The following is a 53,869-nucleotide window of genomic DNA, read 5'->3' on the forward strand; positions in this document are numbered from 1 at the left end:
GCGAAGTCGAACGACCGAAGGTCGTGAGACAGGCCGAGCGAGCGGGCCGACGACCGATGTGGAGAGCGCGGCGCGCTCGGAACAGAGGGAGGAGTGCTTTTGATCAACCGTTTACCGAGGGACGTCACGCTGTGTGGCGAAGCCGCCAGCGTGACAGACTGCAGCGTAAAAGGTTGGTTTAGAAGAACTTGAACAGATCGTCCCGGTTCTGTTCATGCAGATGCTCCCGGACGGCCTCGTACAGCGGGTCGAGCTGGCCCTTCTTTGCACTGATCGGTGCGATGACTTCTTGCCACTGTTTCCACGGCGGATACAGCCCGAGGCGGTCACAGAGTTCGTTCAGCCGTTCGTCTTCGTCGTCGACCTTGTCCATCTTGTTGACGGCGACGACGGTCGGGATGCCGAGATCCCGCAGGAAGTGGAACATCTCGACGTCGTAGGGGATCTCGTCGGGGCCGGAGTGGCGGTCGATGATGTCGACGACGCTCTTGCCGTCGACGACGAGGATTGCGACGAGGATGTTGTCGGCGTACTCCTCGAGGTAGCGGACGATCTCGGTCTTGATCTCCTCGCGGTAGTCTTCGTCGACGCCACTCATGAAGCCGAAGCCGGGAAGATCGGTGATGACGAAGTCCTCGGGCGCCCAGTCGTAGTGGTTGGGCGAACGGGTGACGCCGGGTTTGCCTCCGGTGTCGAAGCTGTGGCCGGTGAGCTCGCGCATGAGCGTGGACTTGCCCACGTTCGAGCGGCCGACGAGCGCCACCTCGGCCTCTCGGTTGGGGCGGGTATCGAACATACGCCGCTGTAGGGGCGTCGCGGGTTTATACACACCGCGATCGGAACGCCGGGCGGCACGCTCGAGCGTGCTGGCACGGGCCGAACTTGTCCTCCGGTGTGGGGCTGAATGCCCCGAAGTTATACGACCGGGGTCCGTCACCACTCGACGTGCGGCTCGTACAGTTGACGGTACCGACGGGCAAGCGACAGGCGATCCTCGAGACCCTCGACAAGCGAAAGATCGACTACGTCGTGACCGACGAGAAGAGCAGTCGGGAGTATACGGCAGTCGTCTATTTTCCACTGCCGGACGCGGCCGTCGAACCGGTGCTCGACGAAATTCAGGAGACGGGAATCGACGAGGACGCCTACACGGTCGTTGTCGACGCCGAGACAGTCGTCTCCCGGCGGTTTCAGGCGCTGCGCGAGGAGTACGAGGACGGCGACGTGGGCTCGGATCGGATCTCGCGCCAGGAACTGCAGGCCGAGGCCGACGACCTGACGCCGAGTTTGCCCGTCTACGTGGTAATGACGATCATCAGCGCCGTCGTCGCGACCGCGGGGCTGTTGTTGGACTCGCCGGCGGTCGTCGTCGGGTCGATGGTGATCGCGCCCCTGATCGGCCCAGCGCTCGGGGCCAGCGTCGGGACCGTCGTCGACGACGAGGAACTGTTCACCGAGAGCGTCACCTACCAAATTATCGGCGTCGTGGTCGCGATCGCGGCCGCTGCGATCTTCGCAGTGCTCGTTCGGTCGATGAATATCGTTCCTCCCGATCTCGTTCTCTCGAGCGTTGGCGAGATCTCCGAACGGCTCGCGCCCGACCTGTTGTCGCTCGTCATCGCACTCGGTGCGGGTATCGCGGGGGTCGTCAGCATCGCGACGGGAACGTCCGTCGCGCTCGTCGGTGTGATGATCGCGGCGGCGTTGATCCCGCCCGCTGGCGTCGCAGGGATCACGCTTGCGTGGGGCCAACCGACGGCCGCGATCGGCGCGACGGTGCTCGTCCTCGTCAACCTGCTGTCGGTGGACCTTGCCGGCCTCTTGACGCTGTGGTACGTCGGCTACCGTCCGGAGAACCTGTTTGCCCTCGGCGAGACGGAACAACGTGTTCGCCGGCGGATCGTCGGCCTCGGCGTCATCGTTCTCGTCTTCGCGATCTTTCTCGGCGGTATTACCTACGCCTCCTACGAGACCGGAAACTTCGAACAGGACGCCCGCGAGGAAATCGAGGCGGTCCTCACACAGGAGCAATACGAGGACTATCAGTTACTCGAGTTCGAGGTCGTCCTGGACGACAACTACCCGTTCCGAAATCCGGACCGAGTGGTCGTGACGATCGGCGGCCCGCCGGGCGAGTCGGCGCCCGAGCTGGCCGATATGTTAAACGAGCGGATCAACGACCACACTGACGAGCCGGTCACGGTCGAGATCAGATACGTCGAAATCCTCGAGCGCTAGCGTCTCCGCTCTTTCATCGCGACACGGTCGCAGTGGACGAGCGCCTCGATCGCTCGAGTGTCCCGGTTAGCCGTCGAACGGCAACTCGGGTTCGTACCCGATCGCCTCGACGGCGGCGTCGAGCACCGTCTCGACGTTCGAATCGGTCGTGATGCTCATGGTATAGTCGGCGGCGACTGCGTCGTCGAGTTCGTCCGCCTCGAACCGGTCTGCCTTGTTCGCGATCGTCAGCACCGGTACCTCGTCGAACTGGGCGGCGATCGAGTCCCGAAGCTCGAGCTGTGAGTCGATCGGGTAGCCACATTCACCGGTGGGATCGACCATGACGAGCATGCAGTCGGCGAGGTGCTCGATGGCGCTGACCGCCTGGGATTCGATCTCGTTGCGATCCTGTGGCGGACGATCGAGCAGGCCGGGGGTGTCGACGATCTGGTACCGGATGTGATCGCGCTCGAAGTGGCCGACGCCGATCCCCTTCGTCGTGAAGGGGTAGGAGGCAGTCTCGCCGCGGGCGCTGGTGACGTCGTTGACGAACGACGACTTGCCGACGTTGGGGTAGCCGGCGACGACGATCGTCGGCGCGTCGGGGTCGATGTCGGGCAGGTCCCGCAGGTCGTTGCGCGATTCGTTGATGTAGAGCAGGTGATCGTCGATCTGCTCGACGATGTCCGCGAGCCGGGCGAAGGCCTGTTTCCGGTGTTTGCGCGCAGTGTCAACGTCGGTCTTGCGCAGGCGGGGCTGGTACTCCTCGTGGATCTCGCGGGCCTTCCGGCTGGCCCACATCACCTCCGACAGGGCCTGTCGGAGCTTGTCGACGTCGACGATCGCGTCGGCCAGCTCGTAGTAGAACGGATGGGCGTCGTACTCGAAGTCCGGCCACGCCGTCACCACGTTTTCCAGGTTATCGGAGATGATATTCGCCGCCGTCTGGAGCATCGACTGCTGGGCCTCGAGGCCGCCTTTGGCCTTGCCGGCCCGCGCTGCCCGCGAAAACGCCTTGTCGATCAACTCTTCCGACGTGGGCGTCGTCGGAAGGTCTTCGAAAATCATGCTCCGACGTAGACGCTGCGACCATAAAAGGGCGTCCGTTGGCCGCCGTCAGCTTATCCCTGCCGCCGTCCTACACTCGAATATGACAAACTGGCGTGCCGTCTTCGTAGGGTTTCTCGTCGCGACCGTCGTCGGAATCGTCGGCCTCGTCGTGCCGGGCGTCGGCCAGCTCGTTGCAGGACTAGTTGGCGGCTTCGTCGCTGGTTACATGGCCGGCGGCGGGCTCGGCAGCGGTTTCTGGCACGGGTTGCTCGCAGGCTCGCTTGGCGGAATCATTGGCGGGCTACTCATTGGCGTCGCCGTCGGCCTCGCCGGGCTCGCGCTGGGTCCCCTCGGCGGTGCGATTTCCGGCGTTGCCGGGCTCGGGATCTTCATGTTCGCCGTCACGATCTCGATCGTGATGGCACTCGAGAGCGCGGTCGCCGGTGCCATCGGTGCTGCGGTCAGTGCCTGATCGTCGAAAAAACGGGGCGCCTCAAGTACGTTCTCAGGCCGAAGCCATCTCCCGACAGCTCTCGGCACACTCTGGCAGGATCTCCGCGCAGGCCTGGCAGTGGTCGTGATCGTGCTGTTCGCACTCTTCGGCACACTCCTCACAGAGGTCCGCACAGAGTTCGCCCAGTTCGGCGTGATACCCCGAGTTGCGGGCCATGAATCGCGCGTGCAGCGACGCGATGTCGGCCACGTCACGGCAAAGCCGGATACAGCGAGCCATCTCCTCGCCTTCGTCTGCACAGGCGTCCGCACACCACTCACAGACCTGGGCGGCCTCGAGGCAGTTGTCGATACACTCCTGCATGTGGTCGTCTGCGTGTTCGAGTTGTTGCAATGCCATCACTCGGCGATTCGCTGCCCAGCCGATTCAAGCTCCTCGCGGACACTGCAAGCACGATGGCAGCCCTAACAGGCAGTACAAGTGGCTTTGAGCCGGCTGAACGCGGCTTAGTGGGGCTTCAGCGCCGCGCCTCGAGTTCCGCCTCGAGATCAGACAGCTCCATATCCTTCATCGCGAGCAACACGAGCAGATGATAGATGATGTCTGCTCCCTCGTGGGCGATCTCCTCCCGATCGTCGTCTTTGGCCGCGAGAACGAGTTCGGTGGCTTCCTCGCCGAGTTTCTCTAACACCGCGTTTTCGCCCTTTTCATGGGTAAACAGCGAGGCGGTGTAGGAGTCCTCGGGCAACGTTTCCTTTCGGTCTTCGATGACGGCGAACAGTTCTTCGAGCGTCTCGTCCATCTACAGCTCACCCGACACGTTGCGGATGTCTTCGAGGTCGGCGAACTTCTCGCTGTCGTCTCGGCCGTCCGCAAAGACCTCGTCGGTAACCTCGATCGGCGCGTTCGTCCGGGCCGCCAGCGCGAGCGAGTCGCTCGGCCGGGCATCGACGACCGTCTCGCCGCGAGGCGTCTCGAGATGCAGATCTGCGATGTAGGTGCCGCCGCGTCCGTCCTCGCGTGTCTCGATCTCGTTGACGACGACGCGGTCGATCCGACTACCCAGCTCTTCCATGACGTCCAGCAACAGATCGTGGGTCAGCGGCCGGCCGATGTCTTCAGCCTCGAGTCCGCGGGCGATGCTCGTCGCCTCCTCGAAGCCGATGAAGATCGGCACGATGTCGTCTTCGCCCTCGACGGCGAGGACGACGACCGGGACCGGTCCTTGCGGAGTCCCTGCGACGCGAACCGCGTCGATGGATGCCTGCATACCCCTACTGTGGGGTGGTAGGGGCAAAACACGTCCGGTCGCGAATGCATGCACGAACCACGGCGGTGTCCGTGCGGCCAGCGTTACGCCGGGTCCTCGAGTCCCGGCACCACTGTCGCCTCGTTTTCGAAAAAGGCCAGTCCGTGAATCCGGCTATCGGGTGTCAGTTCCGGATGAAACGCAGTGCCGACGACCGGGCCGTCCCGGACCGCGACCGGGCGGTCGTCCCACGTCGCGAGCACCTCGGCGTCGCCGACCGACTCGATCGCCGGCGCGCGGATGAACACGGCCGGATACGGCTCGTCGAGGCCCGTAACCTCGAGTGGCGCCTCGAAGCTATCCTTCTGGCGGCCGAAGGCGTTGCGCTCGACCGACACGTCGAGCAGCCCCAGTTCGTCGACCCGGTCGTCGCCGGCGTCGCTCGAGGCGACGATGAGGCCGGCACAGGTCGCAAGAAGCGGTTTCCCAGCGTCGACGTGCGCTTCGATCTCGGGGGCGATGCCGTCGCTGTGGAGCAGTCGGGAGATGGTCGTCGATTCGCCGCCGGGCATCGCCAGCAGGTCGCAGTCGGGGACGATCCCCGCGTCGCGAATCTCGTGGACGGTGACCTCACGGCCGTGGGCTGTCGCGGCGCGTTCGATCGCGGCTGCGTGTTCCTCGACGTCGCCCTGGACCGCGACGACGCCCGCAGTCAGTGACATGACCGCAGGTATGGATGGCGCGTTCAAAAAGGTCGCGTCACCGGGCTCTCGTGGCGAACGATGACTGGATTCGATGCCCGGCGGCGCTGGCTGGTGTCAGTACAGTCCCGTGAACAGTTCGGTCGGGATATGTCCTGCCCCAGTCTTACTGGCGTTGACCACGTCAGGGAAAGCAGTGATGAGTCACTCCGACATGCGTCGATGGGAGTACAAGACGCTTAGGCCACCCCGTGACGAAACGAAAAAAGAAGCCGAAGACCCGCAGGATCAACTGAATGCGCACGGCGATGACGGCTGGGAACTCGTCGAGACGATCGATTACACGAGTGGCGGAACCAAGTTTCTCGTCTTCAAACGCCCAGCCGGGGCCGCCAGTAGTGCCAACGGGGAGTGACTCGACGTGAGTGATCGCAACGACACCTCCTCTGACACCGGAACGGCGAACACGATGCGTGAACGTGCTGGCGAGAGCCGCCTCAAAATCTGGCTACTCCTCGGCGCGAACCGCCTTCAGGTGACTGCCGTTCTGGCCCTGACTGTATTCGTCGGCTTTGTCGCGGCCGTTACCCTGCTCCCGGAGCCGCTGACACCACAGTTACAGACCGGCGACACGATCGAAACGATGTTCTCGACGATGCTCTCGGCCATTATCACCGGGACTACGATCGTCGTCACGATCGGTCAATTAGTTCTTTCCCAGGAGAACGGGCCACTTGGTGACCAGCGTGACCGAATGGAGAACGCGATGGACTTCCGGGACTTTACCGAGGAGCTGATTGGCTCGCCCAGCCCTGCTGATCCGTCGACGTTTCTCCGGGAAATCGTTGGCGTGGCCCAGCACCGAGCCGAGACCCTTCGCGAGCAGGTCTCCGAAAACGACGCCGATGGGCTCCGAGAAGACGTCGCCGAGTTCACCGACAGTCTCGTCGGCAACTCCGAACTCGTCCGCGACCAGCTCGAGGGTGCGTCGTTTGGCAACTTCGATGTCTTATTCGCCGCGCTCAACTACAACTACGGCTGGAAGATCTTCCAGGTCGAACGGATCGCAAACGAGTACGAGGACGACCTCTCTGACGACGAACTGGCGCTGTTAGACGAGCTGAAGACCGCGTTGAGCCTGTTCGGGCCAGCGCGGGAACACGTCAAGACCCTGTACTTCGAGTGGGCGCTTGTTTCGCTCTCGCAGATGATTCTCTATGCCGCAGTGCCAGCACTGGTCATCGCTGGTATCATGCTCACGGTCGTTGACGCGGGGACGTTTCCCGGAGAGACACTCGGCGCCGCGAACATGACGTGGGCAATCGGGCTGGCGTTTACGATCACGCTCGTGCCGTTTCTGCTATTTACGGCCTACGTGCTCCGGATCGTCACGGTCGCAAAACGCACGCTTGCGATCGAGCCGCTAATCCTCCGTGACTCACAGCGGTAGGCTGCGATTCGGACGGTGTGGCACGCTCTTCGAAGGAGACTCGGGGAGAACGTGGCTCGAGAAACAGGCGGGTTACGAAATAAACGTCAGCAGCTGGACCAGCACGCCCAGCATGACGCCGAACGCGATGACCGTTTTGGGGTCGATACGGATAGCGTTCGAGTCCTCGGAGTCGAAGTACCGGACGAGTCCGGCACTGGACATCAGCCCGCCGGTGTTCTGTCCTTTGTCCATATCCGACACTATGGGCCCCTCGAACTAAACCTTTCGACCGGGCCGCGTCGGCGATGACGGCAATGCAATTGCAGTGGGAAACCCTTATGCGCAGCGCGTGGCAACTAGCGCTGACCGCATGACCGTCACACTCAAGGACTTCTACGCTGACTGGTGTGGCCCCTGTAAGACCCAGGACCCGATCCTCGAGGAGCTCGAGGAAGACTGGGAGGGGCGCTTCGAAGTCGAGAAAGTAAACGTCGACGAACAGCAGGACATCGCCAACGAGTACCAGGTCCGATCGCTGCCGACGCTCGTCATCGAGAACGACGACGGGATCGTCGAGCGCTTCGTTGGCGTCACCCAGCGCGACGACATCGAGGACGCCCTCGAGTCGGCCGGCGCGTAGTCGACGACCAGCAGCGATTTTCTCGTTTTTCCGACCGAAAGCGGCTGCGCTGGCGACCCGATCGGCGTTCACTGCCCCTCCGTTTCGACGTCGGCACGCCGGAGCGGAGGAAATCGATACGCCGAGTGACCTAGACCCACTTCACGCCGACGTCGTGCATGTCGTCGTTGTACTTCGCGATGTTGATGACCAGCGGTGTGACGCTCTCGACTTCCGCCGCGTTGGCAAGCGGGCCGGCCTCGAGCGCGCGCAGCCCCTCGATTTCACCCGCGAGAGTCAGGACGGTGTCGCCGGCCGCGTCGTCGTCGGCGACGACGAGCGTATCGAGGTCGAGGTCGGTCTCGAGGTCGGCGAGCACGTCGGCCGCGAGGTTGTGGAACGCGCCGACGACGGGGACCTCGTCGGGGGCCCGCTCGGCGACGAGTTCGGTCACGCTGCCGGCCGACGGTGGGTGATAATGAAGGCCGTCCTCGTCGCCTTTCATGCCGACGGCGGGGGTGACGAGGACCGTGTCCGAATCGAGGCTGTCCGCGACCGCATCGACGGTGTCGCCGACGTGGTACGGCGGGACGCTGAGCACGACGATATCCGCGCGGTCGGCGGCCATCTCGTTGGCAAAGCCCTTGATGTCGACGTCGTCGGTGTGACTTTCGAGGACGTCCTCGTAGTCTGCGACCGCGTCGCGGGCCTTCTCGGGATCCCGCGATCCGATGAGGAGCTCGTGGCTCGTATCTCGCGCGAACCGCAACGCGAGCCCTTCGCCGATATCACCAGTGCCGCCAAGTAGTGCAATTCGCATACGCATCCCTCGGGACGGAACGCGAATAAAAGGGCGGGAGGGCGGCCGATCTCGCCGCGTTCTCGAGCGAGGGCTGCGATTGGCGACGTCTAGGGCGCGTCGTCTTCGGTGGGGTTCATCGCGGCACCCAGTCCGCTGTCGTAGGCGTCGCGCTCGGTCACTTCACGGAGCCGCTGGTCGAGTCGCGTCTCGAGTTCCTGTCGGCGGTCCGTGTCGACGTCGGGCTCGCCCTCGAGCGCGCGCACGTCGTCGCGAGCCGCCTGCAACACGGCGACGGCATCCTCGGTCTCGAGATCGGCAGCGCGATCGAGCGCGCGTTCTGCGGTCGCGAGTGGGGAATCGGTCATAGCGCCGGTTCGCGGGGAGCCGGGATCAACGGTGGGCCGGAACACGCCACGTCGAATCGCGGGTACCATAATCCGGCCCGCCGACGGGTCAGTATGACTCATCCTGCCGTCATCGCCCACCGTGGCTACGCCGGCGTCGCACCCGAGAACACCGTCGAAGCGGCCACACGCGCGGCCGCCCACGACGACACCGCGATGCTCGAGATCGACGTCCAGCCGGCCGCCTGCGGCACGCCGGTGGTAATCCACGACGAACGCCTCGAGGGGAGTCGCGACGGCCGGCCGCTGACCGACGCGACCGGCCTCGTCTGGGAGACGCCACTCGAGGAACTGCGCGAGGCCCATGTTCTGGGGACCGACGCGACGGTGCCGACGCTAGCCGAATTTCTCGCAGCCGTCCCCGAGACGGTCGGCGTCAACGTCGAACTGAAGAATCCCGGCACCACGGAGCTTCGCGTCGGCGAGTCGCTCTCGTCGACCGAGTGCGACCGGCGTCGGGAGGTGTGGCAGCCGTTCGTCGAGCGCGTCGTCGCCGACTGCGAGTCGTTCGGCGGCGACCTGCTGTTCTCGTCGTTCTGCGAGGGTGCGATCGCGGCGCTGCGAGCGGTCGCCGACGCTGCTGTGGCACCGCTGGTCTGGGACGATCTCGAGGCCGGCCTCGAAATCGCACGGCGCTACGACTGCGAGGCGATTCATCCGCCGCGGAACGCGATCGCCGGGACGCACCTGGCCGAGACGGCATCCGCCGGTCTGTCGGCCGACGAACCCGAGATCGACGTACTCGAGGTGGCTCACTCGGAGGGTCGCGCAGTCAACGTCTGGACGGCGACGACCTGGGTGCAGTTCGACGCGCTCGCAGCGGCCGGCGTCGACGGGGTCGTCGTCGACTATCCTGGGTTGGCTCGGGGCTCGAGCGATCGATAGCGTCGACGCGCTTCGGCGCTCGTTCGGCGCCCGCCATTGCTGTGGATTGAGCGGAATCCGTCTCCCCTCCTCGATCTGGCAGTCACTGTGCGTTCGGGCCGGTAAGTATCGCCTGCAGATGCACCGCGTACCTTGATACGTACTATCGTAGTGAGACAGTGGATATGAGTCCCTGTCGCGTACCGAGATGCTGTTTCAGTCGGTGTTTCGCGGCCGTTTCGTCACAGCGTCTTCGACGTGACGATGGCTACATGCGATATTCGGCGCACGGGGGTGTCGGCCGATGAGTGACTTTCCGCCGCGGACGACGGTCAAACGGTGGCTGGTGACGACGAATCACAAAGACGTCGGAATCCTCTATCTGGCGACGTCGATGTTCCTGCTCGTCGCCGGTGGTGTCCTCGCGTTGCTGTTTCGGATCCACCTGTGGGAAGCGGGCGGGATCGACTTCCTGACGAACACACAGTACAACCAGGCAGTGTCGGTCCACGGGCTCTTGATGGTCTTCTGGTTTATTTCGCCGCTTGGCTTCGCCTTCGCGAACTACGTCGTCCCCTTACAGATCGGGGCGAAAGACCTCGCCTTTCCCCGGCTGAATGCCCTGAGTTACTGGTTCTACCTCTTTTCTGGAATCCTCATCCTGCTTTCCTTTTTCCAGGGGACGACGTGGGCCAACGGCTGGTATATGTACGCGCCGCTGAACGTGCCGATCTACAACCCTGGCTACACGCTGACGATGGGTGGGAACACGACGATCCTCGCGCTGACGCTCTTTGTCATGTCGGTTACCCTCGGGTCGGTGAACTTCCTGACGACGATCCACTGCTGTCGCGCTGAGGGGATGGGTCTCTGGAACATGCCGCTGTTCACGTGGGGAACGCTGCTGACCGTCTGGATGATGCTGTTTGCCTTCGCGGCGCTGCTGGCCGCGCTCATCCTCATGCTCACCGATCGTATCCTGCTCACGCAGTATTTCTCCTCGACTGGGCAAGGCTCGAGCCTGCTCTGGGGACACATCTTCTGGTTCTTCGGTCATCCGGAGGTCTATATCGTCTTCTTCCCCGCGCTGGGGATCATGTTCGAGATCGTCCAGACGTTCACCGGTCGCCGGCTGGTCGGTCGCAAGTGGGTCATCATCGCGATGGTGCTGGTCGCGGTCCAGTCGTTCCTCGTGTGGATGCATCACATGTTCCTGACGACGATCAACCTCCCCATCAAGACGCTGTTCATGGCGACGACGATCGGAATTTCGTTGCCCTTCGATCTGATGGTCTTCGCGATGATCTATACGATGGTCAAGGGTCGGGTGCGGTTTACGACGCCGTTCCTGTTCACGCTCGGGGCGCTCGTGTTGTTTATCATCGGCGGCATTACGGGGGTATTCCTGGGTGCTGTCGTCCTCGACTACGAGTTCCGTGGCACCTACTGGGTCGTCGCGCACTTCCACTACGTGATGGTCTCCGGTGTCACAGCGCTGATCGGCGGTCTCTACTACTGGTGGCCGAAGATCACCGGGAAGATGTACTCCGAACGACTCGGAAAACTCAGCTTCGCCGTCTACTTCGTCGGCTTCAACCTGCTGTACTTCCCGATGTTTCTGGCCTGGGAGACGCCTCGCCGGGTCTTCCATTACGCCGAGAGCGCACAGCTCTACCAGCAACTCGCGACCGTCGGCGCGTTCGTCCTCGCTCTGTCGATCCTGCTCGTCTTCATCACGCTCGGCAAAAGCCTCGTTTCGGGCCCCGACGCACCCGACAACCCGTGGCAGTTCGCACGCACTGCCGAGTGGGCGACGACCTCTCCCCCGCCGCTCGAGAACTGGCCGAACCGGCCCAGCTACGCCAGCGGCGAGTTGCGGTTCGTCGACGACGCGACCGCGACCGACGGCGGCGCGGTCGCCCGCGGCCGGACAGGACAGACCGAGGCGCTCGAGGCCGAACACGAGGACCACGCGAGCATCTGGCCGTTCGGCATCGGGGTCGGAATGTTCGTGACGTTCCTCGGCTTCTCGGGACTGACGCCGTTCGTCGCCGAGTTTGCGGTCCCACGCGGGGCGGAACTCGCCGGTGCCGCTGCCGGCTCGCCGAACGTCGTCTACCCTATCCTCTCGCTGGTCGGCGTCGGCATCCTCGGTTACTCGCTCTTCGAGTACGGCCGTGAGGAGTTCAACGCACCGGAGATGGCGATCGCCGAACGCTGGCCGTTCGAGGGCGTCGGCACGACCAAGACCGGCGTCTGGTTCTTCCTGGCGTCGGACGTCGTCGTCTTCGGTGCTGTCATCGGCGCGTACGTTTTCATGCGGCTCAACACGGGCTGGGGGGCGATCGAGCCCGTTCCGCCTTCGGAGGTCGTCGGACTGGTCAACACCTACGTCCTGTTGACCTCGAGTTTCACCGTCGTCATCGCGCTGATGATGGCCGAACGTGGGAACAAACGCGGCCTGCTCGCGTCGATGGGAGCCACGCTTGCGCTCGGATTCACCTTCCTCGGAATCAAGGGCTACGAGTGGAGCCAGGAGTTTGCCCACGACATCTACTGGTTTACCGACCTCGAGTACTCGATGTACTTCGTGACGACGGGCCTGCACGCGTTCCACGTCATTCTCGGCCTGCTCATCGCCGGGTTCATGATCTATCGGATCACGACCGTCGACGCCTACCTCGATGACGATCGGCCGGTGGAGTACTTCGGGCTCTACTGGCACTTCGTCGACATCGTCTGGGTGATCCTCTTCCCGCTGTTCTACCTCATGTAGCGCCGGCCCGTTTTCTCGTTCGACCCGACGCGCACTCGAGCCGTCGGAGTTGAAGCAGTCGGTTACAAGACGACCGTCACACAAGAGCCGACCATGCAACTCTCGAGCATCGTCGATCGACTCGACAAGGAGCTTCGGACCGCAGACTACGCCGATCTCGACGCGAGCGCGAACGGTCTCCAGGTCGGTCCGGACGACGCCGAGATCGAACGCGTGGCGTTCGCCGTCGACGGCGTCCGCGAGACGTTCGAAGAGGCGATCGCAGCCGACGCGGACCTGCTGGTCGTCCACCATGGCCTCTCGTGGGGCGGGATCGACCGCATCACTGGCCGGACCTACGATCGGCTCGCGCCGCTGCTCGAGCACGACCTCGCACTGTACGTCTCACACCTGCCGCTCGACGGCCACCAGGAACTGGGCAACGCCGCCGGCGTCGCCGACGTGCTCGACCTCGAGGACCGAACCCCGTTCGGCGAACTCGGCCCTGAATACATCGGCCAGCGCGGGACAGCAGCCGACCCCTACAGCCCCGACGAGCTGCGCGAGCGACTCGCGGCCGACCTTGACACGGGCGGCCGCCCCGTTCCGGTGCTCGATTTCGGCCCCGACGAGATCGAGGACGTCGCGATCGTCACCGGCAGCGGGGTCGACTGGCTCGACGAGGCCGCCGCGGCCGACGCGGACGCGCTCGTGACCGGCGAAGGGAAAGGAAAGGTCTACCACGAAGCCAAGGAAGCCGGGATTCACGTCTTCCTCGCGGGCCACTACGCGACGGAGACGTTTGGCGTGCGCTCGCTGCAGGCGTTGGTCGAGGATTGGGGGCTCGAGACGACGTATCTCGACGTACCGACGGGATTGTAGTATTTTCTTGCCCCTGTCACGTGCGAGACCGCGACGTTCAAACCGGTGGCTCGCGCATGCGAGCACATGAGCGACGAGCACGATCACGACAGCGACGCCGCCGACGGTGCCGCGGACGGTCACCACGAGCTCGACCGCGAGACCTTCTCGCACGATCCAATCGGCCACGCCGAAGTCCGGGCCGGGATGACGGTCGGCGAACTCGCCGACGAGTACGGGGCGGCCGGCGTCGGTGCGGCGAACCTCCACGAGGCCGTCGACATCACCGAAGCGATGTTCGACGACGACGTGACCGTCTTCTTCAGCCTCGCGGGCGCGATGGTTCCGACCGGCATGCGCGCGATCGTCGCCGATCTCATTCGCGACGGCTACATCGACGTGCTGGTCACGACGGGAGCGAACCTTACCCACGATGCGATCGAGGCCATCGGCGGTAAACACCACCACGGCGAGGTGACGGCCGAGGGCAAGACCGAACGCGAACACGACGAGACGCTGCGCGACGAGGGCGTCGACCGCATCTACAACGTCTATCTCCCACAGGAGTTCTTCGCGACGTTCGAATCGCACCTGCGCGAGGAGGTCTTTCCGGTGCTCGAGGAGGACGGCGTCGTCTCGATCCAGCGCCTCGTCGAGGAACTCGGCCGGGCGAACGCCGAGGTGAACGACCGCGATAACGTCGACGAAGACGCCGGCATCGCCGCCGCGGCCTACGAAAACGACGTGCCGATCTACTGTCCCGCCGTCCAGGACTCCGTGCTCGGTCTGCAGGCGTGGATGTACTCCCAGACGTCTGACTTCTCGCTGGACGCGCTGGCCGACATGACGCCGCTGACGGACATCGCCTACCACGCCGACGAGGCCGCCGCGTTCGTCGTCGGCGGCGGCGTCCCGAAGAACTTCACCCTCCAGACGATGCTCGTCTCGCCCGACGCCTACGACTACGCCGTCCAGTTGACGATGGACCCCCAACAGACCGGTGGCCTCTCCGGTGCGACCTTAGACGAGGCCCGCTCGTGGGGCAAACTCGAGAAAGACGCCGAGAACGTCTCGGTCTACGCCGACGCGACGATCACGCTTCCGCTCGTGGTCGCGGCCGCGCGCGAACGAATCGAGGAGAGCGAGGAGTAGCCGCTAGTCAGCGCCGTCGCTCGTCTCACGCGAGCCCCAGCAGTGACAGTCCGAACGCCGAGCCGGCGACCAGCAGGACCGTCCAGACCCCGATGCCGACCGTCATCCAGCCCGCGACGGGCCGACTCGAGCTCCCGGCCAGCAACGCGACGAGCGCAGCGACGTGGACGCCGGTCAGGACCGGTCCGCCGACGGCGAGCCCCGGGAGCCCGTAGCGGTCCCACAGGCTGCGCGCTCGAGCGTATCGATCGCTCGGCCCCTGGTCGGTTGCCGGTCGCCGCGTTCGAAGCCACCGTGAGAGTCGTCGGTGAAAGGCGACGAGCGCGTAGACCGACGTGACGTTTCCCGCGAACGCGACGACGCCGGTCGCGACCGGATCGAGGCCGAGCCCGATGCCGGCGGGGACGACGACGAGGATCTCGACGACCGGAATCGCGGCGAAGAGAAACACCAGCGCGTACCGAAGCGGGCCGCTCGCCGCCGCGAGCGTGCCGGCGACATCGACGAGCAGTGGTGTGAGCATCATCGGTCGTCCTCGGTTCGCGTCCGTCGGGGAGCGACCAGTCGGTTTCGGTTCGTCGCTCGACGAGACGCGAGTTCGACCGCGTCTCCGGTTCCGGGGCATAGTCACGCCACAGGGTCAACCCCCTCGAGCGTGCAGAGGACACGATGACCGATCACTCGACCCCGAGCTACGAGCTCGCCATCGTGGGCGGTGGTCCCGCCGGTCTGACGACGGCGCTGTACACGACACGGCTCGGCCATCCCACCGTCGTCTTCGAGACGGAGGGCGGCCGCCATGCCGCAGTCTCCCACGTCCACAACCTGCTGGGCGTCTCCGAGGCCGTCTCTGGGCGTGAACTGGCTGCCCACGCCGTCGCCCAACTCGAGCACTACGGCGGCGACTTCTTCCAGGATGCCGTCCAGTCGGTGACGCGGCGCGACGGACCCCAATTTCGACTCGAGGCGGCCCACGCGACCGTCGACGCCGACCGCGTCGTCTTCGCGACCGGATTCCGGGATCGCGGCCCCGACGTCCCGGACCTCGAGCGGTTTACGGGACGAGGGTTACACTACTGTCTGCACTGCGATGCGTACACGTTGGGCGACGGCCCGGTCTTCGTCCTCGGCCATACCGAGAGCGCGGCCCACGTCGCGATGACGATGTGCAACTTCACCCCTGACGTCGATCTCCTGCTCGACGGCCGTGAGCCGGCGTGGGGCGACGAGACCGACACACAGCTCGCAGCCCACCCGGTCGATCGGATCGACACCGCCGTCGTCTCGGCGTACGCCGACGACCGCATCGACGAAGACGAGCCGCCGTGGCTCGGCGGTCTGTCCTTCGCCGACGGGACCGAGCAGGACTACCTGGGCGGGTTCGCAATGTACGGCTCCGCGTACAACGCCGACCTCGGCTGTGACCTGGGCGACGACGGCGCGATCGACGTCGACGAGAACCGCGAGACCAGCGTCGATGGGATCTACGCCGTCGGCGACGTCACCCACGGACAGAACCAGACCACCATCGCCATCGGTGACGGCGCTTCCGCCGGGCTGGCGATCCACAAGGACCTCCGGACGTTCCCGAAGTCACTCGCCGAACTCGAGGACGGCGACGACGGGGCCGACCTCGAGCAGTCGGTGCCAGCTACACCGTCCGACCTCCGTGCCCGGATGCGACGCGTGCGGAACGCGGAGACGCAGCCGGGACTGCGTGGGCCGCCGCCCGACCGCGAGTAACCGTCGAACCGGCCGGTCAGTAGGTGCGATACGTCGCCGAACCGACCTCGATCCGGACCAGCGTGTTCTCGGCGTAGGCGTCGGGCTCGACACCGTACTTCTCGTTGATCCGGCGACGGGCTGCGGCCGTCTCGTCTTCGTCCTCGACCACCGTCGCCGTGCCGAGCAGCGACACCATCCACTGTGTCTGCCCCGCGTCGTCCTTCTGGATCGAGAGAGCGACTCGCGGGTTCTGCCTGATGTTCGCCAGCTTCCGGCCCGTCGTCACGATTTCGACGACGCCGTCGGCGTACCGATACCAGACTGGCGCGACGTGGGGCCGTCCCTCGACGCAGGTGCCCAGGTGGGCCATCACGCGCTCGCGCTCGAGCAATCGTTCCGCCTCCGGTGGTACGGTCGACACAGCGCAATCGCCCACGGCGACCGGGAAAAGCGTAGGCCTTGAGCGGGTGCCCGTGAGCCCCGGTACGCGGCGCGGTCGGGCGATCGGACTCAGTACTCCGTCCGGAGCCGCTCGCGGTCCAGTTGCAGATAGTGCCACAGCGTCCCCGTCAGTCCGGACCTGGCGATTCGTCGCCCCGACGTCTCGACGAGGATAGTCGGACAGTAGGCTGTCGGATAGCGGCTCGCGAACCGCCGACTGAAGGCCGTATCCTCGTTCGGCACCTCGGGAAACCCACCGCTTTCCTCGAACGCGCGTCGGTGGACGAAGCAGTTAAAGCCCGGCAAGATCGGCCGCTCGAGCCGCGAGAAGACGTGGTTGATCGTCGCCTCCATGACCTTCGCGCGGTGAGGGCCGGTGATCCGACAGTACGAACTCGCGGCCGCGAGGCGGTTGGCCGCGACGAATCCGAGGAGTTCAGTGAGGTAGGTCGCTCGCACCCGCGTGTCGGCGTCGATAAACGCCAGCCACTCGCCGGACGCGTGTTCGGCCCCCAGATTTCGTGCCGCCGCGATGCTCTCACCCGCCTCGTGGACGACCCTTGCGCCGTACTCGCGAGCGATCGCCGGCGTGTCGTCGCTCGAGTCGCCGTCGACGACGAACACCCCGTACTCGGAGGCCGTCTCCAGCGTGGTCAGACTCGCCAGACACCCCGGGAGGTAGTCGGCCTCGTTTTGCGCCGGCACCACGAAACTGATGTCCGCCACAGCGTCATCGTCACGCTCGTCACCAGCCATCGATACTCGAGGGATCACTGGGACTGGTTCTCAAGCTGTCGGAGCGTCAACCGGAGACGACAGTTCTCGATCACGCACATCGGCTCGGTGTCCGTCCGCCGAAGTCGATCATCGGACTCGGTTCGACGGCAGCCCACCACTGACACTTCTCCCCATGATGGTTGGTTACTGACACCATCGTCTGGAGACGAGATTTATCATGAACTTTTATAACCATGGGGGCGGTACGAGGGTGTACAGATGTCGGTCGTACACGTAGCAGCCTGACTTCCTCGCCGACCAGTACCGATTACGACGACACTAACACCCGACCGACATGCACACAGAATACCTGACCCGATCCGAGCCCGAACCTGAACCGACGCCCGACCGAACGCAAGCGACACCCGCGAGCACGACCACGACCCCGCTCGAGGACCCACGAACGGCGACTGACCGCGCCCCCCGGATGTTCTCCCACCGCAACCGGGCGCGACTCGAGAACCTGGTCGACGAGTGGAACGCGGCGTTTGCATCCGGAAACACGGACGAAGCGGCGTAACGCGGACCCTGTTCTGACGAATCCAAACCGTCTTTGGAGCGACGGCCCTACGCTCGCGTGGCCGATGACGATACACCCGCTCCGAGCCGGACTCGGCATCCGGTGGTGACGAGCCCTATGAGTGCCGAGGCCACCGATTTACTGTCCTCACACGACCCGTCGACTAGCCGTCCGAATCCTCACCGAGCTCCTCGAGCGATGGGATAACATCCAGTTCCTGGAACAGCCCGAGAGCGTCGTAACTCGTCCACATCTCGGTGATCGTTCCGTCTTCGACGCGGTACATCTCCATCCCCGACACCGAAACTCGATCACCGGTCGGCTCTATACCAGCAAACTCGCCTTCGTGCGTGCCGCGTGCGGTGTATCGAAGGGCCGCGGTCTCTCCCTCGGCGATCACGTCTTCGATCTCGTACTCGACATCGGGAAACGCCTTACGATAGCGTTCGACGTAGTCCCTGTAGTCGTCGCGACCTCGTGGCTCATCGGGCGCGGCCGGGTCGTGGAGGACGAACTCCTCCGCGTATATCTCTTCGATCACGTCGAGGTTGCCCTCGGTCCAGACCTCCTCCGGGTCGCGTCGAACGAGTTCCGTTATTTCTGTCGTCATTATGATGTCACCCCGTCTCTGTCGCCGCTCTTGTGGTCGTTCGCCGTCGTCTGCGCAGACTCGAAACCGATCTCGAACGGCCACGAACGGACCACGAGGACACTTGTAAGTCATTCCCATTCGAGTGCCGAGGCCAGCTTTCGATCCAGACAGGAACAGGAACGAACGGGGAGATTAGGCCCGCAACCTGCACGTTGCTGCGAGAGCACAACCAGTGTCGTGAGTGTCGAGACCATCGACTTTGACACGGAGGAGACTGTCGACGTGTACAATTAACGATTAGGCCTGTGGCGAGCGGAACGTTCGAACGGTATCTCGCTTGCCCGACGTGGCCTCGACCTCGAGCAAGCCCAACTCGGTAAACACCCGGTTCCAGTCGCGGTGGTACAGCGGGACGTCGTCGTTGACGTAGCTCACGTTGGGGGTCGCTGACTCTGAACCGTCACGCTCTCCCTCGCCCTCGTTTTCGATCGTAATGAGGAGATCGGCAGTGATTCGGGCCAGGTCCTCGAGCACCCACTCGGCGTCGGGATGGAGGTGCTGGAGCGTCTCGACCGAGTAGACGACGTCGAACTGGCCGTCGTCGAACTCTCCGACGACGGCTTCGATCGAGTCATGGTAGAACGTCCCGTCAGCGGCGAGTTCGGGGTAAGTCTCGGCCATCACGTCGAACGCGTCGTCGTTGACGTCGATCCCGGACAGGCTCTCGAAGCCGTGGTCGTGGAGATGCGCGAGGTGACGGCCCGAACTACAGCCGAGTTCGAGGATAGATGCGTCTCGGCCGACGAACCGCTCGAGGATACTGCGGATCGTTTCGCTCGTCTCGTCCGGCCCGTAGTAGGCGTAATATTCCGGTGAGTACTCGCCGGATCGTTCTGCCCACTGGCGACGGACCTCTGTAGAATTCACGTGTAGTACTGCTGATGCACACGTAAAGTCTAGTCGACTCTCCGCAGCCACTGAAGTCGACGATGGACCGACTCTGCCTCGAGTGCAACAGCGTTTCGTCACTTTCAGAGCCCGGACGATCTATAGACCAACTGAATCGAGTTAGACACCGATCGCACAGTAGCCGTACGATCGGGTGTGCAGTGACGGTCGGTGGTTACTATATATGACGATCACGCGGGCAGATCCGCTCCCGATTCGATTTTCGTGGCCGAGGCTCTCGAGGCGATGCGCCACTCGAGGCCATGATGATCGGTTTCGGTCGGGTATCGAGGCTCCCCGTCTACCCCTGTGTCACCGAGATAGTTGGTGAGCGAGACGAGGCCCTATGCCTCGGTATTCCCGCTGGATTCTGCCGTTTGAGACTCGGATTGAACGCCCGGATAGGCGAGTATGGCCCCTCCCACGAACACGATCGTTGCGAGATAGATCGGGCCGAGGTGCGTCAGCCAGTTGTGAGCGAAGAGATCGGCGTAGTGCATCGGGAGTGCGATGGCCAGTCCGACCACGGCGGTGACGATCGCCGTCGCCCACGCCCACAGAAGTCCGTTTCGCACACCGTACCACGCCAACGCCGTGATGGCGATCCCGGTGGCGATGATAAACGCCGACGTGGCGACGTGGAGGTGATTGATGTAGTGCATGACGGCCGGATCGACTGCATTGAGTTCTGCCGGGGTGACGCCGTTCAGGGTCGCGACGCCCAGTTCGAAGCCGCTTCCGAAGAACGTTCTGGCGAGGAAGACGACGCCGTAGCCGATGAAGGCAACGCCCGCAAGCGCCATCAGGAGCGAGCCGGTCTGTACTCTGCGCCCGCGTTCGTGGTCTACCTCGTGTCGATCAGCCGTCGCTCGATTCATCCCCATCGTTCTAGCCTGCCTCGGTTTCGACTGCGACCTCGGTTACGTGCTGGGCTTCGATTTCGTCGAGGGTGTACTCCTTTCCGTGCTGTTCTCTCACGTGATCGCGTGCGATCTCCAACAGGCGTTCCTTGTCGTCTTCCTCGGTACGCATGAGAAAGACGCAGCCCGACACTTCCGTGTCGCATGCTACCTGTAGCGCTGTCGTCTCGTCCGATTGCATGTCTGTCGTCATCGTTTGGTTCGCCTCCAGCGAGCGTGGATACGAGACCGAGGCTCGTGTAGTCATCTCGTGACGTTCGTGCAGCCGTTGCCCGTCGTGCACCCGTTGAAACGAAGGCACCTGGTGCAAGCGAGCCCACACTCGATGCACGCTCACTCCGGGGCCCCCTCGAGCGCAAGCGATCGAGACTCACGTCGGCAGGAATCGTACACCGATTCCGCCCACTCGCGTGCCGCCGGCGTGTCGGTGTCAATCAACACGCGAACCGTCCCGCTCTCAGGGTTGTGGCCGCTGATCGCGATTCGTCGATCGAAGATGGCGATCCCGTACGGTGGCAGGTCGTCGTGTAACCGGACCGTGAGATTCCCGCTCTCACGAGCGCCGGAACAGTGCTCCGGATAGGTCGTGCGGATGTACCTGGCCACCGACGGCGGATCGATGATCTCCGTTTGCATCCCGTCGACGATCCGTCGGGCAAGTTCGTCCCGACACGGCTCGAGCAACGCGAGATCGAACCCGACGAATCGAAGCCGGTCCGTCTCCCGAAGCAGCGACTCGAATCGGTTCACCGGTCGGTACGGGTCGTCGCTTTCGGCGACCGTCACGACCGCGTCCGACGCCATCTCGATCGTGAATCCGCTCTCCTCGAACGGGAGCCACTGCCAGACGTCGCGGAGTTTCTGCTCGGTCTCGAGTCGGCCGATCAGGTCCCGCATTCCCGACGCGACGAACGCACCCAGCTGCGTCGCCTCGTACTGGTGGCCGTCCCTGCGGATCCAGTGTCTGTCTTCGAGTTCGCGTAGCGTCCGTCCGATCGTGGACCGCGAAACGCCGGTCAGCTCTCGGAGGCCGGTCCGGCTCCGGGGGCGTCTGGCCAGCGCGTCGAGTGCGTCCACGCGGTGTTCCGACCGCGCGAGGAACTCGACATCGTCGAGCGGCGAGTTTGTGGCACTCGATAACATGGCCAATGTACGCGTGCTAATTGTATAGCTGTACCCCTGCTATCTCACGCCGGCTCGTCCCGAACAGTCCAGATCATCTCGAGCGAAACGGGACAGACACCGAGCGAATTCGCGACGTGACCGGGCGTTCAGAGACAGTATCAGCCCACCGATCTACATGAACCGCGACCAAAGCGAGTTCCGCTCGACGTCGCGCAGGACTGATCGCAACTCCTCGAAATCCACGCCGTCGGAAGGTGGCGACTCGGTCCTCGATTCGCGATAGGTGTCGCGTCCCCGATCGGACTCGACGAACGGTTCTAGCTCGAGGTCGTCGATCATCGCCGGCGAGGCGATCGACGCGATGAGGCGCAGAATCGACCGATTCACTTCTTTCATGGCTCGCCGCATCTGCCGGAGTCCGTCCAGGCGCGGACCCGAGGGACTACATGGCTCGCCCGCCGAGAGTCCCGTCGAATGCCGACCGACCCGTCGCCAACCCAGCGCGATCGTCGGGAACTCGTTCGATTCTACCTGCTCGATCATCGGACGCCGCTTGGCAAAGCGATCGACATCGCGCTGTTGGCGCTCAATCTCGTGTTCGTCGTCGTCTTCGTCGCGGAGACGTATCCGCTCTCGGCCGCTCTTCAGGCGACGCTCTGGCGATTCGAAGTCGCCATCGCCAGCGTGTTTCTGGTGGAGTACGTCCTGCGACTGTACGGTGCTCGGAATCGCCTCGCTGAGGCTGCCGATCCCTACACCGTTGCCGATGTACTCGCGATTCTGCCGACGTTTCTGGTGCTGGTCGTGCCGGGTGCGACGATCGCCAATGTCGGCTTCCTCCGTGCGATCCGCGTGCTTCGTGCGCTCCGGTTCTATCGGTTCACACAGGACGCGGAGTTCTTTTTCGGAACGGTCTCCGACAACGCCCTGCGCGCGCTGAAGTTGCTGTTGACGGTGCTGGTCCTGCTGTTCGTCTTCGCCGGGCTCTTCTATAGCGCCGAACACGCCGCGAATCCCGAGGTGAGCACGTTCGGCGACGCTTTCTACTACGTCGTGGTCGCGCTGTCGACGGTCGGGTTCGGTGACATCATCCCGTACACGGCCGCAGGCCGGTGGGTCACGGTGGCGGCGATCCTGATCGGGATCATCGTCATCCCGTGGCAGGCGAGCAAGATCGTCCGCGAGTGGAGCCGCAGGGACAAAGTCGACGTCACGTGCCCGAACTGCGGGCTGTCGGCTCACGATCGGGACGCCTCCCACTGCAAGGCCTGCGGCCACGTCATCTACCAGGAGGCCGACTCGAGCGAGTGACTCGCCGTGGCTGGCAGCGTCTCGAGCACGCGGTCGGTCTTCGCTGTTGGTACGTCGACTGTCGATATTGGACCGTCACCAGCCGTGGGAAACGATAAGAGAAATCTGATTATCAACCAGAGAGTAATTAGCACACCCACATGTTTTCTCGATTCGATCCGCTTATCGGTCGCGAGAACCGGTCTCCGTTCGATTCTGTCCTTGGACTGCAGTCGTCGATTAGGGTATCGACGGCTGTCGAAAACGCGGACGAAAAAATATGAGTTATAGGTCTGGAGTCGAGCGTATGCAGTACCGACCCACACAAACCAATAATGTCTGGTAAATACGACCTAGTTATCGTCGGCGGCGGTATCAGTGGCGCATCCCTTCTGTACACGACCGCGAAGTTCACTGATATCGACTCGATCGCACTGATCGAGAAGGAATCGGAGATCGCAGCGATCAACTCCCACCACACCAACAACTCCCAGACCCTCCACTTCGGGGATATCGAGACCAACTACACGCTCGAGAAGGCCGAAGAGGTCAAAGAGGCTGCGGAACTCCTCGCGGGGTATCTCGAGAACCACGACCCCGACCGGGAGATGCACTCCAAGCGCAGCAAGATGGTCCTCGGTGTCGGCGACGAGGAGGTCGCAGAACTCGAGGAGCGCTACGAGGACGAAGGTTTCGGCGACCTCTTCCCGAAGCTCCGGCCGATCGGCCGCGAGGAGATCGCCGAACTCGAGCCGAAGGTCGTCGAGGGCCGCGATCCCAACAAGGAGATGCTCGCCCTGCAGACGCCCGACGGCTACGTCGTCGACTACGGCGAGACGTCGAAGTCGTTCGTCGAGCAAGCCAGCGAGGAGGCGAACGTCGACGTCTACACCGGCACGGAAGTCACGGACATCACGCCGACGCTCGACGGCTACACGATCGAGACCGACCGCGGTCGCTTCGACTGTGACGCCACCGTCGTCGCTGCCGGCTCGCACAGCCTGCAGATGGCGAAGGAACTCGGCTACGGGCAGGACAAGGTCTTGCTCCCCATCGCCGGGAGCTTCTTCCTGGCGGACACCGACGACGGCCTCCTGAACGGCAAGGTCTACACGCTCCAGATGAAGAAACTACCCTTCGCGGCCGTCCACGGCGACGCGGACGTCCACGACGGCACCATCACCCGCTTCGGGCCGACCGCGAAGCTCGTCCCGACGCTCGAGCGCGGCCGCATCTCGACGGTGAAAGACTTCCTCGACGTGTTCGGCCTGAACGCGTCGGCGTTCCTGAGTTACGGCAACATTCTCGCGGACCGCATCCTGCTGCCGTACGTGCTCCGGAACCTCGTCTACGACGTGCCGAAAGTCGGCCGGAAACAGTTCCTCCCGCACGTCCAGAAGGTCGTCCCGACCGTCGAACTCGAGGACATCGAACGCGCGAAAGGCTACGGTGGCGTCCGCCCACAGATCGTCGACACGAAGAACAAATCGCTCGACATGGGTGAGGCCAAGATCGTCGGCGACGACATCATCTTCAACATCACGCCGTCGCCGGGTGCCTCGACGTGTCTGAAAAACGCCATGCGGGACACCCACACCGTGCTCGACTTCCTCGGCGACGACTACGAGTTCGACGAGGAGGCGTTCCGCGAGGAGACGATCGGTCACTTCCCACGCGCCGACGACTCCGACGACCCGAAAGTGGTCGCCCCGAGCGCTGACGACTGATCGGCCAGCGCGGTTCCGTCCGTTCCATTTTCGTTCGCGGGACTCGATCGTCCCGCACTCCGATTTTCTCTTCCATCGCTAGGCCGTGTCCTCGCTCGAGCCTGTCCCCATCCGCTCGCTGTAATCCCAGCTATAGAACTCGTGGGGCTCGATCCGAATCCGTACCTCGTCGCGGTCGTCGTCGAGCAACCACGCGGCGAGCTCCGAGTCGGTCCCGCCGAGATACCGCTCCAGGAGCGCCCGCAGGACCGTCTTGTCGGTATCAGGCGCGAGGTCGGCGGTTCCGGTCCCTCTGACGCCGCGGTAGGGAACGTCGTTGGTCGAGACCTCGAAGGCGACCGCCGGCTCGTGCCGGAGGAAGCGAACGAGCGCTGCATCGGCGCCGGTCGCGCACTCGAGCGTGCCGTCGCGGTAGCGAAACCACAGTGCAACGAGCCACAGCGACCCGTCGGGTCGCTGGGTCGCGAGCCGGATCGGAATCGTCGCCTCGTCCAAGAAGGCCGCAACCTCGGGTTCGGTCCAGGCGCCACGGACGTCAGGGTCGGACATACGCGAGATGGACGTGTCACAGCCGGAAAAAGGTCGACCCATGCGAACCGGGCGCTACTCGGCTTTGGGGAGCGTGACCACGAAGACTGCGCCCTCGGGGTCGTTGTCCTCGACCTGGATGTCGCCGCCGTAGGCGTCGACCAGCGTCCGGGCCAGATACAGACCGAGCCCGGTTCCGGCGCTCTCGAGACCGTGTTCGCCCTTGCCGAAGATCTCCTCTTTTTGGGCGTCGGGGATGCCGGGACCGTTGTCCGCGACGCGGACGGTGACGTCGCTCCCGTCGTCGTCCACTGAGACGGTCACCTCCGGAACCGCCTTGTCGTTGTGCTGGATGGCGTTTGTCACCAGATTCCGGAAGACGGACTCGAGCATCCCGTTTGCCAGCACAGCCGTCTCGGGCACCCTCCCTTCGATGGCGACCTCCGCGTTGGTGTACTGTGACCGGACGTCCTCGATGACGTTCGTGATGACGGGTGACAGGAACAGTTGCTGTCGATCGGCCGCGTTCGTGAGCATCACGTCGGCCATCTCTCGTGCCGTCTCCGTCAGTTCGACCGCTTGTGACGCGCTGTCCTGGAGCGTCTCCAGATACTCCTCGCCATCACTGCCCGCCTCGACGTGGTCGGCGAGCAGGTCCCCGTAGGCGAGGACGAGCTGAAGGTCGTTGCGGATATCGTGGCGCAACACCTGGTTCAGCGTCTCGAGGTTGTCTCGCTGGGTCTCGAGGCGACGTTCGTACGCCTGGCGTTCGCGCATGTGTCCGTCGAGCGTTCGACTTAGCTGGTTGAACCCGTGCCCGATGTGCTGCCACTCGTCGGCTCCCTCGAGGGCGATTCGCGTTTGATACTCTCGATTTTCGAGCGCCTCGAAGCCGGCCAGCAATTCCTCGAGTTGGGCGAGGTTCCGCCGATAGACCCACCACCCGAATAGCGAGAGGGTACCGAGTACGAACAGGAGGGCACCGCCTTGGAGAACGGTGAGTTCTCGGCTCCGCTCCTGTATTGGGACCCGACTCTCACTGACGGTAATCGTCCAGCCGGTCTCCGAGAGCGTCGTCTGCCGCTCCATCAGGTCGGCGTTCGGCGACGGTGTGGCCGTATAAATGCGCTCGCCGGACTGTGACTCGATCGTCAACCCCTGCCCGTCCTCGAGCGTCGACGAAAACTGTGCGAAGAAGTCCCCGTCCTCGAGGTGAAACGCCGCGTTGAGCGTGCCAACACGCGTGCCGTTCTCGTACAGCGGCGTGCTGATCGTCAGAATGTAGTTGCCGGATTCTGCTTCGATCGGCTCGCTCACGTAGGTTTCGCCGGCCATCGCGCGCTGGAAGTAGACGCGATCGCCGAAATCGCCGCCGACGGTGTCGTCCGGCCTGCCGGAGTCGGCGACGATGTTCGTCATCGTCCCGTTGGCGGCGATGACCGACGCGCCGGCGAACGACGACCGCTCGACGAACGTCTCGAGCGTCCGTCGCTGGGACGCGCTCCCGTGGCGCGTCAGTTCCGGGTTCGTCGCTCCGATCTCGGCCGTTCGCTGGAGCGCGTCGAGTTGCCCGTCGAGTTCGGACTGGACGTGCATCGTCGCTCGCTCGAGTTCCGTTTCCTCGTGCGTGTAGAGCGCGTCCTTGTGGTGTTGGAAGCCGACGACGACGGAGGCAGAGAGGACCACTGCGATAAGCGCGATGAGGAGAAGAAACAGGCGCTTGGTCTTCATCGAGTGTGTGTTTGGAGTTCGGACAGTGAAGGTACTGATTTTCGTCCGATGACGGGGCCTCCGATCGAACCCCGTCTGCCGATCGTCTCAATTCAACCTGACGACATTACACACCGCTTTCGGGTGCCGCCACGGACGCAGCCGATGTTCTTATACCGACACACTGAGACGGGAGACAGTACAGGTGGCAGTCAGTAGCAGGGTGGCCCGGTGGCGGACGCACGCGGTCTCTCTCGTCGGCGTGACCAGTGGTCTCGGTGTGCTGTATGTCCTCCAGCTGCGGAATTTCTTGCTCTTTCATAGCCTCGTCGAACTACTCAGTATTCTCATCGCTGCGGTCGTATTTCTGATCACCTGGAACACACGTGAGGAACTGGACCGATCGTTTATCGTCATTCTCGGTATCAGTTATCTGTTCGTCAGCGGGGTCGACCTGCTCCACGTACTCGCGTACAAAGGCATGGGTGTTTTCCCCAGTGCTGGTCCGGATCTGCCGACACAGCTCTGGATCCTGGGGCGGTATCTCGAGGCGGCCTCGCTGCTGGGTGCGGGGCTCGTCGGCCTCGTCGTCGGCGAGCGAGACGACCTCGAGTGGTCTGGGAACACGCTGTCTGCCCTCGTAGCGGGCTATGTCGTCGTCGTCGGCCTCGGCCTCGGGTCGATCTTCGTCGTCGACTGGTTCCCACAGACGTACGTCGAGGGGAGTGGTCTGACGCGATTCAAGGTCGGCAGCGAATACGTGGTCATTGGTCTCTTTGCAGCCAGTCTCGGGCTCCTGTACCGCCAACGGGAGGCGTTCAACCGGCGTATCTTCCAGTTTCTCGTCGGATCGATACTGCTGACGATGGGTGCGGAGCTCGCTTTTACGTTCTACGTCGACGTCTATGGAATCTCCAACGCCGTCGGTCACTTTCTCAAGCTCGGCTCGTTCTATCTGATCTATCTGTCGGTGGTGAAGATGGGGCTTACAGAGCCTCAGAAGACGCTCTACCGGGCGCTGTCCCAGCGCGAAGCCCAGGCCCGCAAATTCAAAAAAGCGGCTGACTACTCGGGCCACGCCGTCCTGATCACGGACCGAGACGGCACCATCCAGTACGTCAACGACGCCTGGGAAACCATGACGGGCTACTCGGCAGCCCAGGCCCACGGACGGAATCCCCGGCTACTCAAATCCGGTGAGCACGACGCGGCCTTCTACGACGAACTGTGGTCGACGATTCTCGCGGGGGCCGTCTGGGAGGGCGAGATCGTCAACGAGCGTCGAAACGGCGACCGATACGTGATCCACCAGACGATCGCTCCGATCTTCGGGGAGGAGGGGGACATTCGGAACTTCGTCGCGATCCACGACGACATCACCGAACGGAAGGCCTACCAGCGACGGCTGGAGACCGACCTCCACCAGAGCGTCACGCAGCTCCAGGTGCTCGCCCGTGTCCTCCGACACAACATCCGCAACGAGATGAACGTGATCGCGGGCAACGCCGAGCTGATACGAGAGCAGTCCGACGACAACGACGAGATTGTGTCGATGGCTGCCCGGATCATCGACGCGAGCGATCAATTGCTCGCCCAGGCAGACAAACAACGGGAGATCGTCCAGCTCCTGTCTGCCCCGTCGACGGCAACGATGCTCGAGCTGCCGGCGATCGTCGACGACATCGTGAACGGGCTCGAGCAGCGCTATCCCGACGCCGAGTTCACCGTCGACGTCCCGGCCGATCTCGAACTCCGGACGCTGCCGGAACTCGAGCAGGCGATCACGGAGGTCGTCGAGAACGCCATCGTGCACGACGAGCAGGGGACACCCGAAGTGACGATCAGTGCCCGCTCCCGGGACCGCACGGTCGAAATCCGAGTGGAGGACGATGGGCCAGGGATCCCAACCGCGGAACGGCAGGTGATCGCGGGGGATGCGGAGATCGACGCCTTACTCCATAGCAACGGAATGGGGCTGTGGTTCGTCGATCACGTCGTCACGAAAGCCGGCGGGACGATTCGGTTCGAGGACGCCGACTCTCGGGGAAGTATCGTCACGCTCGTCGTTCCCCGAAACCGGACTGTGGCCGGTCGTCCCGACCCGTCCCAGTTGACGACTCGCTCTCAGTGACCACGCTGTGTCGATCCCGTACGCTACGGCGGACGACTCCCCTCGACGGTGTCTCGATGATTCACGGCCACCACCCGATCGTTCAACAAAAACTATAATTCAACGCGGACGAATTATCGAAAAACGAATGAGTCTCTTCGGGACGGTCGTCGTCGGGTTCGGGGCTCTCCTCGTCGTCTACAGCGTCGTCCGCTATCTCGGGCACGCACAGGCGCGGCTCATGGAAGCCAACGAGCGCTGCGAGAAGACCTGGGCCGATATCGAAGTCCTCCTCGAGCGCCGCCGCAGCGAACTCGAACAACTCGTCGACCTGACCAACGAACACGTCGCGCACGAGCGGGACCTGCTCGCGGGGATCGTCGACGCTCGCGAGGGCGCGATCGAGGCCCAGTCACCCGAGGAGGCCGCCGCCGTCGCGGTCTCGCTCCGGGAGGCGACCGAGGAGGTCTACGCGCTGTCGGACGAACATCCCGAACTGGCGTCGAACGATCGGTTCGACGAACTCTCGCGATCGATCCAGCGCCTCGAGCAACGGCTGGAGGACCGCCGCGAGCAGTACAACGAGGCCGTCGCCAGCTACAACGCGTTGCTGTATACCGTTCCGGAGTCGATCTTCGCTCGCTATCATCAGCTTACCCGCCGTCAGCCGTTCGTCGCCTCCCGAGAAGCTCACGAGGGTGTCGACGTCGGCGAGCGGCTCGCGGTCGGTCCCACCGACGCATGATCCTCGCGGTCGTGCTCTACGCCGCGCTGGTCGTCGGCTCGGGCCTGCTGGTTCTCGTTGGGATCGACACCGTCCGCTCGGGGTTCGACCGGTACGAAGAACGGGCCGCGATCGTCGACCGGCCCGTGTCGGCGCTCGAGTCGGTCGCGTTCGGGACGACCGCGCTCGTGGGGACGGCTCGGCCCGGCAGCCACGCGGTGCGTGTGCCCTTCGGCGGGCAAGAGCGAGCGGTGTGCTATCATGTTACTGTCGAGGACACGAACAAACTCGAGACGGCTCACGTCGACGAGCGGGTCGCGCCGCCGTTCGTCCTCGAGGCCGATATCGAGGGTACTCGCGTCCGCGTCGACGCCACGGACCTGCGACTGGATCTCTCGGCGAATCGCCAGTTGGAGACGGACGTCGCCAGTCACGAGCCGCTCGATGGGGACCTCGCCTCGTTCGTCGAGGAACACGATCTTCCCTCGCAGGGACTCGAGCGCGACCGCCGCTTTGCCTACGAGTACCTCGCACCCGGCGACGAGGTGTTCGTCTACGGGCGCGCGGTACCCGACGAGGCTCGCGCGTCGGCCGACGGAAAAGCGGTCCTCGTGACCGCGCACGAGGACGGCAGCGGTCTCGTTTCGGACAAATCGCCCGACACGCTGCTCGCCGAGCGACGCCGGGTGCTCGCAAAGAACGTCTCGCTGGGCGTGCTCGAAGGTGTTATTGGTCTCGCAGCGTTTCTCTGGTTGACCGGGATCGCACAGTTCTTGCTCGGCGCCTAGGTTACGACCACTCCTCGGCGGCGACGACCCGGACGGCATCGTAGAGTCCGCCGACGATCGCTTTGATTATCCAGGCCGTGTACACGCCGAGAACGACGCTGCCTACCAGAAGCCCGACGAGCCCGGCGTCGGAAAACCCCGCGCCGAGGAACCTGTCGTGGATCGAGACGATGACGACCGACCAGCCGACGATCGCCCCGAGATAGAGAACGACGTTCGTCCAGAATGTAACGATCCGATAGCCCGTGTGGATCGGCTGGGGGATATCTCGCCGCGAGCCGGTGCCGGGGCGCGGGAGCCGCTTGACGACCGGCTCCAGCAGCGCGATGCCTTTTATCGCCGCGAGGACAACGAAGCCGACCGGAATCAGGAGGTAGTGCCACCACTTCCGCTCGTCGTGTTCGTCGCGGACCACGCTCGTATCTGACTCGTCGGGGTCGCGGACGATCCAGTCGTCCGGTTTCGGGGCTGTCGTGTCGTCCGTGAGCGCGTTCCAGCACGCTGTACAATAGCTCGCCGGGGCCGCATCGAGTTCGCGTCGGCTTTCTCCAGGGGCGACGGCACACGGGCTGTCGTCATCATCGTGAACGCGGCTCCGGAGTCCGAGCATCGTGCCGACGACCGAGAGCGTCTCCGTGGCCAGCCGCTTGCGCTCGAGCTCAGAGAGGGTAGCTCCCTCGACCAGCCGCGCCGTCGAGACGATGCCGACGGTCCCGAACTCGTATCCGACGCCGAACAGCCCCCACTGGGGCGTGTCGCCGGCAGTCTGTGTGAGCCGCCCGTCGGTGACGCCGATGGCGAGGTCGATCCCGTCGGTTTCGTCCTCGAGTTGCCGGAGATACGCCCGGACGTTTCCGGTGTCGCGATCGTTCCCGTCCGGTCGCTCGAGCGGCTGCTCGACCGGGACCGGCATTTCGAAGGTCTCGCGTAGCGTCTCGGCGACTGCAGCACACGCCGCTGACGGTGGCTCGCCGATCGGGATCACGGCAGCGTGTGGAACGTCACCGTGTGGAAAGACTACCATAAGCTCAGTGACGTGTTCGAACTACTGAATATATTTCGAAAATGCTATCGAGACGACGTTCGGTCGCCGGTCGCCGACTGACAGGCAGTCACGAAAACCTGAAATTGGAATTGAGTGCCTATTTGAGCGCGTCCGTCTACTAGCCGGTAGAGCCATCCGGCTCGCTCATCATGAACGTCGACGAATTCGTTACCGCGAACGAACCGAAAGCTGGCGGCGACACGTTTCAACTCGAGAACGACAAGCTACTGGACGTCGACCTCGACGGCTCCGTCATCGCGAAAGCCGGCTCGATGATCGCCTACGACGGAGATATCTCCTTCGAGGGGAAAACGTCCGCTGAAGGCGGCATTACGGGCTTCCTCAAGGAGAAGGCCACTGGTGAGGGAACGCCGGTGATGGAGGCGACCGGGACCGGGCACCTCTATCTCGCCGATCAGGAAAAGAAGATCCAGCTCCTCGAGCTCGACACCGGCCAGTCGATTTCGGTCAACGGCAACGACGTCCTCGCGTTCGAGTCGAGCGTGAACTACGAAATCCGGACGATCAAGAGCATCGCGGGTATTTCGGCCGGCGGCCTGACCAACGTCTTCCTCGAGGGTCCCGGCAGCGTCGCGATCACGACCCACGGCGAGCCGCTGGTCCTGCGCCCGCCGGTCCGCACCGATCCCAGTGCGACCGTCGCCTGGAGCGAGACGACACCCGCCAGCCACGTGGACAGCGCCCTCTCGAACATGATCGGTCAGTCCTCCGACGAGACCTATCAGCTCGAGTTTACGGGATCGGAGGGATTCGTGGTCGTCCAGCCCTTCGAGGAACGCGGGCCACAGCAGTAGCAGGCACTACTGCCACTGCCGCGGACAATTTACAGGACATCGATCAATACGCGGTTCAAGATGATTCTATGAGACGACAAGCGCTCGGCGCGATTTCGGTTGCACTCGTACTGACGCTCCCCTGGGTCGCCGTCTGGGGAGCGACGGATCTCCTGCCTCAGTTCGCGCCGGCCGCGGTTCGAACGCTGTCGACGCTCTGGATTGTAGCCGTGACCGGACTCGCCGTCCTCGGGTCGTCGTTTCTGCTCGCCTGGGCAGCCGAGACCGCCGAGAAGGACGTCCCGCGAGCGTTCGCGATCGCAGTACTGGCCGTCCTCGCAGTTGCCCCCGAGTACGCCGTCGACGCCCTCTATGCGTGGAACGCGGGCCAGTTCGCGGGCACCGAACGCGGGATCGAGGCCGGCAATCTGGCGGTCGCCAACATGACAGGCGCGAACCGCATCCTCATCGGCATCGGCTGGGCCGGCATCGCTCTCTTTACGATCTTCCGTCGAGGAGCGTCGACCGATCCCGCCGTCGAGACCCGGCCCGGTTTGCTGGCCGATGTCGTCACCCTCGACCGTGACATCGGCCTCGAGATCGTGTTCCTGCTGGTGGCGACGTTCTGGGCGTTTTTCGTCCCGTTTAACGGCGGAATCGATATCTTCGACATGCTGTTTCTGGTCGGCCTGTACGTCTGCTACATCGCGGTGATCCTCCGCGGGGGAGCCGAACCCGAGACCCAACACGTCGGCGTGCCGGCATACCTACAGCGGTTTTCGCGGCCTCGCCGCATCGGTGCCGTTTTCCTGCTGTTCGCCTACTCGGGCGCGATGATCTTCACGGCCGTCGAACCGTTCGCGCACGGCCTCGAGGACCTCGGACAAAGCGTCGGCATCCCCTCCTTTTTCATGATCCAGTGGATCGCGCCGCTGGCCTCCGAGTCGCCGGAGCTCATCGTCGTCGTCTATCTGGTCAACAAGGCACGGTCGACGGCGGGCTTTAACGCACTCATCTCGTCGAAGCTCAACCAGTGGACGCTGCTCATCGGGACGCTCGTCGTCGTCCACTCGCTGGCGCTTGGCCGCTACGGCGTCCTCGCGTTCGACTTCAAGCAGTCCGCGGAGATCTGGCTGACCGCCGCCCAGTCGTTTTTCGCGATCGGCCTCTTACTCCGGTTCGAGATCTCCGTCCGGGAGGCGCTCGTGTTGCTCCTGTTCTTCCTCTCACAGGTCGTCCTCGAGTTCCTCATCATCCGTGAGCTCGTCGTGCTCCCGGTCTCGAGTACCGACCTGTTGCTCGGTTACAGCGTCCTTTACATCGTCCTCGGGACGGCGCTGTTTGTCAGCCGCCGCCGATCGTTCGGTCGGCTCGTCCGGCGAACGGCTGGGACGGTCAGCGACGCGATGCCGATCGGCGAGGAGCGCCCGCACAGCGCCGACGACTGAGACGGGCTGCTGTCACGAGCGACCGGTGGGACCGCAGGGCGGTCGCGGTCCCATCGGCACTGACTGACAGGCGTCAGTATGACGTGCCAGCCACAGACCGACAGTCGTGGGGGTTGACGTACGATCACTGATGCTCTCGATCGGATTGTTGCGTTCCGACACCGCGGTCGTCTTCGCGGCCGCGGGCGCCCTCGCGCTGGTCCATTTCTTCGCCGGCCGGCTCGGCGTCGGCGGCCGAATCCCCCGGAGCCGGTGGCTGTCGATCGCCGGCGGCGTCTCGGTCGCGTACGTCTTCGTCCATCTCCTGCCGGACGTCGGAGACGCGGCGTCGACGTTGGCAGCGTACGGGGAGCCGACCGCCTTCGCCGAACACCACGGCTATCTGATCGCCCTGCTTGGCTTCGTCACCTTCTACGGGCTCGAACAACTCGTCGGGCAATCGAACCAAGACCCGGACCGACCTGGTTCGGCCGGGACCGGCGTCTTCTGGATCCACGTCAGTTCCTTCGCCGCCTACAACGCGATCGTCGGCTACCTGCTGTGGGATCGCGAACTCGGGAGCCTACTTCTGTTTTCGGTCGCGATGGCGCTGCACTTCGTCGTCATCGACGACGGCCTCCGCGAGCATCACGGTCGGACGTACCACCGTCGTGGACGGTGGGTGCTCGCAGCGGCGGTGATCGCCGGCGCCGGCGCTGGCTACACCCTCGAGAACGTCGAACTCCTCGTGGCTGTGTTCGTCCCGTTTCTCTCCGGTGGGATCATCCTCAACGTGATCAAAGAGGAGTTGCCACCCGAGCGCGAGAGTCGGTTCTGGGCGTTCGCCGCCGGCGCGGCGGGGTATGCCGCGTTGTTGCTGTTCGTCTGATGTCGCAGCTACGCTGCCGTGGGACTCGAGCGACCAGTAACACTCGAGCGGGAGCGTTTTGTCTGCCCGCCGTAATCTCTGGGTATGAGACTCCGGCCGCGTCGCCCCCAGCAGTTCCGGCTCGCGGACTCTGCCCAGCAGATCGTCGGCGGATTCCTGCTCGCAGGTCCGTTCGTGGTCACTGAGGAAGTTTGGATGCTCGCGGGGAACATGCACATCCTGCAGGCGCTCGTGATCGTGACCATCGTCTTCGCCATCGGCTACGCGGCGCTGTACAAAGCGGACGCGACCCGCGACGTCGACGACGAACAGGAGGTCGCCGGAATCCCGGTTCGGTTCATCTCGTTGATGATAGTGACGTTTGGATCGGTAACCGTCCTTGCGCTGCTATTTGGAGCTCCTTTGACGTTCGTCGAGACGGAATCGACCGGAAAACTTGCTGAAACCACGTTCAAGGCCGTCAGCGTCGGCGCGGTCTTCAGCGTCGTCGGCGCGGCGACGGCTGACACCATCTTTGCGAAGTAGCGCCGGCTCAGGTCGCAAACCCGAGCCTCTCTGTCGGAGCACTGTCCACCGTTTCCGTTACCGTTTCGTGTCCGCTGGCTCGAGCAATTCGATTGGTCCCTGACGCGCGTTTGGTAGACAGCCGTGGCGGTCGGCCGGGCACCTGCAAGGAGTGTCCACAGCTCAGAGAGTCCCGAAGCTTGACGGGACCCACCCACGAAGCACAGCCACATGGTCGATCCCGTCGCCGATCCGCTTCAACTGCTGGTGTTTCGGGTGGCGATCGCGTTCGGGATCGGCGCGCTCATCGGCCTCGAGCGCGAACAAAGCGAGTCGGGCGGCACGTTCGCCGGCAGCCGCACGTTTCCGCTGTTCGCGCTCTATGGCGCGCTCGTCCAGGCGTTCTTTCCGACGCTGCTCCCGATCGCAGTCGGAACGCTCGTGATTCCGTTAACGGTGGCGTATCTCGGCAAGATCTGGTTCGAGGGCGATATTGGACTGACGACGATGATGGCTGCGCTGTTGACCGTCGTCCTGGGAGCACTGACGACCCATTCGGAACGCGGTGCGGTACTGGCTGTTGTCGTCGGCGGCGTCGTCACAGCCCTGCTCTCTGCGAAGGGAATCATTCACGACTTCGTCGACCGGATCGACGAGGCCGAACGCCGCGCGTCGATCAAGTTCATCCTCGTCGTGCTAGTCGTCTTTCCGCTCCTCCCCGATCGAGAACTCGAGGTCGCGCTCGGACTCAATCCACGGTTCATCTGGCTCATGGTCGTGTTCGTCACCGGCCTGAGCTTCGGGGCCTACGTCCTGAGCCGGACGATCGGGACGGAACGGGGGATCGCACTGACGGGGATTCTGGGCGGGTTCGTCTCCTCGACCGCGACGACGGTGTCGATGGCCGAACGGACGAACGCAGAACACTCCCTCTACCAGATCTGTGCGTTCTCGACGATTATCGCGTCGGTCGTCATGTTTCCGCGAGCACTCATCGAAGTCGCCGTCGTCAACCGGGACTTGCTCCCGTACGTCGCCGTTCCGCTGGCCGTGATGACGGCCCTCGGCGCGGGTATCGCCGCCGTCGTCTACTGGCGAGCGACCACGACGCTGGACGAGGGGGCCGAGACCGAACTCACGAACCCTTTCCAGTTGCGACCGGCGCTGTTTTTCGGTGCCGTCTTCGCAGCCGTCCTGTTGGTCTCCGAGTCCGCCCATTCCCTGCTCGGTGAATCGGGGGTCTACGCGACCGCGTTCGTCTCCGGCCTCGCCGACGTCGACGCGATCACGCTCACGCTGAGCAGGCTTGCAGCCGAGGGCACGATCTCGCCGGACGTCGCCGCGACGGGGATCGTTATCGGCGCGATCGCGAATACGATCGTGAAAGCCGGCCTCGCGTGGGTAATCGGGACCCACGAGCTCGGCCGTGTCGTGACCGCTGGCCTCGGCGCCGTGTCGGCAGTCGGACTCCTCGTCGTCCTCCTCGTCTGAGCGACCGCCCGTCTACGACTCCGACGTGGCTCGACCGGTCATCGTGTCGATCTCGAGCTCGAGGATTTGGATCTCGATCTCGTCGATGTTCTCGTCGAAGACGCGGATCGGGGCGAACTGCCGATTGATTTCGGCCGTGTCGAACCGGTCGTGGTCCGATTGCGGGATCTCGGACAGCTGGCCGGTGACCATCACGCTCCAGGAGTCGATCTCGCGCGGGTCCTCGGTGGGTTCCGTCCCGTAGCACACGTACGACGCCGTCTCGGTCGCCTCGATGAACGCCTGTTTCCGGCTTCCGTCGGTGACGCCGAGCCGGAAGTAGAGCCCATCGCCGTCGTAGTAGTGTGCCAGCGGGATGGCGTAACTCTCGTCGTCTTTCGAGAGGGAGAGGACGCCGGTCTCGGCCGTCCGAAGCCGCTTCTCGGTCGTCGCGTCGTCCATACCGAACGTGTACGCGTAGTCGATGTGTTTCATCAGCGGGAGAAGTCAGTGAGGACGGCTACGAGGCCGCGGGCTATAGGTGTTCTTCCGTCGTGTCGGGGCCGCGACGAGGCTGCGTCATCGTGGCGAGCGGCCCCTCTGTCGATCGCTACAGGTACGAGTCGTCGTACGATTCTTTGGACCGCTCTGCATGGGTGTTTCCACAGTCGGCACACGCGAGCCGGTCCATGTTGTCCATCGAGACCTCGAGCGAGCCGCAGTTCGCACAGTAGAAGCCGAACTGTTCGGCATGGGCGTCATCCTCGTAGGTCGTGAAAAACGGCGCCGCGGTGCCGGACTCCTCCTCGTCGCGGGCGATGTACACCGTCGTTCCGCCGTCGGTCGTCGTCAGCTGGCCGTCGACTCGCTCTGTTTCGGGGAACTCGGCTTCGGATGCGTCTTCTGCCGTCGAATCAGGAAGGTCGGCGTCGACGTCCGGATCCGTGTAGACGTACTCGACGACCGACTCGTCGGCGATCTCGACACGCCGGTCGCCATCGTGCTCGAGGTCGAACCGTTCGACGAAGTCGTGGCCCTCCGTGTTGGCCTCGAGAACGGTGACACGGACGTGGTCGGCACCGCGGTCGCGGAGCGTCTCGGTCGTGGTCTCGTACAGTTCCGTTCCGATCTCCTTCCCGCGGTGTTCGGGGTCGACGAACAGCCACCTGACCTCGCCCCACCCGTCCTCGAGTCGCCCTTCGACGAACCCGGCGATGGTCGACCCCTCGATTTCCGCGCCGGTTTCGGCGACCTGCAGCAGGGTCTCCTCGTCTTCGCGCTTGTCAGCGACCGCCTCGTCAGCGAACTGGTCGTCGACCAGCCCGTCGATCTGTGCCGGGCTGAGTCTGAACGACGTCGTCATCGAACTGTCGACGACCTCGCGAATCCGTTCGGCCTCCGCGGGCTCCGGTTCCCGAATTTCCATACCGGACACTCGGGATCGATCCCGATAAGCGGGCTGCCGGCGCGAACAAGCGACGCGCTCGGGCCCGGTCGTCTCGAGCGTTCCGCCTGGCCGGGCCCGATCCGTCGTGTCCGGCTACTCGTCGATCCCCTCACGCTCCCGCAGGGAGCGCCGTCGGATCTTGCCCGTCGTCGTGGTCGGCAGCGTCTCGACGAACGCGATGTGCTGGGGATACTCGTATTCGGCCAGCCGGTCGCGGACGAGGGTACGGATCTCCTCGCGGAGCTCGTCGGGATCGTACGCGTCGCGTGTGGGCTTGACGAACGCTTTGATCGCCTCGCCGCGGGTGTCGTCCGGAACGCCGACGACGCCGACCTGTTCGACGGCCTCGTGGGTCAGAATCGCGTCTTCGACCTCCATCGGGCCGACGCGGTAGCCGCTGGTGAGGATCACGTCGTCGGCCCGCGAGACGAACCACAGGTAGCCGTCCTCGTCGCGCTCGACGAGGTCGTCGGTCAGGAACCATCCGTTCTCGGTCTGTTTGTTCGCCGTCTTCTCGGGCAGGCCATGGTACTCGTCGAAGAAGACCCGCCGATCGGCCGGCTTGACCGCGAGTTCACCGACTTCGCCGCGGTCTTTGCGCTCGTGCGTGTCGGGATCGAGTACCGCCACCTCGTAGCCGGGGAAGGGTTTGCCCATGCTGCCCGGCCGCGTGTCGAACCAGGTCTCGGAGTTGCCGACGACGAGGTTGAGTTCGGTCTGGCCGTAGAATTCGTTGATCGCGACGTCCTCGAACGTCGCGTCGACCCACTCGACGACCTCCGACGTGAGAGGTTCGCCGGCCGAGGCGAACGTCTCGAGCGAGAGATCGAAGCGAGCTTTGGGGTCGTCGACGCCCATCAGCATCCGAAGCGCTGTCGGGGGCATGAAGGCTTTCGTGACGTCATGGCGCTCGAGCAGGTCGTAGACCTCGTGGGGATCGAACCCGTCACGAGGCCAGCCGACGATCGGACAGCCGTGGTGCCACGCCGCAAAGAGGGTGCCACCGAGGGCCGCGCCCCAGGCCCAGTCGGCCGGGGTCCACAGCGTGGCCTCGCCCTCTGCCAGACCCTGATCGAAGTAGTTGTACGCCGCGGCGGCCCGCCCGAGCCAGAGCGCGTGACTGTGGCGGACCCCTTTTGGTGGGCCGGTCGAGCCACTCGTGTACATGATCGCCGTCGGCGTCTCCGGCGTCGCGTCGTAGACGTCGATGCCCGGCTCGTGGGCGGCGACGAGGTCGTCGAAGGCGTATGCCTCGCCCGCGACCGCGTCGGCGTCGCCGAGTTCGATAACGTGCTCGAGTGCCGGACACTCGTCGCGGATCTCGTCGATCGTCTCCCGGACGCTGGGATCGACGACGACGGCTTTCGCCTCGCTGTCTGCGAGCCGATACTGGAGTGCGTCGCGCCCGAACAGCACCGTCAGCGGCACCGACACCGCGCCGAGTTTCCAGTTCGCGAGGTGGGTCAGCGGATTCTGGGGCTTCTGCGGGACGACGACACCGACCCGGTCGCCGGCTCCGACGCCGAGGTCGGCCAGCGCGGCAGCGAGGCGATCGGACTGGTCGTCGAGGTCGTCGAACGAATAGGTCTCGAGGCCAGTATCGGGATGTTCGTACCGCAGCGCCGTCCGACTCGTGTCGTCGTGTTTTCGAAGAAAGTCGACCGCAGGATTGTACTCGTCGGGGAGGTCCCACGAAAACACCTCGCGGGCCGTCTCGTACTCGTCGTACGTCGGCATTACCGTCCAGGTCATGCGATGCCCTACCGGGGCCAGCACATAGCGTTTTTCGACACGCGTTCAAAACGAGCGGTGTCAGGTGTGCCGTGATGAGCGCGCTATGCCGTGTGACCTGACTGCCTACTCTTCGTCGTCTTCCGCGGCTTCCGTGTCGTCGTCGGCTTCGTCGGCTGATTCCTCGTCCGCTTCGTTTTCGCTCTCGCCCTCGACCTCGATGTCGGCCTCGATCTCGATCGTCAGACCATCGGCCTCGAGTTCGCCTTCGAACTCGCGTTTGTCGCCTACCTCGATCTCGAGTTCGTCGGTGTCCACTTCGACCTCGACCTCGACGTCGACGGTGACTTCGGTGTCGTCCATATCGTCTCTTCACTCGGCCAGCATAAAGGCGTACTGCGCGACTTCGGAGGCCATCGTGGGATACCCGGTCCGGAACCTATTTTTAGGCTGGCCGAAAATAGGAGATATGACCGATTCCGTCCGGGTAACGCTCGAGGGGGACGACGAATCGACGTCGGTTCGCGTCTACGGCGACGAGGGCGACGTCTCGACCGCCGACGCGACGTTTCGATTCAGCGTCGGTGGTGGACGCGACGGGGACACGGACGACGCCGACGGTCCGTCCGCGGACGACGTGACCGACCGTGACGATCCCCGTCGCATCGCCGCGCTCGCGGACGTTCCGACAGACGGGACGCTCCGGTGTGAGGCTCGCTCCGGCAATCGGGGGACGGAACTGATCCTCCGCCGCGTGGGCGACGACGTGACCGCGTGGCGAAACTCGTGTCCGCACGAACCCGACGTCCGGCTCGATCCCGGCTCCGGTGCGATCGTCCGGGACGAGCAACTGGTGTGTCACAAACACGGCGCGCGCTTCGAGTGCGGTGACGGCGTCTGTACGGCGGGCCCGTGTCACGGTGACGCGCTCGACGCCATCGCCGTCGCCGTCCGTGACGGGAGCGTCTACTTGACGGACGATCGGTTCGAGTCGTGTCGCAGACTCGACAAGCCGTCCGCGTGAGGGCGGCGGAACGACGTCCGTCCGCTCTCCGGTGAGCAATCGGTGACTGTGTCGGCCTACGACTCGAGCCAGTCAGGAAGTTCGTTGACTGACGCGAGCACCGCCGCCGCACCTTCGCGTTCGTATTTTCGGCGGCCCTCCTCGCCGGTCAGCCCGCCCGTCAGGACGCCGATCCCGTGGTACTCCCGGTCGGGGTCGGCCTCGTCGGCGTTGACTGCCGTCCGGACGTCGTCTAACGTGTCACCGACGAACGCGACGCTGGTCGCGTCGAATCGTTCCGCGAGGGTCGTCAACGCTTTCGGGTGTGGTTTCCCCTCCTCCCAGTCGTCCATCGTGAACCGACGGTCGACCGGAATCGCATCGTCGAGTCCGACTCGCTCGAGGGCGATCTCGGCTTCGGCTTCCGGTCGTCCAGTGAGGACGCCCACGTCGTACCCCGCGAGCAGCCGGTCGCGGGCCTCGCTTTCGAGCAACACCGGTTCGTCGTGGATGAACCCCGGCGTCTCCCGGTCGAGGTCCGGCTCGCCGTCCTCGAGCCCGCGGTAGAGCTCGTCGCCGAGATACAGTTGCTGGAAGACGTCGCGGAGTCGGTCACGGTCCCAGCGGTCGTTCACACGCTGGGTCGCGCGGGCACCGATCGCCTTGCGGACGACGGTTTCGGCCGCCTCGAGGCCACCGCTAGCGGCGGCGATGTCGTCGGTGAACGTCTCGAGTGACTCGCTGTACCCCTCCTCGGTCGCCAGAACGTAGAGTGCGGCGGCGTAGGTCAACTCCCAGTCGTTGTTGAACCCGCCCGCGTCCTTGAACGCCTGAATGTCGTCTTTTCGGATCGTCCGGTTGTAGACCGCCTCGACGGACTCGACGATCGCGCGCCGGTAGGAGTCGGCGACGTCGACGAGCACCCCGTCGATGTCGAGGACGACGGCATCTGCGTGCATACCCGTTCGGACGGGCCGCCGAGGATAAAAACCACCCTTTCGGACGCCGTGGCCGGCCACAGTGTCCCCGATCAGACCGGCACTGGACCCGCGCCGACGATCGAAAACGCCAGAATCCCCAGCCCGAGCGCATAGAGCACGTCCGCCCACAGCCACGAGAGCAGATTCGCGACGTAGATCACGACGACGACCGGAATCCCGAGCAACACCGTCGGCGACTGGCGCCACTCGAGTCGCGAGCGACGCCAGAGCGTATTCGCGTCCCCGGTACTCGGAAACGCGTGCATGCCGATCGAGAGCCCCAGCCAGCCGAGGACGGCTGTGGCGGCGATCGTTTCGCTCGAGGCGGCTCGCAGATTCCCGGTCGTCGAGACGAGCGCTGCGAGGCCGAGAAAAGCGGCGAACGCGACGACCGTGTTGACCAGAAACGGCGCGACGCTGACGACGAACGCCTCCCGATACCGTCTGGGCTGGCCGTGGCGGACGTACCCCGCTGGATCGCCGAACTGGAAGTAGACGACCTCGAGAACGGGGACGCCGACCAGCTCACAGGCCTGCTTGTGGGCGAACTCGTGGATGACGACGCCCGGGATCGTAACGAGCCGCACCAGAAGCCAGAGAAGCGTACTGATGCCGACGATTACTGCGATCAGCATCGCGATCGCACCGACGGCTGCAACGGCATACGCGACGGTCTCGGCGTTCACAACTCCGTGAACGTGTCGCGCCCGGATAATTCATTCGCGCCGGTCAGTTCCGGTCACTCCCGGCGCGCTCGAGCGACGTACACCGTTCCGGTCTCGATCGTCTTCCGTTCGACCGGAACCGCAGGCTGATCGCCACCCAGGGTCGTAAACAGGAAGTCGGCGTCGGCGTTTCGGGCGACCCCGAGCGTCGGTCGGTGGAGCTCTGGCGGCAGGTTCCGTGCGTATATCGCGTCTGCGTCCGCGTAGACTGCTGGATCAGGATCGACGATATCGTCGCGGACGAACGCCACGTTCTCCGGCACGTCACGATCGTAGATGTCGGTCGCGGTGACCGAAACCCCCTGCTCGGCGAGCGCTCGAGCGAGGTCGGTCCGGCGGCCGATCCCGACTTCGACGACTCGCTCGTAGGCAGCCAGATACTCGATCAGTGCGGCGGGATTCCGCCGAGAGTCGGCCATGGCGGGACGTTTATGCCACCCGCGGTCATAGCCCTTGCTATGCTCGTCGATATCGTGCCGGTCGGGAACGTCTCCGCTGAGGTCAAGCGGGCGGCCTCCGCCGCGTTGCGATCGGTCTACGACTGCGACGTGTCGATCAACGACTCGCAGTCGGTTCCCAACGGCGCGTACGACTCCGACCGGAACCAGTACTCCGCCGAGCCGTTCATTCAACTGGCCGAACGAGTCGGCCGCGGCACGAAAAACATCGCCATCACCCCGCACGACCTCTTCTATCGGCGTCGCAACTACGTCTTCGGACTCGCCTATCTCGACGGCAGCGGCAGCGTCGTCTCCACCTATCGGCTCCAGACCTCGAGCGACGGCGGCTTCTCGAATCAAAGCGCCGCCGACATCTTCGAGGATCGGGTCCGCAAGGAGATCGTCCACGAGATCGGCCACACCTACGGCCTCGAGCACTGCGACAACAACCGCTGTGTGATGAACTTCTCGCCGACCGTCCGCGAGGTCGACATCAAAGAGGAGAACCTCTGTGGAAGCTGCCAGCGGATGATCAGCTGAGGCCGACTCGGCCACAGTCACCGATCGGATAGCCGCGATACCGCCGCCCGAACCTTCTTTTGCAGCCTCGACCATCGAGCGAGCGAGACTGGGCCAACGACCGGCAGCGTCCACCGGGCGTCGGCTGCGGTCTCGAGCGCCGACTGCTCGTACTCGCTGACGAACTGCCACAGCAGGCGACTCGCGTCCGGCCCCTCGGGTGCGGTAAATCGGCCGTCGGGACTGCCGCCGGCCCACGCATGCCCCATGCCGTCGACGAGCCACTCCTCGACGACGAGGGTCCGGGTTCCGTCGCGATACTGGCGTCTGGTGTACTCGTATGGGCCACTTACGCCCGTCTCGACCCGGTCCGGCTCGAGGTCGACATCCCCCGCCTCGCCGCCAACCCCGCGGTGGCTCGCACGAAGCGTTCCCTCGGTGAGTTGCCGGGCGTTTGCCACGTCGACCACGTCGTCGTCGGTTCCGTGGACGACGATCGTCGGGATCGCACGCGAGCGCTCCTCCATCGCCTCGTACGCTTCGATACCCGCCTCACGCTCATCCAGTCCGTTGCCACGTTGCATCTGTGAGAGTGCCGCGAACGAACTCCCTACGGAATCGTACGCAGCGCCGCTGTGAACGCCTGCCGCGGCGAACAGATCGGGGTATTCGACGATCGCTCGTGCTGCCATCGAGCCGCCGGCCGAGAGACCGCCGACGTAGACTCGATCCTCGTCGACGGCGAACTCGTCGCGCACGGCGTGCGTGAGCGCGGCGAGCCAGGCGAGTTCGCCGTTCCCGCGCGTGGCATCCGTGTCGTCGTACCAGTTCCAGCACCGGAGCGGGTTTTCGAGGATCGACTGCTTCGGATAGGCGACCAGAAACATCTCGTCTGCTGCAATGTCGTTCATTCCGGTTTCGGCTGCAAACGCTGCCGGCGTCTGTCGGCAGCCGTGCAGCAACACGACCAGCGGGATCGGCTCGGTAGGGTCGTAGTCGGGTGGCACGTACAGCCGGTACGACCGGCCGTCGTGCTCCCTGCGCAGGAACGCACCGTCGTCAGCAGCGGTCGCAGCTGACTCACTCCTATCGCCGGACCGGATGCCACGCTCGGCGACGAGCGAGGACGACTGCAACACCTCCCTCGCACGGTGCAGCGGTCGGCGACCGACGGACCCGTCGGCTGCGTCCGTGTCGTCACTGGAGGGCATACTGTCTCCATGACTGGCCATTCGACTATAAGCGCTGTGCTCGGCGAACGCCGCCGTCCGACGCCTGTCTCCCCTGTGAGAGGCCACTGTCTCCGGCCTTTTGCTCGCGACTGCGTCGATCTATTTCAGCTCGAGAAGGTGCCTGTCCGTGAACCGCTACGGCGCGTAGTAGTACTCGCCCTCGCTTTTCTGCTGGCGATCCAGCTGGGACTCGGGCTTGTTGATCCGCGGGCGCGAGGTGCGCTCGTCCCGGCGGAAGGTGACCTCGAGGTTCGCGAGGAACTCGTTCATACCGTCGCGCATCGGCTGTGGTTGGCCAGCACGACCGTGAACGGCAGGCTCGCCGTCGAAGACCATCAGCCGGTCGGCCAGCAGGTCCATCATGTAGATGTCGTGGTCGATGACCAGCACCGTGGCGTCCTGCTGTTCGGCGTACCGGCGGATCGCGCTGGTCGCCTGCACGCGCTGTTCGACGTCCAGGTGTGCCGAGGGTTCGTCGAGCAGGTAGAGATCCGCCGAGTCGGAGAGACAGGCCGCGATCGCGACCCGCTGGCGCTCCCCGCCGGAGAGATCCGAGAGGTTCTGCTCCATGATCCGCTCGAGTTGGAGCGGCTGAGCGATCTCGGTGTTCCAGTACGACGAGCCGAACTGGTCGGTGATCGAGGAGAGGAACGCGTCGACCCGCATGTGTTGGTCGATGGTGACGTACTGGGGCTTGTAGGCGATGTCGAGGTCGAGATCGGCGTCGCCCTCGTCGGGCTCTAGATTGCCCGTCAGCAGCTTCGCGAACGTCGACTTCCCGATCCCGTTGGGACCGACGACACCCAGAACCTCGTTCTCGCGGATCGTGCCGCCCTCGACCTCGAGGGTGAACTCGCCGTCGCCGTAGCTCTTTGTGAGATCGGGGTACTCCACGAGCGCGTCGGCAGCGGTCGCAGTTCGTGGTGCGTGTTCCTCGAACTCGATGGGGTTCGGCCGGATCCGCATGTTCTCGTTGTCGAGATACCCGGAGAGGTATTCGTTGATGCCGTTGCGGACGGATTTCGGCGAGGTGATGACACCGTAGGCTCCGGGCTCACCGTAGGCGACGTGGAGCGTATCGGCGAGCAGATCCAGGATCGCGAGGTCGTGTTCGATGACGAGCATCGATTTGTCTTCTTCCTCGGCGAGTTCGCGGATCAGCCGTGCCGCGGTCACGCGCTGGCCGATGTCCAGATACGGCGTGATCTCGTCTAGGAAGTAGAAGTCCGTATCACGAGCCAGCGTGGCCGCGATGGCGACCCGCTGGAGTTCGCCACCCGAGAGGTCGTCGATCGACTGGTCCATGACCGGGCCGATCGAGAGCCGCTCGACGAGCGATTCGAGCGCGCCGCGCTCGTCGGTCCGTTCTAACAGTTCACGGGTGTTGCCGTCGAAACTGTTCGGGATCTGGTCGACGTACTGGGGCTTGCGCGCGATGGTGACGTCGCCGTCCCGGACATCCGCGATGTAATCCTGGAGCTCGGTCCCGCGGTAGGCCTCGAGCACCTCGTCCCAGCCCGGCTCGTCGTCGTGCCGGCCGAGGTTTGGCTCGAGTTCGCCCGCGAGGATGCGGACGGCGGTCGTTTTCCCGATCCCGTTGGGGCCCAGAATGCCGGTGACCTGTCCCTCCTGTGGGGCAGGGAGCCCGTACAGCGAGAACGCGTTCTCGCCGTAGCGGTGGGCAGGGTCGTCCTGGAGCTCCTTCGGGAGGTTGATGATCTCGATCGCGTCGAAGGGACACTTCTCGACGCAGATTCCGCAGGTCTCGCCCAGACAGATCTCCTCGGAGATGTGGATCTGTTCGGGCTGGCCTTCCTCGGCCTCCTCGCCGCGGAGGGTGATACACTCCTTGCCAGTCCGATTCGGCGGACAGTAGTTCTTGCACTCGTAGCCACACCGGTCGGGCTGGCACCGGTCTAAGTCTACGACGGCGATGCTGTCGTCTGCCATCTCAGGACGCCTCCGCAGTCAGCAGGATGCCCCACGTGACGAACCACAGTGAGAAGGTCATGAACGCGACGAACAGGTAGTGTTTCGCCCCGAACTCGTCGTCGTCGTAGATCCCCGCGGCGTTGATGAGAACGTACTGGACGAAGATCGCGCCGAGGACGAACGCGAGCGCCTGCGTGTTCTGGGCGGCTGCCTCGGAGACGCCAACCCAGGTCGCAGAGGCCAGCGCCGCGGCGACGCCCAGCAGCGCGGATAATGCCGTCACGCCCACCGAGCGGATGTGTTCGCGCCGGTCGCTGATCGATTCGGTCGACATGGGTGGATGTCTGCGGGCGGGGCTGAAAAGGCGTTCGGGTTGGTCTCGAGGAACCGCCATCGATCCAGCAGGGCCGGTCACTGCAGGCCCAGCAAACGGTTACGTGTGGGCTCAAGGCAGTTATCAGACAACGAAGCGACGAAGAACCCGAAACTAAGCTCAGCGATTGTCAGTTATCGTCCCGTCTGCCTCGATTTCGCCATCGACTGTCGCCCCGGATTCGATCGTTACGTCTCCGCCGGCACGGATAACGACGCCATCACCTAGGTCTTCATCACCATCAACCGCCGCCCCATCTCGGATAGTTACGTCACCGTTGGCGTCGATATACTCGTTTACTTTCGCCTGATCGTTGATTGTGACCGAATCTCCGGCAGTTACGCTTGTTTTTGCCACGCTCTCCGATTCCATCGTTACGCTTCCCGTTTCAGAGGTGATGTCTCCCTCTATTTGCCGTTCGGAGCCAACTGTTATGTCTCCATCAGCAGTTACTGATTGCCCAACTTTATTTTTTGCACCGAGATCAATTTTCCCATCAACATCGACTGATCCCTCAATCTTACTTTTAAATCCTGCAGTCAGATCCCCACCCGCGTCGATGTCACCTGCTGTCTTGCTGTCCTCAACAACAACATCACCGCTGGTTGTAATGTCCTCGCCACCGGTTGGGTATGCCGGAGCCGTGACAGTAACTTGCTCGATCAACTTCTCGCCGGAACCGTACAGTGAGAGGGAAACCTCTTCACCATCGATAGGAACGGGATTCCCACTGGTATCCTGGAATCCGTAGATCCCAACGTTCACCTGCTCATTAGGACCGATTTTCACGTTCCCCCCCTGCAAGTCGGATACGTCACCGAGCGTCACGACGTTGTCTTTTGTTCCCGTTCCAGCTATCTCGACTGGCGGGGCGTTTCCGGTAGCATCGTTTTCGATCGTGGCCGCATCTGCTGCCGTCGTTTCGATGCTGATCTCTTGGACTTTCGCTTCCTCTTGGCCAACGTTTTCGAGATCGAACTCGATCTCGTCGAAATCGTCACCGAGAGTGGAGGGATTGGACGCTTCGAAGTCCCCTTTCGTCCCACCAGTACAACTGTATTGGAACGTCGTATTGTCGCTGACGCCACGCACCTCTAACGTCGATCCGTAGGTATCGGCGTCGACCGCCACCGTCGCCTCTCCGCTGCCACCGCCGTCACAGGTTAATTCTACACCCGTGGTCTCCCCCGCAGGGAGTGAATTGTCGAACCCATTACTGATTGCCAGCGCCCCATTGCTGTCCTCTACAATAGTCGCTTCGGCCTCGAGCGGATCGTACGCCTCGTTCGCGTTGTTTGTGATCTCGATAACGACGGCGTCGTTATCCTTGTCGGGTGTCTCACCGGTTTCCTCTACCGCAACGAGTGCATCGGTGTCCGACGTGGAAATAACCGTGGTTCTGTCGGCCGCTATCGTAGAGAATCCGAAGACAGGGCCGGACATCACGATCGTTCCTGCGACGACCAGTACAAGCCCGAGTTTCGCTATTCTGTTCATGAGTTACGGTGGTCGCTCCATCTCACCGAGTCGCATCCGTCGATTCTGTGCCACATGGACGACAGCCGACCCCGCAAACAGCGCGAACACCAGCGTCGCCCAGCCGAGCTCTGGCACCGCCTCCGTCGGAATCACCTCGAGCCACAACCCGGCCATCACGATCGACCCGATGACAGTCAGCCCCAGATAGTAGACACCCCACGGCACCGAATCGCTGGGCACGACGTCGAGGTAGACCTCGAGCTCGGCGGCCTCCTCAGTCAGTTCAATCGTACGATCATCGAATTCGATGATGTTTGCGCGCTCGAGCGTCGGCAGGTGGCTCTGTTGCAGTGAGGTATAGACGCGCTTTCGCTCGGCAGAGGTGATCTGGTCGACCTCCTTGTCGAGTTCCCAAGCAGCAACGTGTTCCGCGAGGTCACCGAGCGTAACGGGTTCGTCTTCGCGTTTGCAGTAATGGATGGCATAGCGACGCCGGTTATTACTCAGCAGGTCGAAAATCTCCCCGCGTCGCGACCGGGTATTGCCCTGTGTCGCCATCGGAATCCCCCTTACCGAAGGTAGGGCCTTTTGATGGATAAGTGTTCTGTACTGTTACGGTTTCTCACATGTCTTTTGGTCCCGTTTCGGACCGTCGCCGTCGACCACTGGGAAACTACGATAGCAATTGGGATTTTGGACTCGGCGTCGGATTCGAGTTCGACCTCGTCAATGGGGAGGCATCGGTCTACGATGAGATCGAAGTCGATTCGGATCAGTGCCGAGATGATCACTGGGTAACTACAACCCGAGTGCCCGCAGGTCTCATCCTTGAGGTGATGAATGTCACTTTGGTACACAGAGGCGTGTGCAACTCGAGATGATCGAACCCTGTCAACTGCACACAGTTCAGTTGCACCATCCCTTCACGACGGTGCCTCGAGCGACAAACCACCCGTTCAGGGGGCACTTGAACCGTTCTGTATCCCGTCTTTCATGCTTCTGGCCGGACAATACAAAGTAGCTAGCGCCCATCACAGAGAGTAAGGAGAGCGTTCTGGCACCAGTGCGGATCGGTGCTTGCACGCAGTACGAAGTCAAGACCATGCGAATGAATCGTCGGAACGTGTTGCTCGGCCTTGGTGCGGTCGTCGCTGGCGGTAGCGCGACACTCGGAACGGGTGCGTTCAGTAGTGTTGACGCCCAGCGATCCGCGACGATTCGGACGGTCGGCGATGCGGCTGCCTTTCTCGGGATCGAGGCACATCCGAATCGGAGTGACGATACTGTCTCGCCGAACGATCCGGATGACGGCTCCGAGGGTACGCCTTACCTTACACTGACCGGTGATGAGATGCTCGAGTTCAATTTCGACGGTAGTGGAACTCCTTCTATAGATGGGGCTGGGTTGAACCGGATAGCAACGACGGAGTTCGACGACCTCATTGAAATCTCGAACCAGGGATCACAGGATAACGTTAGTCTAGATATCAAACTCGTCGATAGCAGCGGCAGTACCGTCGACGAAGATAACGTCTTCGACGCGTACGCATCAGCCGATTCAACGAACGGGAACATCTCGGGTGGCGAGCTATTAGCTGGGTCCGCATCGCTCGACGCTGATGAACGCGTCGCCGTGGGGTTTCGGTTCGATCTCGCTGCAACTGACAGTCTTGACGACAGCCAGTACACTGACACTGCCCAGCAAGATTACGGCGAAAACGTTGACTCGATACAGATTACCGCGACAACGCAGTAGCCGTGTTTTGATGCGCGACTGTGGGACAGAGTGTTGTTCATCTTCCATATTACGTCTTGCCGAACGAGCCGGACGGTTCCTCGAGCACCCCTTGTAATCAACTGTGTTAGAACGCGCCCGTGACTGTGTTACTCACTGGACTGCGGTTACCAAAAACTGAATCTCTGAGAGCAAGTATCTAATCAGTCACCTCTTATTTATGTGGGATGGCACCATCCTAGATAGAATATAGCCTCAACCGGCCGTTCAGGACATCCTTGAAGACACTATCGCCGATACCGAGATCAGTATTGTATGTCTTGTAGCTGTTCTTGATACTCAATACAAAGTGGGTAAAGCTACATAGGTTCTCGTAGACGGTTGGCCGGTACCCTCTTACTATAGGATATCGGCGCGACCATACGGTGATCATAACGATGTCAATGACGAAACGCAACGTGTTATTCGTCCTGGGGCTCGTCGTCGCGATCGGCGGTATGGCGATTGCCTCAGGTGCGTTCACTCAGGTGGAAGCGGATCGGACAGTGGATGTTACTGTCGACGATGACGGTAATGCATTCCTACAGATAGAAGATGCAGGTAGCGATTTCGTGACGACCTCGGATGGTGAAATCGAAATATCAACCGCTAACTTCGACGGTGGCGTTCATCAGAACGCGACTGTCACTACCGACTCTGCACTTAACCTCACCCATAACGGAAATGATGATATGAACTATACTGTCCACTTCGATACCACAGGGGTTACTGGTGGTGATTTAGTGGTTCGTGATGAGGATGGCAATAACCTGTCTGCTTCGGATACTAACCTAACCGTTGATTCGGATGATGCAACTGCCGATAATCAGGTTTATTTCGAGATTGAAACTAAAGACAGCGAGACCGACCTCAGTGGTAATCTCATGATAGAAATTAACGAAGAGGAAGATACTACATAGAGTAGAATACTCCATTAATACATCAATCCTTTGGACTTTTTAAGTCCAGTTAGTCTCAATAACCACTAATCATATACGCAATGGTATCAACGCGCATCTTGCTCATTGCGTCAGTTCTATGTTTTCTCTTGGTGCTCGCAGTTCCAACTGCGGCGCTTACGGTGGGTGAAGACCCAATGAGCGACGATATCGTCCTCGAGCCGGTCGACAACCGCTATGCGACGATCGATGACGGTAAGCTCGTCCTTGACCTGAGTCTGTACGACAACGCGGTCTCGACGGTCACTGACGTGTTCACGATCGAGGTAAGCGAAGACGCCGACGACGTTGAGGCACTCTGGATCGATCACGACGTCGACGGCGTGTCGTTCTACGGGGATGGGGCGAAACTCACGAACGAGTCGCGTCTCGAGCCGATCCCTGGTGAAACGATCACTGTCGGGGCGACAGTCAACACGCACGTCACACAAACGGGGACGGAACGGTTCACTGTCGCGGTGCAGTACGATGACGAAGAAGATGCTCCGTCACCGGACATAGAGCGGACGGAACTGAACGTCTCGCCGACAACGGTCGACACTGGCGAACCACTAACCGCGACCGCGACCTATCGCAACGTCGGCAGTGCCTCGAGCGAGACCACAGCCGAGTTGACTGTCGACGGGACCGTCGTCGACCAGCGAACGATCGACCTCGAGCCGGGCGAGGAACGAACGGTCACGTTCGAACGACCGATGTACTGGCCCGACACGTACGAGGTGGGAATCACGGGAGCAGGCAGCGAATCGGTGACCATTGGGGGGCCGCCGATCGACATTGTCAATGCCAGCGTCGATAGCACAACGGTCACCACGGGCGACTCGACTACCGTTCGAGCGACGGTCAGGAATCCGACCGACAGGGCGGTCGACCGGACGCTCGAGGTGGCAGTCGACGGGATCGTCGTCGATAGCCAGGCCGTCTCGATCCCGGCAAACGGCGAGCGGACGGTGACCTTCGAGCGGCAGTTCGAGACAGCGGGGACCTACGAGATCGCGGTGAGCGGCGTACCTGCGGGGAAGGTGTCCGTCGAGGATCCGGTGGGGATGTCACTACAGAACCGCGAGCTCGCGGCGGCGACGACGGCGGCACTCGCGCCGCCGGCGACGGCAGGGCTGTTGTTTCTGGCAGGGGCAGCGAACCGCCGGTGGGCGATCGTTCGCTAGCGACGGCCCTGTCCACTGACACTGGAGGTGCCAGCCCGCTCGCCACTGTGCAGGCGTGTTGACGTATCGAACTCCGGCGGCCGTGTAACTCGCGCGGGCTTTAAGACTGCTGGACGCAAAGGATCGGTATCCCGAACTGTCAGCAACGTATGATCGTCACCGGACCCTATCGATGACCGCGTCGACCATCGTCACGCGGGGACTCGGGTACGCCGCCGCGCTGGTCGTCGTCCTGTTGATCGTCGGCCAACTGCTCGGCCAGCCGATCCTGCTCGGGTACGTCGCGACCGGCAGCATGGAGCCGACGATGGACGCCGGCGACGGGTTCGTCGCGATCCCGAGTGCCGTCACCGACGAGGTCGAGGAGGGGGACGTGGTCGTCTTTCAGGCTCGAGAACTCCACGACGGTGGACTGACGACCCACCGCGTGGTCGGCGAGACTGAGAGTGGCTACGTTACGAAAGGCGATGCGAACCCGTTTACCGACCAGGACGGCGGCGAACCGCCGGTCACCGACGGACAGATCGTCGCCGAAGCCTTGCAGATAAACGGCGAAGTTGTGACGATTCCGTTCCTCGGAACGGCGATCATGTGGCTACAGGGGCTCGTCCAAGGGGCCGCCGGAACCGCAACTTCGGTTCTCGGGCTGACGACGAGCGCCTCGAGCAACGGCCTCGGCTCGATGCTCGTCGCGATCGGCGTTGCCTTGCTCGGCTTCGGGACCCTACTCGAGCGACTCGGGCCCGCACGACGCGAGAAAACGAGACGCCGCTCGCGCGAAAACGTGCTGGCGTTCTGGACCGTGCTGGGACTCGTTTTGCTCGTGTTCGTCACGTTTGCGACCGCGGCGATGGTCGTCCCGTCGGGGACCTACGAGTACGGGCTCGTCAGTACGGAGTCGCCGACCGACGATCCACAGATCGTCGCGCCGGGGGCGACGACCGAACTCGCCCGGTCGGTCGACAACGCCGGCTACCTGCCGGTGGTCGTCGTCCACGAGGCCGAAAGCAACGGGATCAGGACCGATCCGGGGTGGCAGACGATCGGCATCCGCGGAAGCGGTGAGACGACGGTACGGTTGTCCGCACCAGAAGAGACCGGTGAGTACACGCGAACCCTCGGCGAATATCGGTATCTTGCCGTTCTGCCGCCGTCGCTGCTGGTCTGGCTCCACGGCGTGCATCCGTTCGCCGCGATCGGGGCGGTCAACGGCGTTATCGTCGGACTCACCGTCGCGCTCATCCTTCTGCTCTTCGGCAGCGGCGATCTGCGGCTTCGATCCGGCCCGGATCACGTGTCGCTGTCGACGCGACTCGAGCGGCGGCTTCGAGCGTGGCTTCGTGACCGCGAGTAGCCGTTCAAGCCACTATTCTTATGATGATCGATTGCTTCGGTTCACGTATGTATTGTCCCGATGACCGACCAGTTCGAAATCGAACCGGTCGGCCAGCGGGCGGGTTCGACCGGCGAGGCCGGATCGGGGGAGACAGGG

60 protein-coding genes are annotated in these 53,869 nt (G+C 63.4%); 27 read left to right on the plus strand and 33 right to left on the minus strand.

From position 1 onward, the window contains the following. Positions 1 to 178: 178 nt before the first annotated feature. Positions 179 to 796 carry a GTP-binding protein EngB gene (engB, locus tag ACFR99_RS06325; RefSeq protein ID WP_390285471.1) on the minus strand — a complete coding sequence of 206 codons (618 nt, stop codon included), beginning with the start codon at positions 794 to 796 and terminating at the stop codon, positions 179 to 181. 149 nt (positions 797 to 945) lie between these two features. Here engB and ACFR99_RS06330 point away from each other — a divergent pair, with 149 nt between their 5' ends. Then, positions 946 to 2,238, plus strand: a complete 1,293-nt coding sequence (locus tag ACFR99_RS06330) for a TIGR00341 family protein (protein WP_390285473.1) — start codon at positions 946 to 948, stop codon at positions 2,236 to 2,238. Positions 2,239 to 2,304: 66 nt separating this feature from the next. Here the strand turns inward: ACFR99_RS06330 and ACFR99_RS06335 are convergent, their stop codons facing one another. After that, complete coding sequence (locus ACFR99_RS06335; protein ID WP_390285475.1) at positions 2,305 to 3,288, minus strand: NOG1 family protein; 984 nt, start codon at positions 3,286 to 3,288, stop codon at positions 2,305 to 2,307. 82 nt (positions 3,289 to 3,370) lie between these two features. Between ACFR99_RS06335 and ACFR99_RS06340 the strand changes: the two genes are divergently transcribed. After that, positions 3,371 to 3,742, plus strand: coding sequence for a DUF5518 domain-containing protein (locus ACFR99_RS06340; protein WP_390285476.1), 372 nt, complete (start codon positions 3,371 to 3,373; stop codon positions 3,740 to 3,742). Between the two features lie 33 nt (positions 3,743 to 3,775). Here the strand turns inward: ACFR99_RS06340 and ACFR99_RS06345 are convergent, their stop codons facing one another. The 4 genes from ACFR99_RS06345 to pdxT form a co-directional block, all read right to left on the minus strand. Continuing rightward, positions 3,776 to 4,123, minus strand: a complete 348-nt coding sequence (locus ACFR99_RS06345; RefSeq protein WP_390285478.1) for a four-helix bundle copper-binding protein — start codon at positions 4,121 to 4,123, stop codon at positions 3,776 to 3,778. 118 nt (positions 4,124 to 4,241) lie between these two features. Next, positions 4,242 to 4,526: a phosphoribosyl-ATP diphosphatase gene (gene hisE, locus ACFR99_RS06350; protein WP_390285480.1), complete on the minus strand. Its 285-nt coding sequence runs from the start codon at positions 4,524 to 4,526 to the stop codon at positions 4,242 to 4,244. Continuing rightward, positions 4,527 to 4,994, minus strand: coding sequence for a bifunctional nuclease family protein (locus ACFR99_RS06355; RefSeq protein WP_390285482.1), 468 nt, complete (start codon positions 4,992 to 4,994; stop codon positions 4,527 to 4,529). Between the two features lie 83 nt (positions 4,995 to 5,077). Next, positions 5,078 to 5,695, minus strand: coding sequence for a pyridoxal 5'-phosphate synthase glutaminase subunit PdxT (gene pdxT / locus ACFR99_RS06360; RefSeq protein WP_390285484.1), 618 nt, complete (start codon positions 5,693 to 5,695; stop codon positions 5,078 to 5,080). A gap of 178 nt (positions 5,696 to 5,873) precedes the next feature. Between pdxT and ACFR99_RS06365 the strand changes: the two genes are divergently transcribed. Together ACFR99_RS06365 and ACFR99_RS06370 are read left to right on the plus strand one after the other, a co-directional pair. Further along, positions 5,874 to 6,089 (plus strand): DUF4177 domain-containing protein, encoded by a 216-nt coding sequence (locus ACFR99_RS06365; protein ID WP_390285486.1) that lies wholly within the window; start codon positions 5,874 to 5,876, stop codon positions 6,087 to 6,089. Between the two features lie 6 nt (positions 6,090 to 6,095). Continuing rightward, positions 6,096 to 7,124 carry a DUF7972 family membrane protein gene (locus ACFR99_RS06370; protein ID WP_465260894.1) on the plus strand — a complete coding sequence of 343 codons (1,029 nt, stop codon included), beginning with the start codon at positions 6,096 to 6,098 and terminating at the stop codon, positions 7,122 to 7,124. 72 nt (positions 7,125 to 7,196) lie between these two features. On the opposite strand, the gene ACFR99_RS06375 is transcribed toward ACFR99_RS06370, so the two are convergent. Further along, positions 7,197 to 7,358: a preprotein translocase subunit Sec61beta gene (locus tag ACFR99_RS06375; protein WP_008010615.1), complete on the minus strand. Its 162-nt coding sequence runs from the start codon at positions 7,356 to 7,358 to the stop codon at positions 7,197 to 7,199. A 118-nt stretch (positions 7,359 to 7,476) separates the two neighbouring features. On the opposite strand from ACFR99_RS06375, the gene ACFR99_RS06380 reads away from it, so the two are divergent. After that, positions 7,477 to 7,746 carry a thioredoxin family protein gene (locus tag ACFR99_RS06380; protein ID WP_390285488.1) on the plus strand — a complete coding sequence of 90 codons (270 nt, stop codon included), beginning with the start codon at positions 7,477 to 7,479 and terminating at the stop codon, positions 7,744 to 7,746. Positions 7,747 to 7,876: 130 nt separating this feature from the next. Here the strand turns inward: ACFR99_RS06380 and npdG are convergent, their stop codons facing one another. Both npdG and ACFR99_RS06390 read right to left on the minus strand, forming a co-directional pair. Next, positions 7,877 to 8,545, minus strand: coding sequence for an NADPH-dependent F420 reductase (gene npdG, locus ACFR99_RS06385; protein WP_390285490.1), 669 nt, complete (start codon positions 8,543 to 8,545; stop codon positions 7,877 to 7,879). Between the two features lie 89 nt (positions 8,546 to 8,634). Continuing rightward, positions 8,635 to 8,892, minus strand: coding sequence for a hypothetical protein (locus ACFR99_RS06390; RefSeq protein WP_390285492.1), 258 nt, complete (start codon positions 8,890 to 8,892; stop codon positions 8,635 to 8,637). 93 nt (positions 8,893 to 8,985) lie between these two features. Here ACFR99_RS06390 and ACFR99_RS06395 point away from each other — a divergent pair, with 93 nt between their 5' ends. The 4 genes from ACFR99_RS06395 to ACFR99_RS06410 all read left to right on the plus strand — a co-directional run bounded on the left by ACFR99_RS06395 (position 8,986) and on the right by ACFR99_RS06410 (position 14,563). Then, positions 8,986 to 9,816, plus strand: a complete 831-nt coding sequence (locus tag ACFR99_RS06395) for a glycerophosphodiester phosphodiesterase (RefSeq protein ID WP_390285494.1) — start codon at positions 8,986 to 8,988, stop codon at positions 9,814 to 9,816. 283 nt (positions 9,817 to 10,099) lie between these two features. Next, positions 10,100 to 12,571 carry a cbb3-type cytochrome c oxidase subunit I gene (locus tag ACFR99_RS06400; RefSeq protein WP_390285495.1) on the plus strand — a complete coding sequence of 824 codons (2,472 nt, stop codon included), beginning with the start codon at positions 10,100 to 10,102 and terminating at the stop codon, positions 12,569 to 12,571. 93 nt (positions 12,572 to 12,664) lie between these two features. Further along, on the plus strand, positions 12,665 to 13,432 hold the full coding sequence (locus tag ACFR99_RS06405) for a Nif3-like dinuclear metal center hexameric protein (protein WP_390285497.1): 768 nt from the start codon (positions 12,665 to 12,667) through the stop codon (positions 13,430 to 13,432). A gap of 66 nt (positions 13,433 to 13,498) precedes the next feature. Beyond that, the gene (locus ACFR99_RS06410) at positions 13,499 to 14,563 is read left to right on the plus strand and encodes a deoxyhypusine synthase (RefSeq protein ID WP_390285499.1); all 1,065 of its coding nucleotides are present in this window, start codon (positions 13,499 to 13,501) and stop codon (positions 14,561 to 14,563) included. 25 nt (positions 14,564 to 14,588) lie between these two features. Here ACFR99_RS06410 and ACFR99_RS06415 read toward each other — a convergent pair whose 3' ends face one another. Then, positions 14,589 to 15,089, minus strand: a complete 501-nt coding sequence (locus tag ACFR99_RS06415; protein WP_390285501.1) for a small multi-drug export protein — start codon at positions 15,087 to 15,089, stop codon at positions 14,589 to 14,591. A gap of 143 nt (positions 15,090 to 15,232) precedes the next feature. Between ACFR99_RS06415 and ACFR99_RS06420 the strand changes: the two genes are divergently transcribed. Next, positions 15,233 to 16,306 (plus strand): NAD(P)/FAD-dependent oxidoreductase, encoded by a 1,074-nt coding sequence (locus tag ACFR99_RS06420; RefSeq protein ID WP_390285503.1) that lies wholly within the window; start codon positions 15,233 to 15,235, stop codon positions 16,304 to 16,306. A gap of 16 nt (positions 16,307 to 16,322) precedes the next feature. Here ACFR99_RS06420 and ACFR99_RS06425 read toward each other — a convergent pair whose 3' ends face one another. Together ACFR99_RS06425 and ACFR99_RS06430 are read right to left on the minus strand one after the other, a co-directional pair. Next, the gene (locus ACFR99_RS06425) at positions 16,323 to 16,709 is read right to left on the minus strand and encodes a pyridoxamine 5'-phosphate oxidase family protein (RefSeq protein ID WP_390285505.1); all 387 of its coding nucleotides are present in this window, start codon (positions 16,707 to 16,709) and stop codon (positions 16,323 to 16,325) included. An 89-nt stretch (positions 16,710 to 16,798) separates the two neighbouring features. Continuing rightward, complete coding sequence (locus ACFR99_RS06430; protein ID WP_390285507.1) at positions 16,799 to 17,485, minus strand: glycosyltransferase; 687 nt, start codon at positions 17,483 to 17,485, stop codon at positions 16,799 to 16,801. Positions 17,486 to 17,801: 316 nt separating this feature from the next. Between ACFR99_RS06430 and ACFR99_RS06435 the strand changes: the two genes are divergently transcribed. Further along, a complete protein-coding gene (locus ACFR99_RS06435; RefSeq protein ID WP_390285509.1) occupies positions 17,802 to 18,026 on the plus strand; it encodes a hypothetical protein in 225 nt (74 codons plus the stop codon). Positions 18,027 to 18,189: 163 nt separating this feature from the next. On the opposite strand, the gene ACFR99_RS06440 is transcribed toward ACFR99_RS06435, so the two are convergent. The 6 genes from ACFR99_RS06440 to ACFR99_RS06465 all read right to left on the minus strand — a co-directional run bounded on the left by ACFR99_RS06440 (position 18,190) and on the right by ACFR99_RS06465 (position 22,007). Continuing rightward, positions 18,190 to 18,636, minus strand: coding sequence for an ester cyclase (locus ACFR99_RS06440; protein WP_390285511.1), 447 nt, complete (start codon positions 18,634 to 18,636; stop codon positions 18,190 to 18,192). A 279-nt stretch (positions 18,637 to 18,915) separates the two neighbouring features. Beyond that, entirely contained in the window at positions 18,916 to 19,545 is a 630-nt protein-coding gene (locus tag ACFR99_RS06445; protein WP_390285513.1) for a class I SAM-dependent methyltransferase, read from the minus strand. Between the two features lie 365 nt (positions 19,546 to 19,910). Then, positions 19,911 to 20,450 carry a hypothetical protein gene (locus ACFR99_RS06450; protein WP_390285515.1) on the minus strand — a complete coding sequence of 180 codons (540 nt, stop codon included), beginning with the start codon at positions 20,448 to 20,450 and terminating at the stop codon, positions 19,911 to 19,913. A 4-nt stretch (positions 20,451 to 20,454) separates the two neighbouring features. Then, positions 20,455 to 20,667 (minus strand): hypothetical protein, encoded by a 213-nt coding sequence (locus ACFR99_RS06455; protein WP_390285517.1) that lies wholly within the window; start codon positions 20,665 to 20,667, stop codon positions 20,455 to 20,457. 152 nt (positions 20,668 to 20,819) lie between these two features. Beyond that, positions 20,820 to 21,629, minus strand: coding sequence for a helix-turn-helix transcriptional regulator (locus ACFR99_RS06460; RefSeq protein WP_390285519.1), 810 nt, complete (start codon positions 21,627 to 21,629; stop codon positions 20,820 to 20,822). A 153-nt stretch (positions 21,630 to 21,782) separates the two neighbouring features. Next, on the minus strand, positions 21,783 to 22,007 hold the full coding sequence (locus tag ACFR99_RS06465) for a hypothetical protein (RefSeq protein WP_390285521.1): 225 nt from the start codon (positions 22,005 to 22,007) through the stop codon (positions 21,783 to 21,785). Positions 22,008 to 22,085: 78 nt separating this feature from the next. Between ACFR99_RS06465 and ACFR99_RS06470 the strand changes: the two genes are divergently transcribed. Beyond that, positions 22,086 to 22,922, plus strand: a complete 837-nt coding sequence (locus ACFR99_RS06470; RefSeq protein ID WP_390285523.1) for a potassium channel family protein — start codon at positions 22,086 to 22,088, stop codon at positions 22,920 to 22,922. A gap of 314 nt (positions 22,923 to 23,236) precedes the next feature. Beyond that, positions 23,237 to 24,628 carry an FAD-dependent oxidoreductase gene (locus tag ACFR99_RS06475; protein ID WP_390285525.1) on the plus strand — a complete coding sequence of 464 codons (1,392 nt, stop codon included), beginning with the start codon at positions 23,237 to 23,239 and terminating at the stop codon, positions 24,626 to 24,628. Between the two features lie 78 nt (positions 24,629 to 24,706). Here ACFR99_RS06475 and ACFR99_RS06480 read toward each other — a convergent pair whose 3' ends face one another. After that, on the minus strand, positions 24,707 to 25,177 hold the full coding sequence (locus tag ACFR99_RS06480) for a pyridoxamine 5'-phosphate oxidase family protein (protein WP_390285527.1): 471 nt from the start codon (positions 25,175 to 25,177) through the stop codon (positions 24,707 to 24,709). Between the two features lie 54 nt (positions 25,178 to 25,231). Then, positions 25,232 to 26,887, minus strand: a complete 1,656-nt coding sequence (locus ACFR99_RS06485; protein ID WP_390285529.1) for a sensor histidine kinase — start codon at positions 26,885 to 26,887, stop codon at positions 25,232 to 25,234. 184 nt (positions 26,888 to 27,071) lie between these two features. Here ACFR99_RS06485 and ACFR99_RS06490 point away from each other — a divergent pair, with 184 nt between their 5' ends. From ACFR99_RS06490 to ACFR99_RS06500, 3 genes are all read left to right on the plus strand, one after another. Continuing rightward, entirely contained in the window at positions 27,072 to 28,997 is a 1,926-nt protein-coding gene (locus ACFR99_RS06490) for an MASE3 domain-containing protein (RefSeq protein WP_390285531.1), read from the plus strand. 127 nt (positions 28,998 to 29,124) lie between these two features. After that, positions 29,125 to 29,721 carry a LemA family protein gene (locus tag ACFR99_RS06495; RefSeq protein ID WP_390285533.1) on the plus strand — a complete coding sequence of 199 codons (597 nt, stop codon included), beginning with the start codon at positions 29,125 to 29,127 and terminating at the stop codon, positions 29,719 to 29,721. Further along, the gene (locus ACFR99_RS06500; protein ID WP_390285535.1) at positions 29,718 to 30,488 is read left to right on the plus strand and encodes a hypothetical protein; all 771 of its coding nucleotides are present in this window, start codon (positions 29,718 to 29,720) and stop codon (positions 30,486 to 30,488) included. The genes ACFR99_RS06495 and ACFR99_RS06500 overlap by 4 nt, the downstream gene beginning before the upstream one ends. A 1-nt stretch (position 30,489) precedes the next feature. Here ACFR99_RS06500 and ACFR99_RS06505 read toward each other — a convergent pair whose 3' ends face one another. Further along, positions 30,490 to 31,512 (minus strand): peptidase zinc-dependent, encoded by a 1,023-nt coding sequence (locus tag ACFR99_RS06505; RefSeq protein WP_390285537.1) that lies wholly within the window; start codon positions 31,510 to 31,512, stop codon positions 30,490 to 30,492. Positions 31,513 to 31,682: 170 nt separating this feature from the next. On the opposite strand from ACFR99_RS06505, the gene ACFR99_RS06510 reads away from it, so the two are divergent. From ACFR99_RS06510 to ACFR99_RS06530, 5 genes are all read left to right on the plus strand, one after another. Continuing rightward, positions 31,683 to 32,348, plus strand: a complete 666-nt coding sequence (locus tag ACFR99_RS06510; RefSeq protein WP_390285539.1) for an AIM24 family protein — start codon at positions 31,683 to 31,685, stop codon at positions 32,346 to 32,348. A 68-nt stretch (positions 32,349 to 32,416) separates the two neighbouring features. Beyond that, the gene (locus ACFR99_RS06515; RefSeq protein ID WP_390285541.1) at positions 32,417 to 33,775 is read left to right on the plus strand and encodes a sodium:calcium antiporter; all 1,359 of its coding nucleotides are present in this window, start codon (positions 32,417 to 32,419) and stop codon (positions 33,773 to 33,775) included. Positions 33,776 to 33,905: 130 nt separating this feature from the next. Continuing rightward, positions 33,906 to 34,643, plus strand: a complete 738-nt coding sequence (locus ACFR99_RS06520; protein ID WP_390285543.1) for a hypothetical protein — start codon at positions 33,906 to 33,908, stop codon at positions 34,641 to 34,643. A gap of 84 nt (positions 34,644 to 34,727) precedes the next feature. Beyond that, positions 34,728 to 35,168: a DUF2391 family protein gene (locus ACFR99_RS06525; RefSeq protein WP_390285545.1), complete on the plus strand. Its 441-nt coding sequence runs from the start codon at positions 34,728 to 34,730 to the stop codon at positions 35,166 to 35,168. Between the two features lie 210 nt (positions 35,169 to 35,378). Then, positions 35,379 to 36,638 carry an MgtC/SapB family protein gene (locus ACFR99_RS06530; protein ID WP_390285547.1) on the plus strand — a complete coding sequence of 420 codons (1,260 nt, stop codon included), beginning with the start codon at positions 35,379 to 35,381 and terminating at the stop codon, positions 36,636 to 36,638. A gap of 12 nt (positions 36,639 to 36,650) precedes the next feature. Here ACFR99_RS06530 and ACFR99_RS06535 read toward each other — a convergent pair whose 3' ends face one another. The 4 genes from ACFR99_RS06535 to ACFR99_RS06550 form a co-directional block, all read right to left on the minus strand. Then, complete coding sequence (locus ACFR99_RS06535; RefSeq protein WP_390285549.1) at positions 36,651 to 37,112, minus strand: pyridoxamine 5'-phosphate oxidase family protein; 462 nt, start codon at positions 37,110 to 37,112, stop codon at positions 36,651 to 36,653. A gap of 115 nt (positions 37,113 to 37,227) precedes the next feature. Next, the gene (locus ACFR99_RS06540; RefSeq protein WP_390285551.1) at positions 37,228 to 38,043 is read right to left on the minus strand and encodes a GNAT family N-acetyltransferase; all 816 of its coding nucleotides are present in this window, start codon (positions 38,041 to 38,043) and stop codon (positions 37,228 to 37,230) included. Between the two features lie 114 nt (positions 38,044 to 38,157). Then, on the minus strand, positions 38,158 to 39,816 hold the full coding sequence (locus tag ACFR99_RS06545; protein WP_390285553.1) for an acyl-CoA synthetase: 1,659 nt from the start codon (positions 39,814 to 39,816) through the stop codon (positions 38,158 to 38,160). Positions 39,817 to 39,921: 105 nt separating this feature from the next. Beyond that, a complete protein-coding gene (locus ACFR99_RS06550; protein WP_390285555.1) occupies positions 39,922 to 40,158 on the minus strand; it encodes a hypothetical protein in 237 nt (78 codons plus the stop codon). 106 nt (positions 40,159 to 40,264) lie between these two features. Here ACFR99_RS06550 and ACFR99_RS06555 point away from each other — a divergent pair, with 106 nt between their 5' ends. Beyond that, the gene (locus ACFR99_RS06555) at positions 40,265 to 40,819 is read left to right on the plus strand and encodes a Rieske (2Fe-2S) protein (RefSeq protein WP_390285556.1); all 555 of its coding nucleotides are present in this window, start codon (positions 40,265 to 40,267) and stop codon (positions 40,817 to 40,819) included. A gap of 56 nt (positions 40,820 to 40,875) precedes the next feature. Here ACFR99_RS06555 and ACFR99_RS06560 read toward each other — a convergent pair whose 3' ends face one another. The 3 genes from ACFR99_RS06560 to ACFR99_RS06570 form a co-directional block, all read right to left on the minus strand. Then, positions 40,876 to 41,757 (minus strand): TIGR01548 family HAD-type hydrolase, encoded by an 882-nt coding sequence (locus tag ACFR99_RS06560; RefSeq protein WP_390285557.1) that lies wholly within the window; start codon positions 41,755 to 41,757, stop codon positions 40,876 to 40,878. A gap of 71 nt (positions 41,758 to 41,828) precedes the next feature. Further along, positions 41,829 to 42,464, minus strand: a complete 636-nt coding sequence (locus ACFR99_RS06565; protein ID WP_390285559.1) for a DUF3267 domain-containing protein — start codon at positions 42,462 to 42,464, stop codon at positions 41,829 to 41,831. Positions 42,465 to 42,517: 53 nt separating this feature from the next. Next, complete coding sequence (locus ACFR99_RS06570; protein WP_390285561.1) at positions 42,518 to 42,922, minus strand: UPF0146 family protein; 405 nt, start codon at positions 42,920 to 42,922, stop codon at positions 42,518 to 42,520. Positions 42,923 to 42,961: 39 nt separating this feature from the next. On the opposite strand from ACFR99_RS06570, the gene ACFR99_RS06575 reads away from it, so the two are divergent. Beyond that, complete coding sequence (locus ACFR99_RS06575) at positions 42,962 to 43,483, plus strand: archaemetzincin family Zn-dependent metalloprotease (RefSeq protein ID WP_390285563.1); 522 nt, start codon at positions 42,962 to 42,964, stop codon at positions 43,481 to 43,483. 17 nt (positions 43,484 to 43,500) lie between these two features. On the opposite strand, the gene ACFR99_RS06580 is transcribed toward ACFR99_RS06575, so the two are convergent. The 5 genes from ACFR99_RS06580 to ACFR99_RS06600 form a co-directional block, all read right to left on the minus strand. Further along, positions 43,501 to 44,673, minus strand: coding sequence for an extracellular catalytic domain type 1 short-chain-length polyhydroxyalkanoate depolymerase (locus ACFR99_RS06580; protein WP_390285565.1), 1,173 nt, complete (start codon positions 44,671 to 44,673; stop codon positions 43,501 to 43,503). Between the two features lie 156 nt (positions 44,674 to 44,829). Further along, the gene (locus ACFR99_RS06585; RefSeq protein WP_390285567.1) at positions 44,830 to 46,644 is read right to left on the minus strand and encodes a ribosome biogenesis/translation initiation ATPase RLI; all 1,815 of its coding nucleotides are present in this window, start codon (positions 46,642 to 46,644) and stop codon (positions 44,830 to 44,832) included. Between the two features lies 1 nt (position 46,645). After that, positions 46,646 to 46,960: an EMC6-like membrane protein gene (locus ACFR99_RS06590; protein ID WP_390285569.1), complete on the minus strand. Its 315-nt coding sequence runs from the start codon at positions 46,958 to 46,960 to the stop codon at positions 46,646 to 46,648. A 159-nt stretch (positions 46,961 to 47,119) separates the two neighbouring features. Continuing rightward, the gene (locus ACFR99_RS06595; RefSeq protein ID WP_390285571.1) at positions 47,120 to 48,496 is read right to left on the minus strand and encodes a hypothetical protein; all 1,377 of its coding nucleotides are present in this window, start codon (positions 48,494 to 48,496) and stop codon (positions 47,120 to 47,122) included. Positions 48,497 to 48,499: 3 nt separating this feature from the next. Then, positions 48,500 to 49,036 carry a DUF7344 domain-containing protein gene (locus ACFR99_RS06600; protein ID WP_390285573.1) on the minus strand — a complete coding sequence of 179 codons (537 nt, stop codon included), beginning with the start codon at positions 49,034 to 49,036 and terminating at the stop codon, positions 48,500 to 48,502. Positions 49,037 to 49,580: 544 nt separating this feature from the next. On the opposite strand from ACFR99_RS06600, the gene ACFR99_RS06605 reads away from it, so the two are divergent. The 4 genes from ACFR99_RS06605 (at position 49,581) to ACFR99_RS06620 (ending at position 53,731) form a co-directional block, all read left to right on the plus strand. After that, positions 49,581 to 50,234: a hypothetical protein gene (locus tag ACFR99_RS06605; RefSeq protein WP_390285575.1), complete on the plus strand. Its 654-nt coding sequence runs from the start codon at positions 49,581 to 49,583 to the stop codon at positions 50,232 to 50,234. A gap of 416 nt (positions 50,235 to 50,650) precedes the next feature. Then, the gene (locus ACFR99_RS06610; protein ID WP_390285577.1) at positions 50,651 to 51,172 is read left to right on the plus strand and encodes a hypothetical protein; all 522 of its coding nucleotides are present in this window, start codon (positions 50,651 to 50,653) and stop codon (positions 51,170 to 51,172) included. A gap of 80 nt (positions 51,173 to 51,252) precedes the next feature. Beyond that, positions 51,253 to 52,377: a CARDB domain-containing protein gene (locus ACFR99_RS06615; RefSeq protein WP_390285579.1), complete on the plus strand. Its 1,125-nt coding sequence runs from the start codon at positions 51,253 to 51,255 to the stop codon at positions 52,375 to 52,377. Between the two features lie 172 nt (positions 52,378 to 52,549). Then, positions 52,550 to 53,731, plus strand: a complete 1,182-nt coding sequence (locus tag ACFR99_RS06620) for a signal peptidase I (RefSeq protein WP_390285581.1) — start codon at positions 52,550 to 52,552, stop codon at positions 53,729 to 53,731. Positions 53,732 to 53,869 lie beyond the last annotated feature (138 nt).

This window comes from Haloarchaeobius amylolyticus, from assembly GCF_042678045.1.
In the GTDB taxonomy this organism is placed as follows: Archaea; Halobacteriota; Halobacteria; order Halobacteriales; family Natrialbaceae; genus Natrinema; species Natrinema amylolyticus_A.

Coding starts and splice junctions, on each gene's coding strand:
- ACFR99_RS06335 (WP_390285475.1), bottom strand. CDS start 3,288: ATGATTTTCGAAGACCTTCCGACGACGCCCACGTCGGAAGAGTTGATC.
- ACFR99_RS06455 (WP_390285517.1), bottom strand. CDS start 20,667: ATGCAATCGGACGAGACGACAGCGCTACAGGTAGCATGCGACACGGAA.
- ACFR99_RS06420 (WP_390285503.1), top strand. CDS start 15,233: ATGACCGATCACTCGACCCCGAGCTACGAGCTCGCCATCGTGGGCGGT.
- ACFR99_RS06570 (WP_390285561.1), bottom strand. CDS start 42,922: ATGGCCGACTCTCGGCGGAATCCCGCCGCACTGATCGAGTATCTGGCT.
- ACFR99_RS06480 (WP_390285527.1), bottom strand. CDS start 25,177: ATGTCCGACCCTGACGTCCGTGGCGCCTGGACCGAACCCGAGGTTGCG.
- ACFR99_RS06475 (WP_390285525.1), top strand. CDS start 23,237: ATGTCTGGTAAATACGACCTAGTTATCGTCGGCGGCGGTATCAGTGGC.
- ACFR99_RS06580 (WP_390285565.1), bottom strand. CDS start 44,673: ATGCCCTCCAGTGACGACACGGACGCAGCCGACGGGTCCGTCGGTCGC.
- ACFR99_RS06390 (WP_390285492.1), bottom strand. CDS start 8,892: ATGACCGATTCCCCACTCGCGACCGCAGAACGCGCGCTCGATCGCGCT.
- ACFR99_RS06410 (WP_390285499.1), top strand. CDS start 13,499: ATGAGCGACGAGCACGATCACGACAGCGACGCCGCCGACGGTGCCGCG.
- ACFR99_RS06575 (WP_390285563.1), top strand. CDS start 42,962: ATGCTCGTCGATATCGTGCCGGTCGGGAACGTCTCCGCTGAGGTCAAG.
- ACFR99_RS06375 (WP_008010615.1), bottom strand. CDS start 7,358: ATGGACAAAGGACAGAACACCGGCGGGCTGATGTCCAGTGCCGGACTC.
- ACFR99_RS06605 (WP_390285575.1), top strand. CDS start 49,581: ATGCGAATGAATCGTCGGAACGTGTTGCTCGGCCTTGGTGCGGTCGTC.
- ACFR99_RS06450 (WP_390285515.1), bottom strand. CDS start 20,450: ATGGGGATGAATCGAGCGACGGCTGATCGACACGAGGTAGACCACGAA.
- ACFR99_RS06465 (WP_390285521.1), bottom strand. CDS start 22,007: ATGAAAGAAGTGAATCGGTCGATTCTGCGCCTCATCGCGTCGATCGCC.
- ACFR99_RS06440 (WP_390285511.1), bottom strand. CDS start 18,636: ATGACGACAGAAATAACGGAACTCGTTCGACGCGACCCGGAGGAGGTC.
- ACFR99_RS06365 (WP_390285486.1), top strand. CDS start 5,874: ATGAGTCACTCCGACATGCGTCGATGGGAGTACAAGACGCTTAGGCCA.
- ACFR99_RS06540 (WP_390285551.1), bottom strand. CDS start 38,043: ATGGAAATTCGGGAACCGGAGCCCGCGGAGGCCGAACGGATTCGCGAG.
- ACFR99_RS06380 (WP_390285488.1), top strand. CDS start 7,477: ATGACCGTCACACTCAAGGACTTCTACGCTGACTGGTGTGGCCCCTGT.
- ACFR99_RS06395 (WP_390285494.1), top strand. CDS start 8,986: ATGACTCATCCTGCCGTCATCGCCCACCGTGGCTACGCCGGCGTCGCA.
- ACFR99_RS06500 (WP_390285535.1), top strand. CDS start 29,718: ATGATCCTCGCGGTCGTGCTCTACGCCGCGCTGGTCGTCGGCTCGGGC.
- ACFR99_RS06510 (WP_390285539.1), top strand. CDS start 31,683: ATGAACGTCGACGAATTCGTTACCGCGAACGAACCGAAAGCTGGCGGC.
- ACFR99_RS06435 (WP_390285509.1), top strand. CDS start 17,802: ATGCACACAGAATACCTGACCCGATCCGAGCCCGAACCTGAACCGACG.
- ACFR99_RS06610 (WP_390285577.1), top strand. CDS start 50,651: ATGTCAATGACGAAACGCAACGTGTTATTCGTCCTGGGGCTCGTCGTC.
- ACFR99_RS06515 (WP_390285541.1), top strand. CDS start 32,417: ATGAGACGACAAGCGCTCGGCGCGATTTCGGTTGCACTCGTACTGACG.
- ACFR99_RS06550 (WP_390285555.1), bottom strand. CDS start 40,158: ATGGACGACACCGAAGTCACCGTCGACGTCGAGGTCGAGGTCGAAGTG.
- ACFR99_RS06525 (WP_390285545.1), top strand. CDS start 34,728: ATGAGACTCCGGCCGCGTCGCCCCCAGCAGTTCCGGCTCGCGGACTCT.
- ACFR99_RS06430 (WP_390285507.1), bottom strand. CDS start 17,485: ATGGCTGGTGACGAGCGTGACGATGACGCTGTGGCGGACATCAGTTTC.
- ACFR99_RS06405 (WP_390285497.1), top strand. CDS start 12,665: ATGCAACTCTCGAGCATCGTCGATCGACTCGACAAGGAGCTTCGGACC.
- ACFR99_RS06600 (WP_390285573.1), bottom strand. CDS start 49,036: ATGGCGACACAGGGCAATACCCGGTCGCGACGCGGGGAGATTTTCGAC.
- ACFR99_RS06520 (WP_390285543.1), top strand. CDS start 33,906: ATGCTCTCGATCGGATTGTTGCGTTCCGACACCGCGGTCGTCTTCGCG.
- ACFR99_RS06355 (WP_390285482.1), bottom strand. CDS start 4,994: ATGCAGGCATCCATCGACGCGGTTCGCGTCGCAGGGACTCCGCAAGGA.
- ACFR99_RS06595 (WP_390285571.1), bottom strand. CDS start 48,496: ATGAACAGAATAGCGAAACTCGGGCTTGTACTGGTCGTCGCAGGAACG.
- npdG (WP_390285490.1), bottom strand. CDS start 8,545: ATGCGAATTGCACTACTTGGCGGCACTGGTGATATCGGCGAAGGGCTC.
- ACFR99_RS06585 (WP_390285567.1), bottom strand. CDS start 46,644: ATGGCAGACGACAGCATCGCCGTCGTAGACTTAGACCGGTGCCAGCCC.
- hisE (WP_390285480.1), bottom strand. CDS start 4,526: ATGGACGAGACGCTCGAAGAACTGTTCGCCGTCATCGAAGACCGAAAG.
- pdxT (WP_390285484.1), bottom strand. CDS start 5,695: ATGTCACTGACTGCGGGCGTCGTCGCGGTCCAGGGCGACGTCGAGGAA.
- ACFR99_RS06620 (WP_390285581.1), top strand. CDS start 52,550: ATGACCGCGTCGACCATCGTCACGCGGGGACTCGGGTACGCCGCCGCG.
- ACFR99_RS06555 (WP_390285556.1), top strand. CDS start 40,265: ATGACCGATTCCGTCCGGGTAACGCTCGAGGGGGACGACGAATCGACG.
- ACFR99_RS06530 (WP_390285547.1), top strand. CDS start 35,379: ATGGTCGATCCCGTCGCCGATCCGCTTCAACTGCTGGTGTTTCGGGTG.
- ACFR99_RS06560 (WP_390285557.1), bottom strand. CDS start 41,757: ATGCACGCAGATGCCGTCGTCCTCGACATCGACGGGGTGCTCGTCGAC.
- ACFR99_RS06400 (WP_390285495.1), top strand. CDS start 10,100: ATGAGTGACTTTCCGCCGCGGACGACGGTCAAACGGTGGCTGGTGACG.
- ACFR99_RS06535 (WP_390285549.1), bottom strand. CDS start 37,112: ATGAAACACATCGACTACGCGTACACGTTCGGTATGGACGACGCGACG.
- ACFR99_RS06460 (WP_390285519.1), bottom strand. CDS start 21,629: ATGTTATCGAGTGCCACAAACTCGCCGCTCGACGATGTCGAGTTCCTC.
- ACFR99_RS06340 (WP_390285476.1), top strand. CDS start 3,371: ATGACAAACTGGCGTGCCGTCTTCGTAGGGTTTCTCGTCGCGACCGTC.
- engB (WP_390285471.1), bottom strand. CDS start 796: ATGTTCGATACCCGCCCCAACCGAGAGGCCGAGGTGGCGCTCGTCGGC.
- ACFR99_RS06485 (WP_390285529.1), bottom strand. CDS start 26,887: ATGAAGACCAAGCGCCTGTTTCTTCTCCTCATCGCGCTTATCGCAGTG.
- ACFR99_RS06495 (WP_390285533.1), top strand. CDS start 29,125: ATGAGTCTCTTCGGGACGGTCGTCGTCGGGTTCGGGGCTCTCCTCGTC.
- ACFR99_RS06545 (WP_390285553.1), bottom strand. CDS start 39,816: ATGACCTGGACGGTAATGCCGACGTACGACGAGTACGAGACGGCCCGC.
- ACFR99_RS06590 (WP_390285569.1), bottom strand. CDS start 46,960: ATGTCGACCGAATCGATCAGCGACCGGCGCGAACACATCCGCTCGGTG.
- ACFR99_RS06615 (WP_390285579.1), top strand. CDS start 51,253: ATGGTATCAACGCGCATCTTGCTCATTGCGTCAGTTCTATGTTTTCTC.
- ACFR99_RS06415 (WP_390285501.1), bottom strand. CDS start 15,089: ATGATGCTCACACCACTGCTCGTCGATGTCGCCGGCACGCTCGCGGCG.
- ACFR99_RS06505 (WP_390285537.1), bottom strand. CDS start 31,512: ATGGTAGTCTTTCCACACGGTGACGTTCCACACGCTGCCGTGATCCCG.
- ACFR99_RS06470 (WP_390285523.1), top strand. CDS start 22,086: ATGCCGACCGACCCGTCGCCAACCCAGCGCGATCGTCGGGAACTCGTT.
- ACFR99_RS06345 (WP_390285478.1), bottom strand. CDS start 4,123: ATGGCATTGCAACAACTCGAACACGCAGACGACCACATGCAGGAGTGT.